Origin of the sequence: Methylibium sp., assembly GCF_035762065.1 — a bacterium.
Lineage (GTDB): Bacteria > Pseudomonadota > Gammaproteobacteria > Burkholderiales > Burkholderiaceae_C > Methylibium.
The window spans coordinates 1-55,648 of the sequence record NZ_DASTPW010000003.1 but is presented as its reverse complement, the minus strand read 5'-3'; the positions used below and the strand labels follow the sequence as shown (position 1 = coordinate 55,648).

General features: G+C 69.3%; 52 protein-coding genes and 4 tRNA genes (1 of these 56 cut by a window edge). 17 read left to right on the top strand and 39 right to left on the bottom strand.

Translation table 11 applies throughout. The features are described 5' to 3' along the window. The 28 genes from VFR90_RS01890 to VFR90_RS01755 form a co-directional block, all read right to left on the bottom strand. Positions 1-299, bottom strand: partial view of a fatty acid desaturase gene (locus VFR90_RS01890; protein ID WP_326404263.1) — the start only. 466 nt of this gene lie to the left of the window's left edge; the window shows 299 of its 765 coding nt (coding positions 1-299); the start codon lies at positions 297-299; the stop codon falls past the left edge of the window. Further along, positions 296-787, bottom strand: a complete 492-nt coding sequence (locus tag VFR90_RS01885; protein WP_326404262.1) for a sterol desaturase family protein — start codon at positions 785-787, stop codon at positions 296-298. The genes VFR90_RS01890 and VFR90_RS01885 overlap by 4 nt, the downstream gene beginning before the upstream one ends. 209 nt (positions 788-996) lie before the next feature. After that, positions 997-1,073: transfer RNA gene (locus VFR90_RS01880), tRNA-Asp, on the bottom strand. Between the two features lie 5 nt (positions 1,074-1,078). Next, positions 1,079-1,154 (bottom strand) — tRNA-Glu (locus VFR90_RS01875). 44 nt (positions 1,155-1,198) lie between these two features. Continuing rightward, positions 1,199-1,274 (bottom strand) — tRNA-Ala (locus tag VFR90_RS01870). Positions 1,275-1,342: 68 nt separating this feature from the next. Beyond that, the gene (gltX, locus tag VFR90_RS01865; RefSeq protein ID WP_326404261.1) at positions 1,343-2,776 is read right to left on the bottom strand and encodes a glutamate--tRNA ligase; all 1,434 of its coding nucleotides are present in this window, start codon (positions 2,774-2,776) and stop codon (positions 1,343-1,345) included. Continuing rightward, on the bottom strand, positions 2,773-4,017 hold the full coding sequence (locus VFR90_RS01860) for an O-succinylhomoserine sulfhydrylase (RefSeq protein WP_326404260.1): 1,245 nt from the start codon (positions 4,015-4,017) through the stop codon (positions 2,773-2,775). The genes gltX and VFR90_RS01860 overlap by 4 nt, the downstream gene beginning before the upstream one ends. Further along, a complete protein-coding gene (gene purF, locus VFR90_RS01855) occupies positions 4,017-5,546 on the bottom strand; it encodes an amidophosphoribosyltransferase (protein WP_326404259.1) in 1,530 nt (509 codons plus the stop codon). The genes VFR90_RS01860 and purF overlap by 1 nt, the downstream gene beginning before the upstream one ends. Positions 5,547-5,589: 43 nt before the next feature. After that, positions 5,590-6,102: a CvpA family protein gene (locus VFR90_RS01850; RefSeq protein WP_326404258.1), complete on the bottom strand. Its 513-nt coding sequence runs from the start codon at positions 6,100-6,102 to the stop codon at positions 5,590-5,592. Further along, entirely contained in the window at positions 6,099-6,863 is a 765-nt protein-coding gene (locus tag VFR90_RS01845) for an SPOR domain-containing protein (RefSeq protein ID WP_326404257.1), read from the bottom strand. Before VFR90_RS01845 ends, VFR90_RS01850 begins: the two co-directional genes overlap by 4 nt. A 39-nt stretch (positions 6,864-6,902) precedes the next feature. Next, the gene (gene folC / locus VFR90_RS01840) at positions 6,903-8,222 is read right to left on the bottom strand and encodes a bifunctional tetrahydrofolate synthase/dihydrofolate synthase (protein ID WP_326404256.1); all 1,320 of its coding nucleotides are present in this window, start codon (positions 8,220-8,222) and stop codon (positions 6,903-6,905) included. A gap of 53 nt (positions 8,223-8,275) precedes the next feature. Further along, entirely contained in the window at positions 8,276-9,148 is an 873-nt protein-coding gene (accD, locus tag VFR90_RS01835) for an acetyl-CoA carboxylase, carboxyltransferase subunit beta (RefSeq protein WP_326404255.1), read from the bottom strand. After that, a complete protein-coding gene (gene trpA, locus VFR90_RS01830) occupies positions 9,145-9,993 on the bottom strand; it encodes a tryptophan synthase subunit alpha (RefSeq protein WP_326404253.1) in 849 nt (282 codons plus the stop codon). The genes accD and trpA overlap by 4 nt, the downstream gene beginning before the upstream one ends. Continuing rightward, positions 9,990-11,237: a tryptophan synthase subunit beta gene (gene trpB, locus VFR90_RS01825; RefSeq protein WP_326404252.1), complete on the bottom strand. Its 1,248-nt coding sequence runs from the start codon at positions 11,235-11,237 to the stop codon at positions 9,990-9,992. Before trpB ends, trpA begins: the two co-directional genes overlap by 4 nt. An 18-nt stretch (positions 11,238-11,255) precedes the next feature. Then, complete coding sequence (locus VFR90_RS01820) at positions 11,256-11,954, bottom strand: phosphoribosylanthranilate isomerase (protein ID WP_326404251.1); 699 nt, start codon at positions 11,952-11,954, stop codon at positions 11,256-11,258. 7 nt (positions 11,955-11,961) lie between these two features. Next, the gene (gene truA, locus VFR90_RS01815) at positions 11,962-12,744 is read right to left on the bottom strand and encodes a tRNA pseudouridine(38-40) synthase TruA (RefSeq protein WP_326404250.1); all 783 of its coding nucleotides are present in this window, start codon (positions 12,742-12,744) and stop codon (positions 11,962-11,964) included. Between the two features lie 67 nt (positions 12,745-12,811). Continuing rightward, entirely contained in the window at positions 12,812-15,352 is a 2,541-nt protein-coding gene (locus tag VFR90_RS01810) for a motility hub landmark protein FimV (protein WP_326404249.1), read from the bottom strand. Positions 15,353-15,606: 254 nt separating this feature from the next. Then, positions 15,607-16,740, bottom strand: a complete 1,134-nt coding sequence (gene asd / locus VFR90_RS01805; RefSeq protein WP_326404248.1) for an aspartate-semialdehyde dehydrogenase — start codon at positions 16,738-16,740, stop codon at positions 15,607-15,609. Between the two features lie 70 nt (positions 16,741-16,810). Then, the gene (leuB, locus tag VFR90_RS01800) at positions 16,811-17,890 is read right to left on the bottom strand and encodes a 3-isopropylmalate dehydrogenase (protein WP_326404247.1); all 1,080 of its coding nucleotides are present in this window, start codon (positions 17,888-17,890) and stop codon (positions 16,811-16,813) included. A 1-nt stretch (position 17,891) separates the two neighbouring features. Then, complete coding sequence (gene leuD / locus VFR90_RS01795; RefSeq protein WP_326404246.1) at positions 17,892-18,554, bottom strand: 3-isopropylmalate dehydratase small subunit; 663 nt, start codon at positions 18,552-18,554, stop codon at positions 17,892-17,894. Continuing rightward, a complete protein-coding gene (leuC, locus tag VFR90_RS01790; RefSeq protein WP_326404245.1) occupies positions 18,554-19,975 on the bottom strand; it encodes a 3-isopropylmalate dehydratase large subunit in 1,422 nt (473 codons plus the stop codon). The genes leuD and leuC overlap by 1 nt, the downstream gene beginning before the upstream one ends. Positions 19,976-20,439: 464 nt before the next feature. After that, entirely contained in the window at positions 20,440-21,750 is a 1,311-nt protein-coding gene (locus VFR90_RS01785; protein ID WP_326404244.1) for a citrate synthase, read from the bottom strand. 73 nt (positions 21,751-21,823) lie between these two features. Next, entirely contained in the window at positions 21,824-22,114 is a 291-nt protein-coding gene (locus tag VFR90_RS01780) for an FAD assembly factor SdhE (protein WP_326404242.1), read from the bottom strand. Positions 22,115-22,136: 22 nt separating this feature from the next. Further along, positions 22,137-22,841, bottom strand: a complete 705-nt coding sequence (locus VFR90_RS01775; protein WP_326404241.1) for a succinate dehydrogenase iron-sulfur subunit — start codon at positions 22,839-22,841, stop codon at positions 22,137-22,139. A 7-nt stretch (positions 22,842-22,848) separates the two neighbouring features. Next, the gene (sdhA, locus tag VFR90_RS01770; protein ID WP_326404240.1) at positions 22,849-24,645 is read right to left on the bottom strand and encodes a succinate dehydrogenase flavoprotein subunit; all 1,797 of its coding nucleotides are present in this window, start codon (positions 24,643-24,645) and stop codon (positions 22,849-22,851) included. Positions 24,646-24,649: 4 nt separating this feature from the next. Further along, positions 24,650-25,012, bottom strand: coding sequence for a succinate dehydrogenase, hydrophobic membrane anchor protein (gene sdhD / locus VFR90_RS01765; RefSeq protein ID WP_326404239.1), 363 nt, complete (start codon positions 25,010-25,012; stop codon positions 24,650-24,652). 15 nt (positions 25,013-25,027) lie between these two features. Beyond that, complete coding sequence (gene sdhC / locus VFR90_RS01760; protein WP_326404237.1) at positions 25,028-25,462, bottom strand: succinate dehydrogenase, cytochrome b556 subunit; 435 nt, start codon at positions 25,460-25,462, stop codon at positions 25,028-25,030. Positions 25,463-25,547: 85 nt separating this feature from the next. Beyond that, positions 25,548-26,309, bottom strand: coding sequence for a GntR family transcriptional regulator (locus VFR90_RS01755; protein WP_326404236.1), 762 nt, complete (start codon positions 26,307-26,309; stop codon positions 25,548-25,550). 195 nt (positions 26,310-26,504) lie between these two features. Here VFR90_RS01755 and VFR90_RS01750 point away from each other — a divergent pair, with 195 nt between their 5' ends. The 6 genes from VFR90_RS01750 to VFR90_RS01725 all read left to right on the top strand — a co-directional run bounded on the left by VFR90_RS01750 (position 26,505) and on the right by VFR90_RS01725 (position 32,813). After that, positions 26,505-27,491 (top strand): malate dehydrogenase, encoded by a 987-nt coding sequence (locus VFR90_RS01750; protein ID WP_326404235.1) that lies wholly within the window; start codon positions 26,505-26,507, stop codon positions 27,489-27,491. 139 nt (positions 27,492-27,630) lie between these two features. Further along, positions 27,631-28,197: a hypothetical protein gene (locus VFR90_RS01745; RefSeq protein WP_326404234.1), complete on the top strand. Its 567-nt coding sequence runs from the start codon at positions 27,631-27,633 to the stop codon at positions 28,195-28,197. A gap of 150 nt (positions 28,198-28,347) precedes the next feature. Beyond that, positions 28,348-28,611 carry an AbrB/MazE/SpoVT family DNA-binding domain-containing protein gene (locus VFR90_RS01740; protein WP_326404232.1) on the top strand — a complete coding sequence of 88 codons (264 nt, stop codon included), beginning with the start codon at positions 28,348-28,350 and terminating at the stop codon, positions 28,609-28,611. Further along, a complete protein-coding gene (locus tag VFR90_RS01735; RefSeq protein WP_326404231.1) occupies positions 28,608-29,012 on the top strand; it encodes a type II toxin-antitoxin system VapC family toxin in 405 nt (134 codons plus the stop codon). The genes VFR90_RS01740 and VFR90_RS01735 overlap by 4 nt, the downstream gene beginning before the upstream one ends. 64 nt (positions 29,013-29,076) lie before the next feature. Beyond that, positions 29,077-31,800, top strand: a complete 2,724-nt coding sequence (gene acnA, locus VFR90_RS01730) for an aconitate hydratase AcnA (protein WP_326404230.1) — start codon at positions 29,077-29,079, stop codon at positions 31,798-31,800. A gap of 146 nt (positions 31,801-31,946) precedes the next feature. Then, the gene (locus tag VFR90_RS01725; RefSeq protein WP_326404228.1) at positions 31,947-32,813 is read left to right on the top strand and encodes a hypothetical protein; all 867 of its coding nucleotides are present in this window, start codon (positions 31,947-31,949) and stop codon (positions 32,811-32,813) included. Between the two features lie 70 nt (positions 32,814-32,883). On the opposite strand, the gene VFR90_RS01720 is transcribed toward VFR90_RS01725, so the two are convergent. From VFR90_RS01720 to VFR90_RS01710, 3 genes are read right to left on the bottom strand one after another with little or no spacing between them, the layout of a single operon-like run. Continuing rightward, a complete protein-coding gene (locus VFR90_RS01720; protein WP_326404227.1) occupies positions 32,884-33,249 on the bottom strand; it encodes an ArsC family reductase in 366 nt (121 codons plus the stop codon). Then, positions 33,246-33,770 carry a hypothetical protein gene (locus tag VFR90_RS01715; protein WP_326404226.1) on the bottom strand — a complete coding sequence of 175 codons (525 nt, stop codon included), beginning with the start codon at positions 33,768-33,770 and terminating at the stop codon, positions 33,246-33,248. The genes VFR90_RS01720 and VFR90_RS01715 overlap by 4 nt, the downstream gene beginning before the upstream one ends. A 53-nt stretch (positions 33,771-33,823) precedes the next feature. Further along, the gene (locus VFR90_RS01710; protein ID WP_326404225.1) at positions 33,824-34,462 is read right to left on the bottom strand and encodes a TetR/AcrR family transcriptional regulator; all 639 of its coding nucleotides are present in this window, start codon (positions 34,460-34,462) and stop codon (positions 33,824-33,826) included. 155 nt (positions 34,463-34,617) lie between these two features. Here VFR90_RS01710 and VFR90_RS01705 point away from each other — a divergent pair, with 155 nt between their 5' ends. The 6 genes from VFR90_RS01705 (at position 34,618) to VFR90_RS01680 (ending at position 41,773) form a co-directional block, all read left to right on the top strand. Continuing rightward, positions 34,618-36,432, top strand: coding sequence for a feruloyl-CoA synthase (locus VFR90_RS01705; RefSeq protein ID WP_326404224.1), 1,815 nt, complete (start codon positions 34,618-34,620; stop codon positions 36,430-36,432). 40 nt (positions 36,433-36,472) lie between these two features. Further along, the gene (locus VFR90_RS01700) at positions 36,473-37,621 is read left to right on the top strand and encodes an ABC transporter substrate-binding protein (protein WP_326404223.1); all 1,149 of its coding nucleotides are present in this window, start codon (positions 36,473-36,475) and stop codon (positions 37,619-37,621) included. A 114-nt stretch (positions 37,622-37,735) separates the two neighbouring features. Further along, positions 37,736-38,773, top strand: a complete 1,038-nt coding sequence (locus tag VFR90_RS01695; RefSeq protein ID WP_326404222.1) for a branched-chain amino acid ABC transporter permease — start codon at positions 37,736-37,738, stop codon at positions 38,771-38,773. Positions 38,774-38,775: 2 nt separating this feature from the next. Beyond that, entirely contained in the window at positions 38,776-40,554 is a 1,779-nt protein-coding gene (locus tag VFR90_RS01690) for a branched-chain amino acid ABC transporter ATP-binding protein/permease (RefSeq protein ID WP_326404221.1), read from the top strand. Positions 40,555-40,634: 80 nt separating this feature from the next. Continuing rightward, entirely contained in the window at positions 40,635-41,363 is a 729-nt protein-coding gene (locus tag VFR90_RS01685; protein WP_326404220.1) for an ABC transporter ATP-binding protein, read from the top strand. Beyond that, positions 41,360-41,773: an acyl-CoA thioesterase gene (locus VFR90_RS01680; protein WP_326404219.1), complete on the top strand. Its 414-nt coding sequence runs from the start codon at positions 41,360-41,362 to the stop codon at positions 41,771-41,773. The genes VFR90_RS01685 and VFR90_RS01680 overlap by 4 nt, the downstream gene beginning before the upstream one ends. Before the next feature lie 21 nt (positions 41,774-41,794). Here VFR90_RS01680 and VFR90_RS01675 read toward each other — a convergent pair whose 3' ends face one another. The 4 genes from VFR90_RS01675 to VFR90_RS01660 form a co-directional block, all read right to left on the bottom strand. Continuing rightward, positions 41,795-42,118, bottom strand: a complete 324-nt coding sequence (locus tag VFR90_RS01675; RefSeq protein ID WP_326404217.1) for a hypothetical protein — start codon at positions 42,116-42,118, stop codon at positions 41,795-41,797. A gap of 300 nt (positions 42,119-42,418) precedes the next feature. Further along, positions 42,419-42,495: transfer RNA gene (locus tag VFR90_RS01670), tRNA-Val, on the bottom strand. A gap of 48 nt (positions 42,496-42,543) precedes the next feature. Beyond that, positions 42,544-44,850: a RelA/SpoT family protein gene (locus VFR90_RS01665; RefSeq protein ID WP_326404216.1), complete on the bottom strand. Its 2,307-nt coding sequence runs from the start codon at positions 44,848-44,850 to the stop codon at positions 42,544-42,546. Then, positions 44,847-45,737: an alpha/beta fold hydrolase gene (locus VFR90_RS01660; protein ID WP_326404215.1), complete on the bottom strand. Its 891-nt coding sequence runs from the start codon at positions 45,735-45,737 to the stop codon at positions 44,847-44,849. The genes VFR90_RS01665 and VFR90_RS01660 overlap by 4 nt, the downstream gene beginning before the upstream one ends. A 49-nt stretch (positions 45,738-45,786) precedes the next feature. Between VFR90_RS01660 and VFR90_RS01655 the strand changes: the two genes are divergently transcribed. Further along, positions 45,787-46,569, top strand: coding sequence for a 3-hydroxybutyrate dehydrogenase (locus tag VFR90_RS01655; RefSeq protein ID WP_326404213.1), 783 nt, complete (start codon positions 45,787-45,789; stop codon positions 46,567-46,569). Positions 46,570-46,575: 6 nt separating this feature from the next. Here the strand turns inward: VFR90_RS01655 and VFR90_RS01650 are convergent, their stop codons facing one another. Continuing rightward, entirely contained in the window at positions 46,576-47,310 is a 735-nt protein-coding gene (locus tag VFR90_RS01650) for an SIMPL domain-containing protein (protein WP_326404212.1), read from the bottom strand. A 171-nt stretch (positions 47,311-47,481) separates the two neighbouring features. Between VFR90_RS01650 and ompR the strand changes: the two genes are divergently transcribed. Both ompR and VFR90_RS01640 read left to right on the top strand, forming a co-directional pair. Next, positions 47,482-48,219 (top strand): osmolarity response regulator transcription factor OmpR, encoded by a 738-nt coding sequence (gene ompR, locus VFR90_RS01645; RefSeq protein ID WP_326404211.1) that lies wholly within the window; start codon positions 47,482-47,484, stop codon positions 48,217-48,219. Between the two features lie 187 nt (positions 48,220-48,406). Further along, entirely contained in the window at positions 48,407-49,714 is a 1,308-nt protein-coding gene (locus tag VFR90_RS01640; protein WP_414676476.1) for a sensor histidine kinase family protein, read from the top strand. Between the two features lie 7 nt (positions 49,715-49,721). On the opposite strand, the gene ispF is transcribed toward VFR90_RS01640, so the two are convergent. Together ispF and ispD are read right to left on the bottom strand one after the other, a co-directional pair. Continuing rightward, on the bottom strand, positions 49,722-50,219 hold the full coding sequence (ispF, locus tag VFR90_RS01635) for a 2-C-methyl-D-erythritol 2,4-cyclodiphosphate synthase (RefSeq protein WP_326404209.1): 498 nt from the start codon (positions 50,217-50,219) through the stop codon (positions 49,722-49,724). Beyond that, complete coding sequence (ispD, locus tag VFR90_RS01630; RefSeq protein ID WP_326404208.1) at positions 50,216-50,941, bottom strand: 2-C-methyl-D-erythritol 4-phosphate cytidylyltransferase; 726 nt, start codon at positions 50,939-50,941, stop codon at positions 50,216-50,218. The genes ispF and ispD overlap by 4 nt, the downstream gene beginning before the upstream one ends. An 81-nt stretch (positions 50,942-51,022) precedes the next feature. On the opposite strand from ispD, the gene mfd reads away from it, so the two are divergent. Together mfd and serB are read left to right on the top strand one after the other, a co-directional pair. After that, complete coding sequence (gene mfd, locus VFR90_RS01625) at positions 51,023-54,478, top strand: transcription-repair coupling factor (protein WP_326404207.1); 3,456 nt, start codon at positions 51,023-51,025, stop codon at positions 54,476-54,478. A 13-nt stretch (positions 54,479-54,491) separates the two neighbouring features. After that, positions 54,492-55,199, top strand: coding sequence for a phosphoserine phosphatase SerB (gene serB / locus VFR90_RS01620; RefSeq protein ID WP_326404206.1), 708 nt, complete (start codon positions 54,492-54,494; stop codon positions 55,197-55,199). Positions 55,200-55,239: 40 nt separating this feature from the next. Here the strand turns inward: serB and VFR90_RS01615 are convergent, their stop codons facing one another. Further along, complete coding sequence (locus VFR90_RS01615) at positions 55,240-55,482, bottom strand: hypothetical protein (protein ID WP_326404205.1); 243 nt, start codon at positions 55,480-55,482, stop codon at positions 55,240-55,242. Positions 55,483-55,648 lie beyond the last annotated feature (166 nt).

Below are 55,648 nucleotides of genomic sequence, written 5' to 3'. Positions count from 1 at the left end.
CCGAGCGAGAAGCCCGCGTAGAGCGCGAATCCGAGCCGACCGACCGCGCGATTCAGCGGGCGCGAAGCCGGTGCCAGCGAGCCGTGGATTGCGTCGTGGCCCACGATGAACAGGCCGACGTCGAGCCAGCAGATGAAGGCGACGAGCACGGGCGCGGCCAGCAGGCCGGCGCCGGTCCATGCGTGCACGAACAGCGCGTAGTACTGCGTGGCCAGCCATGCACCGACGATCAGGGCCGCGAGACCCAGGCCGGCCGCGCTTTGCAGCCGGCGGTCGCGAACGCGCGCGTCGGCGGTCATCGCGCCGTCGGGTGTCGATCGCGCGAGCGCAGCCGCTCTGCGATCCGCTGCACCGGCGGCGCATACAGGAAGCCGAATGACACCGCGCCTTCGCGCACGCGCACGGCGTGATGCAGCCGGTGCGCCTGCCGCAGCCGGGCGAGGTAGCCGGTGCGCGGCGTCCACGCAACGGGCAGGCGCTGGTGGATCAGCATGTCGTGCAGCAGCGCATAGGCCAAGCCGTAGACCGTCATCCCCACGCCGACCCAATAGAGCGGCCACCAGAACGCGTCGCCGATGAAGAACAGTGCGACGGCCAGCGCGGCGAAGCACAGTGCGAAGAGATCGTTGCGCTCCCAGCGCACGCCCGGCCCGGAGTCGTGGTGCGATTGATGCCAGCCCCAGCCCGGCCCGTGCATCCAGTGCCGATGGACCAGGGTCGCGACGGCTTCCATCGCGACCGCCGTGGCGACGACGATGGCGAGACGGTGCAGGGACGATTCGATCATCGGTTGACCGCGCTCCGGCCATGGCCACGCCAGATGCGAGCACCCGAACGCAGCTTTCTGATGGCGTCGATGCGCATCGGCATGGCACTTCCGGACAGCTGGTACGGGTGCAGGCAAGCCGCGTACCGCGGGCTGAAAACGACGCTCGGGCGAAAGGCAGCCCGAAAGCACAACGGGTCAGCTCGAGGAGCTGACCCGTTGATTTGCGTTGGCGGAGCGGACGGGGCTCGAACCCGCGACCCCCGGCGTGACAGGCCGGTATTCTGACCAACTGAACTACCGCTCCAGGCTTGGCGTCCCCTAGGGGATTCGAACCCCTGTAATCACCGTGAAAGGGTGGTGTCCTGGGCCTCTAGACGAAGGGGACAGAACTTTCCTCCTTTGAACAACGCCACCGCCGCTGCCAGCTTGTGGTGGAGGTAAGCGGGATCGAACCGCTGACCTCTTGCATGCCATGCAAGCGCTCTCCCAGCTGAGCTATACCCCCGAGGCCTCACGACGAACCGCTTGTCGCGAACGGGTCACGCTGTTCAAACGAGACCGCGAGTATAGAGGCTAACGACGCTCACGCAATCGACTGAGCACCGTCTCGCGCGGGAACAGCGCGAGCACCGCATCGATCGACGGTGTTTGCGCACGGCCGCACACGAGCAAGCGCACCGGCAACGCGAGCGCGGGCATCTTCAGGCCCTGCTCGGCCAGGGTTGCCTTGAACGCCTGCTGGATCGAGCCGGCGTCCCAGGTCGCTTGCGCGAGCCGATCGGCCAGCGCATGCAAGGCGGATCGGATCGCGTCGGTGACGTGCTGCCGCAGCTCGGCCTCGCCGGGCTGCGGCTCGACGAAGAACATCGCGAGCCAGTCGGCGAGCTCGACCGTCGTCGCGCAGCGGTCCTTGAACAGCGCGCACATCGTCGCGAGGCGCTCGTCGGCCGGCGCCGCGATGCCCCTCGCTTGCAGCGCGACGTGCACCAGCGCCGCGAGCCGCGCATCGTCGGCCTGCTTCATGTGCTGCGAGGCGACCCAGCGCAGCTTGGCCTCGTCGTACTGCGCGGCGCTCTTGCCGAGATGGTCGAGGTCGAACCACGCGATCAGCTGCTCGCGCGTGAAGATCTCGTCGTCGCCATGGCTCCAGCCAAGCCGCGCGAGGTAGTTGACGACGGCCTCGGGCAGGAAGCCTTCGTCGCGGTAGGCGGTGACAGGCTTCGCGCCGTGGCGCTTGCTCATCTTCTCGCCGTGCTCGTTGAGCACCGTCGGCAGGTGCGCGTAGACCGGCGGCTCGTGGCCGAGCGCGCGCAGGATGTGGATCTGCCGCGGCGTGTTGTTCACGTGGTCGTCGCCGCGGATCACGTGGGTGATGCGCATCTCGATGTCGTCGACGACGACGCAGAAGTTGTAGGTCGGCGTGCCGATCGCGTTGAGCGGCTGGTCCTCGCCGGCCGGCCGCGCGATGACAAGGTCGTCGAGCTCCTCGTTGCTGAACTCGACGCGCCCCTTGACCTTGTCGTCCCAGCTCACGCTGCCACCGATCGGCGACTTGAAGCGGATCACGGGCCGCACGCCTTCGGGGATGGGCGGCAGCGTCTTGCCCGGCTCGGGACGCCAGGTGCCGTCGTAACGCGGCTTCTGCTTCGCGGCCATCTGCCGTTCGCGCAGCGCGTCGAGCTCGGCCTGGCTCATGTAGCAGCGGTAGGCGAGGCCCTGGTAGAGCATCTGCGCGACGACCTCGCGGTAGCGGTCCATGCGCTGCATCTGGAAGAACGGGCCCTCGTCGGGATCGAGCCCGAGCCAGCGCATGCCTTCAAGGATCACGTCGACGGCTTCCTGCGACGAGCGCTCGGTGTCGGTGTCCTCGATGCGCAGCACGAACACGCCGCCCTTCGCGCGCGCGAACGCCCAGGGGTAGAGCGCCGAGCGGATGTTGCCGAGGTGGATGAAGCCCGTGGGCGACGGTGCGAAGCGCGTGCGCACGGGCGCGGAAGCGGCAGTCATGCGTTCAAGGTGTCGAGGCCGCGCGCGAGATCGGCCGTGATGTCGTCGATGTGCTCGAGCCCGACCGCGACGCGGATCAGGCCCTGGCCGATGCCGGCCGCCTTTCGCTGCGCTTCGGTGAGCTTGCCGTGCGAGGTGGTCGCGGGATGCGTGAGCAGCGTCTTGGTGTCGCCGAGGTTGGTGCACAGCGACAGCACCCGCAGCGAATTCAAGACATGGAAGGCCCGCGCGCGCGCCTGCTCGGCGCCATCGGCCCGGACCTCGAACGACAGCACCGCACCGCCCAGGCCCGACATCTGGCGCATCGCGAGCGCGTGCTGCGGATGGCTCGGCAAGCCCGGGTAGTGCACGCGCGCCACGCCAGGCTGGCGCTCGAGCCACTGCGCGAGCGCGAGCGTGGCCGCGCTCTGCGCCTGGAGCCGCAAGCTCAGCGTCTCCAGGCCTTTGAGGACGACCCAGGCGTTGAACGGCGACAGCACCATGCCCGCGTTTTTCTGCACCGGCAGAAACTTCTCGCGCACCATGGCTTCGGGTGCGCACAGCGCGCCGGCCATCACGCGGCCCTGGCCGTCGAGGAACTTGGTGCCCGAGTGCATGACGATGTCGGCCCCGAGCTGCACCGGCCGCTGCAGGGCCGGCGTCGCGAAGCAGTTGTCCACGGCGAGCCAGGCGCCGGCCGCGTGCGCGATCTCGGCCAGCGCCGCGATGTCGCAGACCTCGGTCAGCGGGTTCGTCGGCGTCTCGGCGAACAGCAGCTTGGTGGTGGGGCGCACGGCGCTGCGCCAGGCGTCGATGTCCGTCTGCGCCACCATCGTCGACTCGACGCCGAAGCGCGCGAACTCGGTGCCGATGAGCTTGATCGTCGAGCCGAACATCGACTGCGAGAACACCACGTGGTCGCCCGATCGCAGCAGGCTGAAGCACATCAGCATGATGGCGGCCATGCCGGTGGCGGTGGCCATCGCGGCTTCGGTGCCCTCCATGGCGGCCAGCCGCATCTCGAGGCTCGTGACCGTCGGGTTGCCGGTGCGCGTGTAGGAATAGCCCTCCTCCTCGCCGGCGAAGCGACGCGCGGAGGTTTCGGCATCGGGCTGGACGTAGCCGCTCGTGAGGAACAGGGCCTCCGAGTTCTCGCCGTAGGCACTGGGCGGCAAGCCCTCGCGCACCGCGAGCGTGTCGAGCCGCAGGCCCGCCGGCAGCGCGGCGCGCCGCGACGGCTTGGCGTCCTTCGGCGCGGTCATCAGATCTCCAGCGTGGTCTGCAAGGCCAGGCGCGACACGGACTCGGCGTCCTCTTCGAGCTGCAGCGGCCGCTGCGCGGCGAGCGTCTCGAAGTCCTCGGCACTCACGTCGCCGGTGCAGTAGTAGCCGTCGAAGCACGAGGCCTCGAAGCCGTCGAGCTTGGTGTTCAGCACGCCGACCGCCTTCTTCATCGCGGTCACGTCCTGGTAGATCAGCGCATCCGCGCCGATGAACTCGCGGATGTCCTCGATGCTGCGGTCGTGCGCGATCAGCTCGCCCTTGGTCGGCATGTCGATGCCGTAGACGTTGGGGAAGCGCACCGGCGGCGCGGCCGAGGCCATGAACACCTTGCGGGCGCCGGCCTCGCGGGCCATCTGCACGATCTCCTTGCTGGTGGTGCCGCGCACGATCGAGTCGTCCACCAGCAGCACGTTGCGGCCCTTGAACTCGGACGAGATCGCGTTGAGCTTCTGCCGCACGCTCTTCATGCGCATGCCCTGCCCCGGCATGATGAAGGTGCGACCGACATAGCGGTTCTTCACAAAGCCCTCGCGGTAGGGCCGGCCGATCTTCTGCGCGAGCTGCATCGCCGAGGGCCGGCTCGATTCAGGGATCGGGATCACGACGTCGATCTCGCTCGGCGGCATCGTCGAGATCAGCCGCTGCGCCAGCGTTTCGCCCATGTTCAGGCGCGCCTGGTAGACGGAGATGCCGTCGATCACCGAGTCGGGCCGCGCCAGGTAGACGAACTCGAACACGCAGGGGTTGAGCTTGGGTGCGGCCGCGCACTGGCGCGCATGCACGTTGCCTTCGAGATCGATGAACACCGCCTCGCCCGGGGCCACGTCGCGCACGAAGCGGTGGCCGGTGCCCTCGAGCGCAACCGATTCGCTCGCGACCATCACCGTCTTGCCGGTGGGTGTCTCGGCTTCGCCGAGGCACAGCGGGCGGATGCCAAAGGGATCGCGGAACGCCAGCACGCCGTGGCCTGCGATCAGGCAGACGACCGCATACGAACCCTTCACGCGCCGATGCACGCCGGCGACCGACTTGAACACCTCGTTGGGCGTCAACGGGAGGTCGCGCGCGGTCTGCTCGAGCTCGTGCGCGAGCACGTTGAGCAGCACCTCGGTGTCGCTGTCGGTGTTCAGGTGGCGGCGGTCGATGCCGAACAGCTCGCGCTTCAGGGCATGGGCGTTGGTCAGGTTGCCGTTGTGCACCAGCACCAGGCCGAAAGGGGCGTTGACGTAGAAGGGCTGCGCCTCTTCCTCGCTGTAGGCGTTGCCCGCGGTCGGGTAACGCACCTGTCCCAGGCCGACGGTGCCCGTCAGCGCACGCATGTTCCGGGTGCGGAACACGTCGCGCACCATGCCGCGTGCCTTGTGCATGAAGAACTTGGTGCCGCGCGCGTCCGGGCCGGCGGTGACGATGCCGGCCGCGTCCTGTCCGCGGTGCTGCAGCAGCAGCAGCGCGTCGTAGATCAGCTGATTGACCGGCGCAGTGGAGATCACGCCGACGATGCCGCACATGGGACTGCTCCTGAGGGGGCGGCGTGAAGCCGTCAGGCCGACATCATGCCGGCAGATGCTTGACCACAGCGTCGGGCAGCCAGGGCCGCAGACCGGCGAGCACCGTCTGCATCGCCGCCGCGCCGTGAGACGTTCGCCAGTCGCGCGATTTGCCGAAGGGCGTGAGCTGCACGAGAGTGGCGATGACGACGCCGATCAGCACGCCGCGCAGCAGGCCGAAGACCGCGCCGAAAAGGCGGTCGAGGCCCGACAGCGGCGAGGCCTGCATCAGGCGCCGCAGCAGCGACGACAGCAGGCTCCAGACGATCAGCGCCAGCACGAACACGATCGCGAAGGCAGCGCCGAGCTGCAAGGCCGAGCCGGAGGCGCCGAACGGCAGTTGCGGCGCGAGCGCCGGCGCAAAGGCCTGTGCCGCGACGTAAGCCGCGACCCAACCCAGCAGCGACATCACTTCGAACAGCAGCCCGCGCCACAGGCCGACCACCGTCGAGAGCAGCAGCAAGGCCGCGAACGCGAGATCGACCCAGCCGACGCCGCCCAGGGCCGCGGAACTCACAGGCCCACCACGGCCGAGCTGATGCCGGCTTTCTTGATCTGCGCGGCGACCTTGTCGGCTTCGGCGCGGTCGTTGTAGGGGCCGACGCGAACGCGGATGCGCTTGCCGCTGCCGGTCTCGACCGATTGCACGTAAGTCTTGAAGCCGAGCTTCTCGACGCGGGACCGGGCCTCGCGCGCGGAATCGGCTTCGCTGAACGCGCCGACCTGCACGACGAACCGCGAGGCCGCCTCGCTCGCCGCTGCTTCGGTCTTGCTCGCCGCCGGCCGCGCGGTGGGCGTGCGGCCTTCGAGCGCAGCGCGCGCGCGGGCGGCTTCGGCCTCGCCCGTCCTCTTCGCGGCTGCGGCTGCGGCAGCGGCTTCGGCAGCCTTGTCCGCGACCTTGTCGGCCGGCTTCTCGACCACCGGCTCGGGCGCCGGCTTCGCCTCGACCCTCGAAGCCGCCGGCGGCGCCGGCTCGGGCACGGGCACAGGCACGGGCTCTGCGGGCGCGTCCCTGCGTGCGACCTTCGATGCGGCCGGTGCCGGCAGCGGCGCCACTGCGTCCTTGCTCGGGATCTCGATCGCGATGTCCACCGGCAGCGGCTTCGGGCCGCGGTCGAAGATCATCGGCAGGCCGACCACGCCGACGAGCACCAGCACCGCGGCGCCGATCAAGCGGCGCCGTGCACGCCGACGCTCCAGCTGCACCGTGGCCTCGTCCAGATCGACCCGGCGCGCGCCGGAGGCGGTTTTGCGCTGGAGGAACGAAGGCAGGCGCATGGGAGGCGAAGGGGGTGGCTTGAATCGCTCGTTGGACCTTCAGGCCGTGCGGCCGGCGCCTGCGGAGAGATGCTTGGCGCCCTGCTTCGGCAGCCCGTGCCGGAGGACGCCGCCGACGGTGAAGAACGATCCGAAGACCAGGATTCTATCGGCGGGGTCGGCTGCTTCGAGGGCCGCGGCGAGTGCCTCGCTCGGTGATGCGTGGGTGCTCGTCTCGCTCGCGATCGGCAGGTTCGGCACGGCGGCGATGCGGCGTGCGAGATCCTCCGCGTTCGCCGCGCGAGCGGTCGGCAAGCCGCAGCAGTACCAACGATCGACCAGCGGCGCGATGCGGGCGAGCATCGCGTCGATGTCCTTGTCGGCCATCGCGCCGAAGACCGCGTGGGTGCGCGGATAGAAACCCATCGCATCGAGGTTGTGCGCGAGCGCGGCGGTGGCGTGCGGGTTGTGCGCGACGTCGAGCACGAGCGTCGGCGTGCCGGGCACGATCTGGAAGCGCCCCGGCAGCTCGACCAGCGCGAAGCCGTTGCGCACCGCCTGCGCGGTGATCGGCAGTCGCGTGTGCATCGCTTCGAGCGCGGCGAGCACGCCGGCCGCGTTGAGCAGCTGGTTCGCTCCGCGCAGCGCCGGATACGCGAGTCCCGGATGCCGGCGCGCACGCCCGGCCCAGCCCCACTGCTGCTTGTCGCCGCCGACGTGGAAATCGATGCCCGCGAGGCGCAGATCGGCGCCGATCTCGCGGGCGTGCTCGATCAGGCTGGCCGGGGGCACCGGATCGCCGACGATCGCCGGCCGCCCGGCGCGCAGGATGCCGGCCTTTTCGCGTCCGATGGCCTCGCGGTCGTTGCCGAGCAGGCCGACGTGGTCGAGGTCGATGCTGGTGATGATCGAGCAGTCGGCGTCGATGACGTTGACCGCATCGAGCCGACCGCCGAGCCCGACTTCCAGCACCACCGCATCGAGCGTGCTCGCCGCGAGCAGCCGCAGGATCGCGAGCGTCGTGAACTCGAAGTAGGTCAGTGCGTCGCCCTCGCGTGCGGCCTCGACCGCTTCGAAGTGCGGCAGCAGCTCGGCCGCCTCGACGATCCGCCCGGCCAGTCGACAACGCTCCTCGAAGCGCACGAGATGCGGCGAGGTGTACACGCCGACCCGGTAGCCCGCCTGCTGCAGGATCGCTTCCAGCATCGCGCAGGTCGAGCCCTTGCCGTTGGTGCCGGCCACGGTGAACACCGGCGCGTCGAAGCGGATCGCCATGCGTTCGTGCACACGACGCACGCGCTCGAGCGTCAGGTCGATGCTGCGAAGGTGCAGGCGCTCGCAGTGGGCGAGCCAGTCGTCGAGGGTCGTCGGGGTGGGCATGCGCGCAAACGATGAGGGCGGCTCGCGCCGCCCCCGATCCGCAGCGTGAACCTTCAGGCCACCGCGTCGGCGCTCTGCCGCTGCAGCATCGCCAACAGCCGCGCGACGGTGCCGCGCAGCTCGCGGCGGTCCACGATCATGTCGATCGCACCCTTGTCGAGCAGGAACTCGCTGCGCTGGAAGCCCTCGGGCAACTTCTCGCGCACGGTGTTCTCGATCACGCGCGGGCCCGCGAAGCCGACCAGCGCCTTCGGCTCGGCGATCACCGCGTCGCCCATGAAGGCGAAGCCGGCGGAGACGCCGCCCATCGTCGGGTCGGTCAGCACGCTGATGTAGGGCAGCTTCGCCTTCGCCAGGCGCGTCAGCGAGGCGTTCGTCTTCGCCATCTGCATCAGCGACAGCAGCCCTTCCTGCATGCGCGCGCCACCGGTCGCCGTGAAGCAGACGAAAGGGGTCTTCTGGTCGAGCGCAGCCTCGACGCCCCGCACGAAGCGCTCGCCGACCACCGAGCCCATCGAGCCGCCCATGAACTCGAACTCGAAGGCGGCAGCGACGACCGGCAGCGTGTGCACCGCGCCACCCATCACCACCAGCGCGTCGGTCTCGCCGGTGGCTTCCATGGCCTGCTTGAGGCGCTCGGGGTACTTCTTGCTGTCCTTGAACTTCAGCGGATCGACCGGCACGACTTCCTGTGCGAGCTCGAAGCGACCTTCCGGATCGAGGAAGCCGTCGAGCCGCGCACGCGCGCCGATGCGGTGGTGATGGCTGCACTTGGGGCAGACGTTCTGGTTCTTTTCGAGGTCGGTCTTGTAGAGCACCGTCTCGCAGGCAGGGCACTTGATCCACAGGCCTTCGGGCACCGAGCGGCGCTCGGTCGGGTCGGTTTGCTGGATCTTCGGCGGCAGCAGTTTTTCGAGCCAGCTCATGCGGGCGTTCTCCTTGCGGGCTGGGATGCAGCACGCGGCGCGTCGAGCGCGGCGCGGATCGTGGCGATGAAGGCGGCACCGGCGGCGGCAACGGTGTCGCGCGGCTCGGCTTCGAGGATCTGGATCAGACGCGAGCCGATCACGACCGCATCGGCATGCTCGGCGACCGCGCGCGCGCTTTCGGCATCGCGGATGCCGAAACCGACGCCCACCGGCACGCGCACGTGCTCGCGGATGCGCGGCAGCATCTGCGCGACCGCGGCGGTGTCAAGGTGGCCGGCGCCGGTCACGCCCTTGAGCGACACGTAGTAGACGTAGCCCCGCGCGATGCGACCGACGAGCCGCATGCGGCGCTCGGTCGAGGTCGGCGCGAGCAGGAAGATCGGGTCGAGCGAGAAGCGTCCGAGCGTCGCGGCGAAGGCCTCGCATTCTTCCGGCGGGTAGTCGACGACGAGCACGCCGTCGACGCCGGCGTCCTTTGCGTCGTGCGCGAAGCGGTCCTTGCCGTGGCCGAGCTCGTAGCGCTCGATCGGGTTCGCGTAGCCCATCAGCACGACGGGCGTGGCCGTGTTCTTCGCGCGAAAGCCGCGCACCATGTCCAGCACCTGCGCCATGCCGATGCCTTTGGCCAGCGCGCGCTCGGAAGCCTTCTGGATGACGGGGCCGTCGGCCATCGGGTCGGAGAAGGGCACGCCGAGTTCGATCACGTCGGCGCCGGCTTCGGCGAGCGCGAGCATGAGGTCCACGCTCGCGTCGGGGTGCGGATCGCCGGCGGTCACGTAGGGAATCAGCGCGCACTGGTGGCGCGCCTTCAAGACCTCGAAGGTGGCGGCGATGCGGCTCACGCTGCACCTCCCTTGAGCTTCTGGCCTTGGCACGAGGGCCGGCAGTAGAAGCTGGCACCGGAGAGATCGGCGATGGTGCCGATGTCCTTGTCGCCGCGGCCGCTGAGGTTCACGAGCAGGTGCTGGTCGGGCGCAAGCGTCGGCGCGAGCTTCATCGCGTACGCGACCGCATGGCTCGATTCGAGCGCCGGGATGATTCCCTCGGTGCGGCACAGCCGATGGAAGGCGGCGACGGCTTCGTCGTCGGTGATGCCGACGTATTCGGCCCGGCCGATGTCTTTCAGGTACGCGTGCTCGGGGCCGACGCCGGGGTAGTCGAGGCCGGCCGAGACCGAGTGCGTCTCGGTGACCTGCCCGTTCGCGTCCTGCAGCAAGTAGGTGCGGTTGCCGTGCAGCACGCCGGGCGCGCCGCGTTGCAAGGAGGCCGAGTGCTTGCCGCTGTCGAGGCCCAGGCCGGCCGCTTCGACGCCGATCAGCCGCGTGCCTTCGTGGCCGATGTAGGGATGGAAGATGCCCATCGCGTTGCTGCCGCCACCGACGCACGCGATCACCGCATCGGGCTGGCGGCCGATCTGCGCGGGCATCTGCTTCAGGCACTCTTCGCCGATCACCGACTGGAAGTCGCGAACCATCTCGGGATACGGGGTGGGGCCGGCGACGGTGCCGATGATGTAGAACGTGTTCTCGACGTTCGTGACCCAGTCGCGCAGCGCTTCGTTGAGCGCGTCCTTCAGCGTCTTGCTGCCCGATTCGACCGGCACGACCTTGGCGCCCAGCAGGTGCATGCGGTAGACGTTCGGCGACTGCCGCGAGATGTCCGCGCTGCCCATGTAGACGATGCACTCGAGCCCGAAGCGCGCGCAGATCGTCGCGGTGGCGACGCCATGCTGGCCGGCGCCTGTTTCGGCGATCACCCGCGGCTTGCCCATGCGCTTGGCGAGCAGCGCCTGGCCGATCACGTTGTTGATCTTGTGCGCGCCTGTGTGGTTGAGATCCTCGCGCTTCAGGTGGATCTGCGCGCCACCCAGTTCGCGGCTCAGGCGCGCCGCGTGGTAGATCGGGCTCGGCCGGCCGACGAAATGTGCGAGCTCGTGCTTGAACTCGGCGACGAACTCGGCGTCCGCGCGATAGCGCGCGTAGGCGTCCTTCAGTTCGTCGAGCGCGTGCACGAGCGTCTCGGCGACGAAGCTGCCGCCGTAGATGCCGAAATGGCCGGTAGCGTCGGGTTGCTGGTAGGCAAGCATGGTGGAACGGTTTTTCGATTAGGTCGGGGCTCGACTGCCCGGCCCCGTCGCCTGCACTGAGGCTTCGATTAAGGCATCGGCAGCGCGCACCGCGTCGCAGAACCGGCGCATCGCCGCGTGATCCTTGATGCCCTTTTGACCGGGACCGGAACGCTCGACGCCGGAGCTCACGTCAACGGCCCAGGGCCGGACATGCGCAATCCCATCGCCCACGTTTGCAGGACTCAACCCACCAGACAAAACGAGCGGAGGGAGGTCGCGCGCGAGGCCGGCTGCTTGCGGAACGAGGGACCAATCGAAGACCTTTCCGCCACCGCCGTAGCCCTCGACGTGGGCATCGAGCAAGATGCCGCGGGCTTGGCGAAAACGAGCCGCGAAGTCTAGCAAAGCGAAACCTTCGGTCACACGCGCCGCCCTCAGGAACGGGCGCTGCGGCCAAGCGCAGTCCTCGGGCGTTTCGTCGCCGTGGAACTGCAGCACCAGCGTCGGCATCGCGCGGCAGGCGGCGGCGATGTCGTCGGGCGAGGCGTTGACGAACAGCCCGACCGGCGCGACGAACGGCGGCAGCCGGCGTGCCAGTTCGGCGGCGCGGTGGATGCTGACCGCGCGCGGGCTCGGCGGGTAGAGCACGAAGCCGACCGCGTCGGCGCCCACCGCCACCGCCGCGTCGATGTCGTCTTCGCGAGTCAGACCGCAGATCTTGATGCGCGTACGCATGGGCTCATCAGGGCAGCCAATCGAAGGCCGGCGTGCGCTCGGGCAGCGCGAAGCCAGCATCGTAGTGCGGGCCCAGGAAGTACAGCCCCGCAGCGGCGAAGGTCGGTGCGGCGCGCTTGCGGTCGCGCGACGCAAGCACCTCGCCGACCCAGCTCGGCGCTTGCCTTCCCTGCCCCACCGCGATCAAGCATCCCATCAGGTTACGCACCATGTGATGAAGGAAGGCGCTGGCCTCGAAGTCGAAGCGCCAGTAGGCGCCGTGGCGGCCGATGTCGATCGAGCGCACATGCTTCACCGGGCTCGCGGCCTGGCACTCGGAAGAACGAAAGGCGCTGAAGTCGTGCTCGCCGATGAGCAGCGCCGCGGCCGCGCGCATCGCGTCGGCGTCGAGCGGCCGGAACACCCAGGCCGCCTGGCCTGCTTCGATCGCCGGGCGCACCGCCGACTCGAGCACGATGAACGCATAGCGCCTTCCGGTCGCACTGTTGCGCGCATGGAAGTCGTCGGCGACGGGCCGGCACCACTGCACCGCGATGTCGGCCGGCAGGTAGCGGTTGCTGCCGCGGACCCAGGAAAACTCGTCGCGCTCGACTTCGGCATCGAAGTGCACGACCTGGTTCAGCGCATGCACACCGGCGTCGGTGCGGCCGGCGCAGACGGTGCGCAGCGGTCGGTCGGCGAAGCGCGACAGCGCGGCTTCGACGTGGTCCTGCACCGCGCCGCCGCCGCGCTGGCTCTGCCAGCCGAGGTAAGCACCGCCGCGGTAGGCGATGCCCATCGCAAGCCTCACGGCGCGTCCTGCGAGCGGGAGCCGCCTTGGTCGACGCGGCCGGCGCCCGGGCGCCGGGCCGCGTCGCTCAGCCGATCTCCTTCAGCATCGCCTGCGCTTTGGTCTTCAGTGCGCCGGTCGATTGCGCGACCACCTCCTGCAGCAGGTCGCGTGCGCCTTCGGTGTCGCCGATCTGCTTGAACTCCTCGGCAAGTTCGATCTTGCGTTGCAGGTTCTCGTCGCCGCCGGTCGGCTCGTCGCCGAGGTTCAGGTCGGGCAGTGCCTCGTCGGATTCATTGCCGAGGTCCACGCCCGACTTGGTGTCGAGTTGCAGCGAAGGCAGGTCGAAAGCGAAGTCGTCCCTGGCCGGCTGGATCGGCGCCGAGACCGGCGGCTCGCTGCGCAACGGCTGCGTACGCTCCGGCATCGGGCGGTCGCCGGCATCGAGCGTCGAAGGCGTCGAAACATCGAGATCGAGGTCGATGCTCGGCTGCGGCGGCAGTTCGGAACGCTCGGCGTCGAAGCGCGACGGCGTCGGCAGGATCGACTGCGGCATCGTGCTGGCGCCGAGCGCCTCGACGACCGCCCCGCCATCCATGTCCATGCCGACGGGCGAACCGCCGGGCTGGTACATCGGGTTTTCGGGGTCGATGCCCAGGCCGAGCTGCTGGGCGCGCAGCCAGTCGTCGCTGTCGGCGCCGGCCAGTGCATAGAGCTGGGTGGCCAGCATCTCGAAGCCCTTGGTGTCGCGACGCTTGGCGTAGACCTCGAGCAGCTTGAGGCGGATCGCCATGCGCTCGGGGTTCGCGCGCATCGCTTCCTTGAGGATCTCCTCGGCCTGAAGGTCGCGGCCATAGGCAAGGTAGACGTCGGCCTCGGCGACCGGATCGACGTCGCCGATCGCATCGAGCTGGCTCAGCGAGTAGCTCATCGACGAGGGCACGCCGGTGGCGTCGCGCGTGTCCACGCGCTGCCCGCCGCTGGCGCCGAAGAACGAGTCGGGCTGCAGGCGGCTTTCGAGGAACGAGGTTTCGCCGCTGTCGCGCTTGCCCTGGCGCATCCGGTAGAAGCCGAAGCCGGCCAGCAGCACGGCGACGAGCGTGCCGGGCAGCACCAGCGGGTTGTCGAGCAGGCCGTCGACGAAGCTCGGGCCCTCGGCAGCCGGCGCAGGCGTCGGAGCTGCCGGCGCCGACGTGGGCTCGGCGGCTGTCGGCGCAGGGGCAGGCGCAGGCGCGGGTTCGCTGACGACCGGCGCAGCAGGCGCTTGGGCCGGCGCGGGCGCAGGAGCCGGCTCAGGCGGCGGCGGCGGCGGCGGCGGCGGGGGCGGCGGCGGCGGGGGCGGCGGGAGCGGCGGCGGCGGCGGAGTCACCGCCGGCGCGGTCACCGGCGCCGCGGCCGTCGGTGTCGGAGCTGGCGCCGGGGCCTTTGCCGGCGGCACCACCGGCACCGCCACCCCCGGCTTGCCCGTGCCCCCAGCGCCAGCGCCTGCGCTGGCGGCGGTGGCTCCCTGCAGCTTCTTCAGGTCCTCGACGTTCTTCGCAAGCTCGGCCACGCGGGTCGCGCTGTCTTTCGTTTCCCTGCTCTTGGCAAGCTGATCTTCGGCGCCGGGCATGCTCGCACCGACGGCGCCCTTGGTCAGCGTGAGCTTGTCCGGGGTACCGGTCGCCGCGGTCTTGCGGTCCTGCACCTCGGCTTGAACCTTGCCGCCGGCGCTGCGGCCGCTGTCGGGTGCGACCGTGGTCGGCACGCCCGACGCGAGCTTCTGGCGGTAGGTGCTGAAGTCGGAACTCTGAGCCTGGATGGTCTGACGCACCTCGCCGGGCGTCATCGCCTTGGCCTGCTCGGCGCTCGGCACCGTGAGCACCACGCCGGCCTTGAGCCGGTTAATGTTGCCCATGAACGCGTCGCCGTTGGCGCGGTAGAGCGCGGCAAGCATCTGGTCGAGCGAAGCGCCCTGTCGCTGCACGCGCGCTGCGATCTTGTAGAGCGAGTCGCCTTTCTGCACTTCGTACTGGTCGATGTCGCCGGCGGCGACAGCGGCCTTCGGCGCAGCGGGCCGCGGCGCAGGCGAAGCCGACGCCGCCGGGCGCTCGGCGGTTCTCGGCGCAGGAGCGGGAGCCGGCGGCGTGGCCGGCGCCGGAGTGATCAGCGCGGGCGCCGCAGGCGCGGCGGCCGGCGGCGCAGCCCGCGCGACCGGCGGGTCGAACAGCAAGGTGAATTCGCGCACCAGCTTGCCGGATGACCAGCTGATGTCGAGGATCACATCGACGAAGGGCTCCTGCACCGCGCGATCGCTGGCGATCTTCAGGTAGGGCCGGCCGTCGGCGCGGCGCTGCAGCGAGACGTTCGCGGTGGCGAGCGCGGCGTTGTAGTCGACTCCGGCGGTGCGGTAGGCCTCGGGTGCCGCGACGCGCACCTTCAGGCTGGCGGCCTCTTCGGGCGTCAGCGAGGTGACGTCGATCTCGGCCTTCAGGCTCTCGCCGAGCGACGACTGAACGGAGAGCCGTCCCAGGGCCAGCGCGGCCGCGTCGAGCGGCATCCAGCCGGCCACCGCCACCGCCGCGGCAGCGATGGCATGCAGCGCGCGCGGCCCGGCCACGCGGCGTTCGCGACGGGTAGGTTTCTTCAAGGCTTCTCCCGGGGTCGTGTCAGGTTCATCGAGCGAGCGGCTGGTGAAAGCGGCAGCCGGCGCGGAACTCGTGCTTCGGAGGGGCAGCCCTCGGCGGCGCGAGTGTGCCGCACGGAAGACTTGGAAATTGACAATAACAGCGAGGAGATACGCTGACAAGCTCATGCAGCGCGTGACGTTCTGCCCAGTGTCTCGCCCGACGTGGCCGCCCCGCTCCGCCGACGCGATGCACGGATCCGCAAGCCCGCCGCGCCTCACGCCTCCAGCAGGATTCGCAGCATCCGACGCAGCGGCTCGGCCGCGCCCCATAGGAGCTGGTCGCCGATGGTGAAGGCGCCGAGGTACTGCGGCCCCAACGCAAGCTTGCGCACGCGACCCACGGGGATGTTCATCGTGCCGGTCACCGCCACCGGCGTGAGCTCGCGGACCGTCGCCTCGCGCGTGTTCGGCACCAGCTTCGCCCAGGCGTTGTCGTTCGCGATCAACGCTTCGATATCGGCCAGCGGCACGTCCTTCTTCAGCTTGATCGTCAGCGACTGGCTGTGGCAGCGCATCGCGCCGACGCGCACGCAGATCGAATCGATTGCCGTCGCTGCGCTCGCGAACCCTGCGCCGCGGCCAAGGATCTTGTTGGTCTCGGCGGCGCCCTTCCATTCCTCCAGGCTGGTGCCGTCGCCGCGGTCGCTGTCGATCCAGGGGATGAGGCTGCCGCCGAGCGGCACCATGAAGTTCTTCGTTTCCTCGGCCGTCAAGCCACGCTGCGTCGCGGCGACCTGGCGATCGATCTCGAGGATCGCGCTGGCCGGGTCGTCGAGCAGCGCCTTCACCGAAGCGTTCAGCGTGCCGTACTGCGTCAGCAGCTCGCGCATGTGCGCCGCGCCGCCGCCGCTCGCGGCCTGGTAGGTGGTGGCCGTCATCCACTCGACCAGGTCCGCCTTGAACAGCGCACCGACGCCCATCAGCATGCAGCTCACCGTGCAGTTGCCGCCGATGTAGTCGCGCACGCCCTTTGCGAGCGCGTCCTTGATCACCGGCAGGTTGACCGGGTCGAGCACGATCACCGCGTCGTCGTTCATCCGCAGCGTCTTGGCCGCGTCGATCCAGTAGCCCTTCCAGCCGGCCGCGCGCAGCCGCGGGTAAACGGCCTTGGTGTACTCGCCGCCCTGGGCCGTGATGACGATGTCGCAGCGCTTGAGCTGTTCGATGTCGTTCGCATCCTGCAAAGCCGCTTCGTTCTTCGCGAAGGCAGGCGCCTTGCCGCCCGCGTTGCTCGTGCTGAAGAACAGCGGCTCGATCAGCGCGAAGTCGCCTTCGGCCTGCATGCGCTCGAGCAGCACCGAGCCCACCATGCCGCGCCATCCCACCAGACCCACCAAGGTCGTTGCCATGTCGATCTCTCTCGTCTTCGAATGAGTGAAGTGCCGTGGCGCGGTGCGCCAAACGGCCGTCGCTGTCGGATCAGCCCTGGGTTTTGAGACGGGCGACCACGGCGTCGCCCATCTCCTTCGTGCCGACCTTACGGCTGCCCTCGCTCGCGATGTCGGCGGTGCGCAAGCCGTCGGCGAGCACGCCCTGCACCGCCGCTTCGATGCGCGCGGCGGCCTCCGGCTGGTTCAGGCTGAAGCGCAGCATCATCGCCGCGCTCAAGATCGTCGCGAGCGGATTGGCGACGCCTTTGCCGGCGATGTCGGGCGCGCTGCCGTGGCTCGGCTCGTACAGCCCCTGCTGCCTGGCGTTCAGCGACGCGCTCGGCAGCATGCCGATCGAGCCGGTCAGCATCGCGGCCTCGTCGCTCAGGATGTCGCCGAACATGTTGCCGGTGACGATCACGTCGAAGCTCTTCGGCGCCTTCACCAACTGCATGGCGGCGTTGTCGACGTAGAGGTGGTCGAGCTTCACGTCCGGGTACTGGGCGTGCACCTCGGTCACCACGTCCTTCCAGAGCTGGAAGGTCTCGAGCACGTTCGCCTTGTCCACGCTGGTAAGCCGGCCGCCGCGCTTGCGGGCCGCCTGGAACGCGACATGCGCGATGCGCTCGATTTCCGGGCGGCTGTAGCGCATCGTGTCGAAGGCTTCTTCGGCGCCTGGGAAGTGCCCGTCGCTCGCGGTGCGGCGCCCGCGCGGCTGGCCGAAGTAGATGTCGCCGGTGAGCTCGCGAATGATCAGGATGTCGAGACCGGCGACCAGCTCCGGCTTCAGGCTCGACGCATGCGTGAGCTGCGGGTAGCAAATCGCCGGGCGGAAGTTGGCGAACAAGCCGAGGCTCTTGCGCAGGCCGAGGATCGCCTGCTCCGGGCGCAGCGGCCGATCGAGCTTGTCGTACTTCCAGTCGCCGACCGCGCCGAACAGCACTGCGTCCGCGGCCTGCGCGAGCGCAAGCGTCGCCTCCGGCAGCGGATGGCCGCTGGCCTCGTAGGCGGCGCCGCCGACCGGCGCGCTCTCCAGCTCGAAGCGCAGATCCAGCGCATGCAGCACGCGCAGCGCCTCGCCGACGATCTCGGGGCCGATGCCGTCACCCGGCAGCACGGCGATCTTCATCTCAGGTCCTCGTCGTCATGGAAGGCGTGTTCGCGAGCCACGGCCGGCGCAGCAGGCGCTCGGCCTCGAAGGCGCGGATCTTGTCGGCGTGGCGCAGCGTCAGGCCGATGTCGTCGAGCCCGCCGAGCAGGCACTGCTTGCGAAAGGGCTCGACCTCGAAGTCCAGTTCCTCGCCGTCGGGCTTGACGATGCGCTGGCGCTCCAAGTCGATCGTCAGCGCATAGCCGACGAAGGCCGCGACTTCCTCGAACAGCCGCGCGACCTGCAGCTCGGGCAGCACGATCGGCAGCAGGCCGTTCTTGAAGCAGTTGTTGAAGAAGATGTCGGCGTAGCTCGGCGCGATCAGCGCGCGAAAGCCGAACTGCTCGATCGCCCACGGCGCATGCTCGCGGCTCGAGCCGCAGCCGAAATTGCGGCGCGCGAGCAGCACCGAGGCGCCGCGATAGCGCGGCTGGTTCAGCACGAAGTCCGGGTTCGGCCGGCGCGCTGCCGGGTCCTGGCCCGGCTCGCCGTGGTCGAGGTAGCGCCACTCGTCGAACAGGTTCGGTCCGAAACCGGAGCGCTTGATCGACTTCAGGAACTGCTTCGGGATGATCGCGTCGGTATCGACGTTCTCGCGGTCGATGGGCGCGACGAGGCCCTTGTGGACGGTGAAGGCGTGCATCACGAGATCCTCCGCACATCGACGAAGTGGCCTTCGATCGCGGCAGCCGCAGCCATCGCCGGGCTGACCAAATGCGTGCGACCGCCCTGCCCCTGCCGGCCTTCGAAATTGCGGTTGCTCGTCGAAGCGCAGCGCTCGCCGGGTTCGAGCCGGTCGGCGTTCATCGCAAGGCACATCGAACAACCGGGCTCGCGCCATTCGAAGCCGGCGGACTTGAAGACCGCGTCAAGTCCTTCGCGCTCGGCCTGGGCCTTGACCAGGCCCGAGCCCGGCACCACCAGCGCCTGCTTGACGCTGCCGGCCACCCGCCCGCCCAGCTTGCGCACCACCGCCGCGGCCTCCCGCAAATCCTCGATGCGCGAGTTGGTGCACGAGCCGATGAAGACCTTGTCGATGCGCACGTCGGCCAGCGGCTGATTGGGCTCGAGCGCCATGTACTGCAGCGCGCGTTCGATCGCGCCGCGGCGGCTCGCGTCCTTCTCGCGGTCGGGGTCGGGCACGCGGTCCTCGATCGACAGCACCATCTCGGGCGAGGTGCCCCAGGTGATCTGCGGGCGGATCTGCGCGGCGTCGAGCTCAACCTCGCGATCGAACACCGCGTCTGGGTCGCTGTGCAGCGTGCGCCAGTAGGCGACCGCCTGATCCCAGGCCGCGCCTGTGGGGGCGAACGGGCGGCCCTTCACGTAGGCGATCGTCGTCTCGTCGACCGCGACGAGGCCGGCGCGCGCGCCCGCCTCGATCGCCATGTTGCACACCGTCATCCGACCTTCGACGCTGAGCGCGCGGATCGCCGAGCCGGCGAACTCGATCGTGCAGCCGGTGCCGCCGGCGGTGCCGATCCTGCCGATGATCGCGAGCACGATGTCCTTCGCGCCGCAGCCCTTCGGCAGCGTGCCTTCGACGCGGATGCGCAGGTTCTTGGCCTTCTTCGCGAGCAGCGTCTGCGTCGCGAGCACGTGCTCGACCTCGCTGGTGCCGATGCCGTGCGCGAGCGCGCCGAAGGCGCCGTGGGTGCTGGTGTGGCTGTCGCCGCAGACGACCGTCATGCCGGGCAGCGTCGCGCCCTGCTCCGGGCCCATCACATGGACGATGCCTTGGCGCGCATCGAGGAAGGGAAAGTAGGCCGCGGCGCCGAAGGCCGCGATGTTCGCGTCGAGCGTAGTGACCTGCTGGCGCGAGATGGGGTCGGCGATGCCGTCGTAGCCGCGCTCCCAGCCGGTGGTCGGCGTGTTGTGGTCGGCGGTCGCGACGATCGAGCTCACGCGCCAGACCTTGCGCCCCGCGAGGCGCAGCCCTTCGAAGGCCTGCGGACTCGTCACTTCGTGGACGAGATGCCGGTCGATGTAGAGCACCGAGGTACCGTCGGGCTCGGTGTGGACGACATGTTCGTCCCACAGCTTGTCGTAGAGGGTGCGGCCCATGTGGCGATGCCTGCGCAAGGAAGACCGCGATTTTATGGGGCGGTGCCTTCCAGGACGCAGGGCCCGCAAGGCGGCAACGAAAAGGGCCCGGCCGCGGCCGAGCCCTTCGGGAAGCGGCCCCGAGCGGCCTACCAGCCGATGTCGCGCAGCAGCTGGAAGCTGCGGTCACCAGGCGCCCTGATCACCTGCGGCAGGTGGCGGCCGACCCGATCGAGGCCTGCCACCGGGGACATGCCGTCGCCTGGATCGCAGGCGGCAGCGGCACGAGACCCCGCGGGACAGCGCGGCCTGAACATGCCGCAGCCAGTATGTCGATGGCTCGCCGCTGCGCACTGCGCGGGAATTCCCGAGCGTCGCGCACGAGCGACTGCACCGGCCGCGCGCAAAAAGGAAAGGCCTCCCGGCCGAAGCGGGGAGGCCTTGCGCGGCGTCGCGGAGGCGGCGCCTGGCGCGCGACCCGGCGGTTAACGCGCGGCGATCGGCTTCACGTCGCGCGGCGTCGCGCCGACGAACAGCTGGCGCGGGCGCCCGATCTTGTACTCGGGGTCACCGATCATCTCGTTGAGCTGCGCGATCCAGCCCACCGTGCGCGCCAGCGCGAAAATCGCGGTGAACAGGCTCACCGGGATGCCGATCGCGCGCTGCACGATGCCCGAATAAAAATCGACGTTCGGGTAGAGCTTGCGGCTGACGAAGTAGTCGTCCTCGAGCGCGATCTTCTCGAGCGCCATCGCCAGCTTGAACAGCGGGTCGTTCTGCAGGCCCAGCTCGTTGAGCACCTCGTGGCAGGTTTCCCGCATCAGCTTCGCGCGCGGGTCGTAGTTCTTGTAGACCCGATGGCCGAAGCCCATCAGCTTGATGCCCGAGTTCTTGTCCTTCACCTGCGTGATGAACTCGCCGATCTTCGCGACGCCGCCCATTTTCTGGATGTCGCCCAGCATGTTCAGCGCCGCCTCGTTGGCGCCCCCGTGAGCCGGGCCCCACAGGCACGCGACGCCGGCCGCGATTGCCGCGAAGGGGTTGGTGCCAGAGCTGCCGCACAGGCGCACCGTCGAGGTCGAGGCGTTCTGCTCGTGATCGGCATGCAGGATGAAGATGCGATCGAGCGCGCGGACCAGCACGTCGTTCGGCTGGTACTCCTCGCACGGCGTCGCGAACATCATCCGCATGAAGTTCGCCGTGTAGCTGAGGCTGTTCTTCGGGTAGACGTAGGGCTGGCCGACGGTGTACTTGTAGGCCATCGCCACCAGCGTCGGCATCTTCGCGATCAGGCGGATCGCCGCGATCTCGCGATGCTCGGCGTTCGTGATGTCGGTGCTGTCGTGATAGAAGGCCGAGAGGGCACCGACGAGGCCGGTCATCACCGCCATCGGATGCGCGTCGCGGCGGAAACCGCGCAGGAAGAACTGCATCTGCTCGTTGACCATCGTGTGGTGGGTCACGCTGGTCATGAAGCCCTTGAGCTCGGCACCGGTCGGCAGATCGCCCTTGAGCAGCAGGTAGCAGGTCTCGAGGAAGTCGCACTTCTCCGCAAGCTGCTCGATCGGGTAGCCGCGGTACAGCAGCTCGCCCTTGTCGCCGTCGATGTAGGTGATCGCGCTCTGGCAGGCCGCCGTGCTCAGGAAGCCGGGGTCATAGGTGAACTTGCCGGTCTGCGCGTAGAGCTTGCGGATGTCGATCACGTCCGGACCGACGCTGCCCTTGTAGATGGGCAAGTCCATGCTCGGGCTGCCGTCGGAAAACGACAGGGTGGCTTTGACGTCGGACGGTGTCATGGCGATTCCTAGTTGGAGGCAGCGAGAGACGAACGAAAAGCGGACGGGCTCGCGCGAACGGCCCAGCAGGCGATCAGGGGCGCGGCGGCCGGCGCATCAGTTCCAGCACGCGCCGGACCTGCGGCAGTGCGAGCGGGCCTTCGGGTTCCCGTCGGCGCAGCAGCAGATCGAGCAGGTCGTTGTCGGCCAGCTCCATCAGCGCCTCGATCGCATGGGCCATCGGGCGCGTGATGGCGCCGCCGTGCGCGGCGAAGAAGCGCTCGATGAGCAGATCGTTCTCCAGCAGGCCGCGCCGGCAGCGCCAGCGCAGCTTGCCGATCTCGGCGGCGCTCAACGGCGCTTCGTGCGCGACGACGGTTTCCATGACGGCGCAGGGACTTGTCCGCTCAGATCGCGCGGCGAACCATCAGCTCCCGGATCTTGCCGATCGCCTGCGTCGGGTTCAGCCCCTTCGGGCAGACGTCGACGCAGTTCATGATGGTGTGGCAACGGAACAGCCGGTACGGGTCTTCGAGGTTGTCCAGCCGCGCGGCGGTGGCTTGATCGCGGCTGTCGGCGATGAAACGGTACGCCTGCAGCAGGCCGGCAGGGCCGACGAACTTGTCCGGGTTCCACCAGAAGCTCGGGCAGCTCGTCGAGCAGCTCGCGCACAGGATGCACTCGTACAGGCCGTTGAGTTCGTCGCGTTCCTCCGGGGACTGCAGGCGCTCCTTCTCGGGCGGCTGCTCGTCGTTTACGAGATAGGGCTGGATGGAGTGGTACTGCTTGAAGAACTGCGTCATGTCCACGATCAGGTCGCGGATCACCGGCAGGCCCGGCAAGGGTTTGAGCACGACCGTCTCGGGCAGGTTGCGCATGTTGGTCAGGCAGGCCAGACCGTTCTTGCCGTTGATGTTCATCGCGTCGGAGCCGCAGACACCCTCGCGACACGATCGGCGGAACGACAGCGTCGGGTCGATCGCCTTCAGCTTCATCAGCGCGTCGAGCAGCATGCGTTCCGAGCCGTCGAGCTCGACCTGGAGCGTCTGCATCCGGGGCTTGGCGTCCGCGTCGGGATCGAAGCGGTAGATCTGGAAGGTGCGCTGGGTCATGGCGGCTTCAGAAAGTACGGACCTTGGGCGGGATGCTCTCCACGCTCATCGGCTTCAAGTTGACCGGCTTGTAGTCGAGCCGGTTTCCTTCGCTGAACCAAAGGGTGTGCTTCATCCACACCTCGTCGTTGCGGCCGTTCGGGTGCTCGGGCGTGTCGCCGTAGTCGTTGACCGTATGCGCGCCGCGGCTTTCCTTGCGGGCCGCGGCCGAGACGATCGTCGCCTTGGCGGACTCGATCAGGTTCTCGACCTCGAGCGCCTCGACGCGAGCGGTGTTGAACACCTTGGACTTGTCCTTCAAGCCGATGGCGTTCACGCGCTCGGCGATCGCGGCGATCTGCTTGACGCCTTCGTCGAGCATCGCCTGCGTGCGGAAGACGCCGGCATGCTTCTGCATCGAAGTGCGGATGTCGCCGGCGACGTCCTGCGCGTACTCACCGGAGGTCGCGCTGTCGAGCCGAGCGAGGCGCGCGAGCGTCCTGTCGGCGGCGTCCTTGGGCAGCGGCTTGTGCGACTTGCTCTTGTCGGCGAACTCGACGATGTGGTTGCCGGCCGCGCGGCCGAAGACGAGCAAGTCGAGCAAGGAGTTGGTGCCGAGCCGGTTCGCGCCGTGCACGCTGACGCATGCGCATTCGCCGACCGCATAGAGCCCGTTGACCACCGAGTTCGGGTTGCCGTCCTTCGGCACGACGACCTGACCGTGCACGTTGGTCGGCACGCCGCCCATCTGGTAGTGGATGGTCGGCACCACCGGGATCGGCTCCTTAGTGATGTCGACGTTGGCGAAGTTGTGGCCGATCTCGTAGACGCTGGGCAGGCGCTTGAGGATCGTGTCGCCGCCGAGATGGGTCATGTCGAGGTGGATGTAGTCCTTGTCGGGCCCGCAGCCGCGCCCTTCCTTGATCTCCTGGTCCATGCAGCGCGAGACGAAGTCGCGTGGCGCAAGATCCTTCAGCGTCGGCGCGTAGCGCTCCATGAAGCGCTCGCCGTGCACGTTGCGCAGGATCGCGCCTTCGCCGCGGCAACCTTCGGTCAGCAACACACCGGCACCGGCGACGCCGGTCGGATGGAACTGCCAGAACTCCATGTCCTCGAGTGGCAAGCCGGCCCGCGCCGCCATGCCGAGGCCGTCGCCGGTATTGATGAAGGCGTTGGTGCTCGCCGCGTAGATACGACCGGCGCCGCCGGTGGCGAGCAGCACCGTCTTGCCTTGCAAGATGTGCACGTCGCCCGTTTCCATCTCGAGTGCGGTAACGCCGACCACGTCGCCGTCCGCGTCACGGATCAGGTCGAGCGCCATCCACTCGACGAAGAACTGCGTGCGTGCCTTCACGTTCTGCTGGTACAGCGTGTGCAGCATCGCGTGGCCGGTGCGGTCGGCCGCGGCGCAGGCACGCTGAACCGGCTTCTCGCCGTAGTTCGCGGTGTGGCCGCCGAAGGGGCGCTGATAGATCGTGCCGTCGGGGTTGCGGTCGAACGGCATGCCGAAGTGCTCGAGCTCGTAAACGACCTTCGGCGCTTCGCGGCACATGAACTCGATCGCGTCCTGGTCGCCGAGCCAGTCGGAGCCCTTCACCGTGTCGTAGAAGTGGTAGTGCCAGTTGTCCTCGGACATGTTGCCGAGCGAGGCGCCGATGCCGCCCTGCGCAGCCACCGTGTGCGAGCGGGTCGGGAACACTTTGGTCAGCACCGCCACGTTGAGGCCGGCGCGCGCGAGTTGCAGCGAGGCGCGCATGCCGGAGCCGCCGGCCCCGACGATCACGACGTCGAAGCGGCGGGTGGCAAGAGATGCGGTCGTCGTCATCGGATCAAAGCCTCCACAGCACCTGCACGGCCCAGCCGGTGCAGGCGACCAGCCAGGCGATCGAGAACACCTGAAGCACCAAGCGCAGCGCGACCGGCTTGATGTAGTCCATCCAGATGTCGCGCATGCCGACCCACGCATGCCAGGCCAGCGCGACGATCGTCACGAGGGTGAGCAGCTTCATCCACTGGGCGGAGAAGATGGCCGCCCAGCGGTCGTAGCCGAGCGGACCGCCGAGCAACACCTGGGCGATCAGCACGACCGTGAACAGCGCCATCAGCGCCGCCGTCACGCGCTGGCTGAGCCAGTCGCGCATACCGTAATGCGCGCCGACGACAACGCGCTTCGAGCCGTAGCTTGGGTTCATCGCTGGCTGCCTCGATCAGAAGAACAGCTTGGCGCCAAGCGCCAGCGTCAACAGCGTGCTCGCAGCGAGCGTGACGAGCGCCGACATCCGGCCCATCGCCTTGCTCGTGGCAGCGTGGCTCAGGTCCATCCAAAGGTGCCGCAGCCCGGCGATGAAGTGCATCAGGTAGGCCCAGATCAGCCCGAGCACCACCAGCTTGACGAAGAAGCCTGGCACGAAGCCGAGGCCGCCGACGAAGGCGTTGGTGAAGCGCTCATAGCTCAACTCGGTGCTGAGGCTCACGTCGAACAACCAGACCACGAAGGGCAGCAGCAGGAACATCAGCGCGCCGCTGATGCGGTGAAGGATCGACACCCAGCCGGCCGGCGGCAGCTTGTAGCGGGTCGCATCGACGAGCCGCATCGTGCCCGGCCTCGACTTGACCGACTGCTGTTTCAGTGCTTGAGCCATATCCCCCGCGTCTTCGTTGTTCGCAACCGCGGAAGTCTATTGCAACGCAGCAGATTTGCAGGCGCGGTGGTCGGCTGCGGACCGTTCAACTGAGCTCGTTTCGATAGTGATGCGCCGAGGTGTCGTAGAGGCCGCGACGCAGTTCGACCGGCTTGTCGCCGTAGGTAAGGGCGCGACGCTCGACGCTGAGCAATGGCATGCCCTCGGACACCCCGAGCAGCGGCGCTTCGAGCGCGCCCGCGGCCACCGCGCGCACCTTCTCTTCGGCGCGGATCATGCGCACGCCGAACTCCGCCTCGAAGAAGGCGTAGAGCGCGCCACGGTACTGCGCCAAGCGCTCGGCCGTCAGGCCCTTGAACAGCGTGCCGGGCAGCCAGATGTCCTCCAGCACCACCGGGCGCCCATCAAAGCGCAGCAGCCGCCGCGCCTGGATCACCGGATCGCCGGGCCCGAGCCCCAGGCCGCGCGCGATCTCGGCCGGTGAGCGCAGGCGCCGGCAATCGAGCCACTCGCGCTGCGTCGGCGCAGGCCGCCGGCCCGCGTCGCTGACAAGGCGCAGGAAGCGGTACTGAATGTCCTCTTCGGCATGCGTCGCGACGAAGGTGCCTTTGCCCTGGCGTCGCACGAGCAGGTTTTCGGTTGCCAGCTCGTCGATCGCCTTGCGCACCGTGCCCTGGCTTACCTTGAAGCGGGCGGCGAGCTCCACCTCGCTCGGGATGGCCTCGCCGGGCTTCCATTCCCCACCTTGCAGACTCCGCAGGATCAGCGCCTTGATCTGCCGGTACAGCGGGCTGAACGCCGGACCCTGTGGCTCACCTTCCTGGTTCGACGACGCGAGGGCAGACATCCCCTCATTGCATCACAGCGACCCCTTCGATGCCAGGTTTAACGTAGAAGATGTCTTATATAAGACAGCGCCATGTCGGGCCCCAGCGCCTTGGCGGCTTGTGGACGACACCTACACTCGCTCCCTCGCTGCGGCGCCTCGTCGACGCGCCCCGGCCACGCTGCTTTCTTCTTCGTCCCACCCCCGGAGCCCTCCATGAGCAAGACCCCCGTTCGCGTCGCCGTCACCGGCGCCGCAGGCCAGATCGGCTACGCGCTGCTGTTTCGCATCGCCTCCGGCGAGATGCTCGGCAAGGACCAGCCGGTGATCCTTCAACTGCTCGAAGTGCCCGACGAGAAAGCGCAAAAAGCCCTGAAGGGCGTGATGATGGAATTGGAGGATTGCGCCTTCCCGCTGCTGGCCGGCATGGAAGCGCACGGCGATCCGATGACCGCGTTCAAGGACACCGCCTATGCGCTGCTCGTGGGCTCGATGCCCCGCAAGGCCGGCATGGAGCGCTCGGAGTTGCTGTCGATCAACGGCAAGATCTTCATCGGCCAGGGCAAGGCGCTGAACGCCGTGGCCGATCGAAACGTCAAGGTGTTGGTCGTCGGCAATCCAGCCAACACCAACGCCTACATCGCGATGAAGAGTGCGCCCGATCTGCCGCGCAAAAATTTCACCGCGATGCTGCGGCTGGACCACAACCGCGCCGCCAGCCAGATCGCGGCCAAGACCGGCAAGCCGGTGGCCGGCATCGAAAAGCTTGCGGTGTGGGGCAACCATTCGCCGACGATGTATGCCGACTACCGCTTTGCGACGATCGGCGGCCAGTCGGTCAAGGAGCTCATCAACGACCCGACCTGGAACAAGGATCAGTTCCTGCCCACGGTCGGCAAGCGCGGCGCCGCGATCATCGAGGCGCGCGGCCTTTCGTCCGCCGCATCGGCTGCGAACGCGGCGATCGACCACATGCGCGACTGGGCTCTCGGCACGCATGGCAAGTGGGTCACGATGGGCGTGCCGAGCAATGGCGAATACGGCATCCCGAGCGACGTGATGTTCGGCTACCCGGTCACTTGTGCCGGCGGTGAATACAAGATCGTCGAGAACCTCGAGATCGACGCCTTCAGCCAAGAGCGCATCAACCTCACGCTCAAGGAACTGCAGGACGAGCAAGACGGCGTGAAGCACCTGTTGTGAAGTTCGACGGTGGCGTGCGTTCTTCACGCATCGCCGAACCGCCGCTGGGCCCGGCCGCAGCGCACGCTGTCGCCGGGCTCGGCTTTTCAAGTGCTTGGCCGCACGCGCACGACAGGGTTCACGGCCGAGTCGATGCATCTTGCAACGCCGCCCCGAGCGGCGCACTCCAGAATCCAGCGCATTCGTTGACCAGCTTCACGGAGACGCCGCAATGAGCACCCTTCCCCTCGGCCGCATCGCCCTTGCCCTCGCCTTCGCGGCCGCTTCGCTCGGCGCGCACGCGCAGACGACCGCGCTCGCGAAGCCGACCGCTGCGCCCGCAACCAAGCAGCCCGCCAAACCCAAGGCGAAGAAGGTCGATCCGAAGGTCGCGCCTGAAGCCGAGGTGGTCGAGACGATCAGCGAAGGCCAGATGCTGGTGGCCGGCCGCGTGCTGACCGGCACCGCGCAGTGCGAGTTCAACCAGTCGGTCAACGTGATGCCCATGCAAGACCGGCCTGGGCACTTCAAGGTGAGCTTCAACAAGGCGTCGTACACGATGACGCCACAGGAAACAACCACCGGCGCCGTCCGTCTGGAGGACCGGCGTAACGGCATCGTCTGGCTGCAGATCCCGGCGAAGTCGATGATGATGAATCAGAAGGTCGGCCAACGGATGGTCGATGGCTGCATGCTCGCCGAGCAGCGTGCGGTCGCCGAACGCTGAATCTTCGGCTGCCCTCCTGCCCGCGCGCTCGGGCGAACAGCGACCCGGCTTCGTGCCGGGTCGTTGCTTTTCGGGCTGCCTTCGCTTGAATATGCAGCGTGCGGTATGTACAGTTCGCACATACCGAGCCGTTAAAAAGCCATGTCGCCGATGGAAGCCACGGTCGCCGAACGCGGCCAGATCACCTTGCCAAAGGCGGTGCGCGACGCGCTCGGCCTGACCAAGGGCAGCACCTTGAAGGTCGAACTCGACGGCAGCCGGATCATCCTGCGCAAGAACGTCGACGACGCTATCTCGCGTCTTCGCGGCCGCTTCAAGCTCGACGGTTTCGCCAGCACCGACGAAGCGATGCGCGCCATCCGCGGGCGAGCGCCCGGCGATCCTTACGTGCCGCCCGAGGACGCTGGCGAATGATCGCGGTGGACTCGTCGGTCTTGATCGATCTCATCGGCGACGGTGCGGGCGCGGAAGCCGCTGCGCACAGCCTGCGGGACGCGCTGCACCACGGTCCGGTCGTGGTCTGCGACGTCGCACTCGCCGAGATCTGCACGGCGCTCAAGCAAGGCAGCGATGTACTCGGCTACCTCGAAGGCGCGGGCCTTCGCTACAGCGCGGTCGAGTCGAAGGCGGCATTGAGGGCTGGCGAGATGCAGCGTCGCTACCGCCAACGCGGAGGTGAAGGCCAACGCGCCGTGCCCGATTTCCTCGTCGGCGCTCACGCGCTCTTGCAATGCGACGGCTTGATCACGCGCGACGCCGATTTCTTCCGCGATTACTTCAAAGGCCTGAAAGTCATCGAGCCGAGAGCGGCCTGAAGCACAGTCGCTGCTTCGCGCCCCGCCCTTCATCACGCCGTCCCAGCCCCTCAAGAGGTTCCTCATGCCCAGCCCGCACGCCTTCGCCAGCACGTTCAAGTCGTTCAAGACCACCTCCGGCAAGGAGGGCAAGTTCTTCTCGTTGCCCGAACTCGCGAAGACTTATCCGAGCGTGAAGCGCCTGCCGGTATCCGTGCGCATCGTGCTCGAAAGCGTGCTGCGCAACTGCGACGGCAAGAAGGTCACGCCCGAGCACGTCGAGCAGCTCGCGAACTGGAAGCCCGCGGCCGAACGGACCGACGAGATCCCCTTCGTCGTCGCCCGTGTCGTGCTGCAGGACTTCACCGGCGTGCCCCTGCTCGCCGACCTGGCCGCAATGCGCAACGTCGCCGCGAAGATGGGCAAGAACCCGAAGGCGATCGAGCCGCTGGTGCCGGTCGATCTGGTCGTCGACCACTCGGTGATGATCGATCACTTCGGAACGCCGGCGGCGCTCGACCTCAACATGAAGCTGGAGTTCGAGCGCAACCAGGAGCGCTACCAGTTCATGAAGTGGGGCATGGACGCCTTCGACACCTTCGGCGTCGTGCCCCCGGGCTTCGGCATCGTCCATCAGGTCAACCTCGAGTACCTCGCGCGCGGCGTGCACAAGACGAAGGCCGGCATCTTCTATCCCGACACGCTCGTCGGCACCGACAGCCACACGACGATGATCAACGGCATCGGCGTCGTCGGCTGGGGCGTCGGCGGCATCGAGGCCGAAGCCGGCATGCTCGGCCAGCCGGTGTACTTCCTGACGCCCGACGTGGTCGGCTTCGAGCTCACCGGCAAGCTGCGCGAAGGCGTCACCGCGACGGACCTCGTGCTCACCGTCACCGAGATCCTGCGCAAGCACAAGGTCGTCGGCAAGTTCGTCGAGTTCTTCGGCGAAGGCACGAAGACGCTGGCGCTGCCCGACCGCGCGACGATCGCGAACATGGCGCCCGAGTACGGCGCGACGATGGGCTTCTTCCCGGTCGACGGCAAGACCATCGACTACTTCGAAGGCACTGGCCGCACGCAAGACGAGATCGAAGCCTTCGAGGCCTACTTCAAGGCGCAGGGCCTGTTCGGCGTGCCGCTCGCCGGCGAGATCGACTACAGCTCGGTCGTGAAGCTCGACCTAAGCACGGTCGCACCGAGCCTTTCGGGCCCGAAGCGCCCGCAGGACCGCATCGAGCTCGGCAAGGTCAAGACGCAGTTCGGCTCGCTGTTCAGCAAGCCCGCCGCCGACAACGGCTTCAACCAGCCGGCCGCGAAACTGAACCAGCGTTTCGTCACCGCCGACGGCATCGAGATCAGGAACGGCGACGTGCTGATCGCCGCGATCACCTCTTGCACCAACACCAGCAACCCTGGCGTGCTGCTGGCGGCCGGCCTGCTCGCGAAGAAGGCGGTCGAGGCCGGCCTAACGGTGAAGAAGCACGTCAAGACGTCGCTCGCCCCCGGCTCGCGCATCGTCACCGACTACCTCGAGAAGGCCGGCCTCCTGCCCTACCTGGAGAAGCTCGGCTTCAGCGTCGCAGCCTACGGCTGCACCACCTGCATCGGGAACGCTGGGGACCTAACGCCCGAGATCAACGAGGTCATCACCAAGAACGATCTGGTGTGCGCCGCGGTGCTCTCGGGCAACCGCAATTTCGAGGCGCGCATCCATCCGAACCTGAAGGCGAACTTCCTCGCGTCGCCGCCCCTGGTCGTCGCCTACGCGATCGCGGGCAACGTGACGCGCGATCTGATGACCGAGCCCGTCGGCCTCGGCAAGAAGGGGCGCGAAATCTACCTCGGCGACATCTGGCCCACCAGCGACGAGATCCACGCGCTGATGAAGCACGCGATGGACGGCAAGGCCTTCAAGAAGAACTACGACAAGGTCAAGAACGACCCGGGCAAGCTCTGGGAAAGGATCAAGGGCGTCAAGGGCAACGTCTACACGTGGCCGAAGAGCACCTACATCGCCGAGCCGCCGTTCTTCGCCGGCTTCTCCATGCAGCCGCAAGCGTCCGATGTCGGCGTCAAGGGCGCGAAGATCATGGGCCTGTTCGGGGACTCGATCACCACCGACCACATCTCGCCGGCCGGCTCGTTCAAGGACACCACGCCTGCCGGCAAGTACCTGCTCGAGCACGGCGTGATGAAGGCCGACTTCAACAGCTACGGCTCGCGCCGCGGCAATCACGAAGTGATGATGCGCGGCACCTTCGCCAACGTGCGCATCAAGAACCTGATGCTGCCCGCCAAGGACGACGGTTCGCGCGAGGAAGGCGGCTACACGATCTATCAAGCCGAGGGCGAGGCCAAGGGTCAGAAGCTCCCGATCTACGACGCCGCGATGAAGTACATCGCCGCCGGCGTGCCGACCGTGATCTTCGGCGGCGAGGAGTACGGCACCGGTTCTTCGCGCGACTGGGCCGCCAAGGGAACGCAGCTGCTCGGCGTGAAGGCCGTCGTCGCGCAGAGCTTCGAGCGCATCCACCGCAGCAACCTGGTGGGCATGGGCGTGCTGCCCTTGCAGTTCAAGGCTGGCGAGTCCTGGACTTCACTGGGTTTGAAGGGAGACGAGACGGTCGACGTGATCGTCGATCCGGCAATGAAGCCGCAGTCGGACGCCGAACTCGTCGTCACCACGCCTTCGGGCCGGACGACGCGGACCAAGCTGACGCTGCGCATCGACACGCCGATCGAGGTCGACTACTACAAGCACGGCGGCATCCTGCCGTTCGTGCTGCGCCAGCTGCTCGCCGCCTGAGGTTGACGCGTGTGCAGGAACGCCGCCCCCGGGCGGCGTTTTTCGTTGTGGCCATGCCGGCGTCGGCCTCGCCACGCCATGGGAACGGCGGTTGCCTGCCAGGGAGAGAAGCGCCGTCAGGCTTCAACCCAACCAAGGAGCGCGTCATGGCATTGCAATCAGAGATCTACGACCCGGCGGTCATCGCCACGACCTCCACCACCACCGACCGAGGCCTGCGCGTTGCGTGGGGCGGCGTTTGGAGCGGCTTCCTCGTCGCGATCGGCGTGGTGCTGCTGCTCAGCACGCTCGGCCTCGCGGTCGGCATCACGACCGCCGAGGTCGGCCCCGGCGAGGACAACGGCCGCAGCCTCGGCATGGGCGCAGCAATCTGGAGTGGCCTGACGCTGCTGATCGCGCTGTTCATCGGCGGCATGGTCGCCACGCGTGCCGGCGCGATCCACGACCGCGCGACCGGCCTGGTCGAAGGCGCGCTGGTCTGGGTGCTGGCGGTGCTGGCGTTGATCTACCTTGCCGGCACCGGCCTGAGCATGGCCACCGGCGCCAGCTTCGGCGCATTGCGCGGCGTGACGCAGACGGCGGCCAGCGCGGCCGGCAGCACCGACCTCAGCTCGATCGCCAGCGGCGACCCGCAGCAGATCGTCCAGCGGCTCGACAATCCGAAGACCGTGCAGCTCGTCGCCGCGGTCACCGGCAAGTCGCAGGCGGAGGCAAGCTCGATGGTGGGCGAGATCCGCCAGCAGGTCGAAGCCGCCGGCGACGATCCGCAGCGCGCGGCGCAGGCTGCACGCGAGGGCGTCGACCGCCTGAGCAGCGCAGCTGCCGAGCGCGTGGGTCGCGCCGCCGAACGCGCGCAGCCTTATGCGAGCGCGACGATGTGGAGCACGCTGGCCGCGATGGTTGTCGCGCTGCTCGCCTCCATCTTCGGCGCGATGCTGGGACGCAGGCAGGTGCTGCGCCGGCTCGAGTCGGTGGCGGTGGCGCCCGCGGGTGGCGTGCCGGTGCGTCGCTGAAGCGGCTGGGCTCGACGCGGCGCGGTAAGCGCCGCGGTGACGCGGCGCGGTAAGCGCCGCGGTAGCGAAGTCAACGCGGCGCGGTGAGCGCCGCGTACTGCATGGGATCGAAGCCGACGAGCACGGCATCGCCGGCTTCGATCACCGGGCGTTTGATCAGGCTGGGTTGCGCCTGCATCAGCGCGAATGCGCTTGCGGCGTCGACGACACGCTGCTGCTCGTCGGATGCCAGTTGACGCCAGGTCGTACCGCGGCGGTTCAACAGCGGCTCCCAACCGACCCGCGCAGCCCATCGCACGAGCATTTCGGGGCTGACGCCCTGCTTCTTGAAATCGTGGAAACGGTAGGCGACGCCCTGCCCGTCCAGCCAGGCCCGCGCCTTCTTGACGCTGTCGCAGTTGGCGATGCCGTGCAGCGTGACGGGCGCCGGGCTCATCGGCCCATCCAGCCGAAGCCGCGGTCGTTGCGCTCGCAGCGCGGATCGACGTTGTTGCCGAGTTCGGCGACTTTGCCGCTGGCGTCGATGCTGACCTGGTACCAGATGCAAAACGGCGTCTCGTAGCGGTAGGACCAGAGCTGGTGCTGCTGCCGTGACAGGTAGCTGACCTCCGACGGGTGTCCGATGCGGCGCAGCACTTCGTCGCGGCTCATGCCGATCTGCAGCTCGAGAAAGTTGCCCTCGGTCAACACCTGTTCGCTGCGCAGCAGCGCGCCGTTGGCGTCGAAGTCGAGCATGTAGGTATGAAAGCCCATCGGCCCGCGCGCGAATTCGAGCCGCTGGCCGCCGCCGGCAAGCGGGTAGCGGCCGGTCGGCTGGCCCATGCTCGCGATCGCCTGGTCCACCGTCGAGCCCGGGCCCAAGCCGCCGGGGCCGTAAGCCGCGCAGCCGGCCATGGCGACGACCAGTGCCGCGGTGCCGGCCACACGCGCGGCGCCTCGAAACCGGAACACGTTCATCGCCCGATGATGCGCGCCGCTGCAATTCCGAGTCACCAGGGCGGTTGCGTGCTTCAGCGAGGCGCGTCGCCGATCAGCAGCCGCTCGACGGCCACGCAGCGATCGCGCCGCTGCGCCGCGCTGCCCTGCGTCGCCATCAGCGATTCGCCGACGACGTAGCTGTAGAGCATGAACGCGCGTGCGCGCGCGTCGCCCACCGCGAAGCCCAGCGCCGAGAAGAGCTGCGCGATGTAGCCGATGCGCGCGGCATCCGAGGCATCGACCGCGTGGCGCACCTGCAGGTCGCGCCGCGCCCAGGCGCGGATCGCCAACTCGATGCGCGCGGCGCGTGCCGCGGCCCGCCCGCGAAACGGCAGCGAAAGCACGTCGCGCAGCTGCTCGCGCGCATCGACCTGCGGGCGGTCGAGGCGCAGCGTGAGTTGCTCGGTCGCGTTCTCGTGCCAGCTGCGAAGCACGCCGGCGAGCAGTTCCTCGCGATCCTTGAAGTGCCAGTAGAAGCTGCCGCGGGTGACGGCCATCTGCCGCGCAAGCACGTCCACCCGCACGTGATCGATGCCCTGGTCGACCAGCACCTCGGTGGCCGCCTCGATCCACCGCTCGCGGGTCAGCGAGGCACGCGCGGCTTCGACCGACGCAGGCGCGCCGCGCTTGCGCGCGCTGCGTTCCGGGGGCCGGTCGGGGGCGCTGCTCATGGGAAGGATGGTGCCGAAGGCGCGACGATGCCGACAAACAGCACTGTATGGACACCGGGCGAAACCCCGATGCCGTTCCCATGCCAGCCTCCTAGCATCGCCGCCGGCTCCTTACATACAGGCGTGTATGTATGGCAGGGAACCGAGGAGGCCGCATGGCGGGCAACGACTTCTTCGACGATCCGCGTTGGCTCGCGCCGCAACGCACTGCGCGCGAAGCGCTGCCTGGCGGCGGCTTCGTGCTGCGCTCGCCCGAGCCGCTGCAGCCGTATGCGCGTTGCGTCGGCGACTGGCTGGAGCGCTGGGCGCGCGAGACGCCCGAGGCTCCGGCCTTCGCCGAGCCCGCGGCCGGCGGTGGCTGGCACACGCTGGGCTGGCGCGCGCTGCGCAAGCGCGTCGGCCGCGTCGCGCAAGGGCTGCTCGACCGATCGCTGCCGGCGGGCCGCCCGATCGTCGTGCTGTCGGACAACAGCCTCGACCACCTCGTGCTGCTGCTCGCCGGCATGCACGTCGGCCGGGCGGTGTGCACCGTCTCCAGCGCCTACTGCCGCCTGGCCGGCACGGACTTCACGCGCATCCAACGCATCCTCGATCAGCTCGCGCCGGCCCTCGTCTATGCGTCCGATGCGGCCGCCTACGGCCCGGCCCTGCGGGGCCGCGAAGTGCCGGTGATCGCCTTCAGCCGCGGCGCGGCTGCGCATCCCGGCGCGATCGATTTCGAGCAGCTCGCGGCTGCGCCCGAGACGCCCGCGGTGACGCAGGCCTTCGCCGCGATCACGCCCGACACGCATGCGAAGTACCTGCTGACGAGCGGCTCGACCGGCACGCCGAAGGTCGTGATCAACACCCACCGGATGCTGTGCGCGAACCAGCAGATGATGGGCCAGACCTACCGCTTCCTCGCGCACGAGAAGCCGGTGCTGCTCGACTGGCTGCCCTGGAGCCACACCTTCGGCGCGAACCACAACGTCAACATGGTGCTGTGCTACGGCGGCACGCTCTACATCGACGACGGCCGGCCGATGCCGGGGCTGATCGACAAGACCGTGGCCCACCTGCGCGAGCTTCAGCCGACGATCTACTTCAACGTACCGCGCGGCTACGACGCGCTGCTCCCCGCGCTCGAAGCCGACGAAGCGCTCGCGCGCCGCTTCCTGGGCCGCCTGACGATGCTGTTCTACGCGGGCGCGAGCATGTCGGCGCCGACCTGGCAGCGGCTCGAGGCGCTCGCGGCGCGGGTGCGCGACACGCCGCTGTGGATGACCACCTCCTGGGGAAGCACCGAAACCTCGCCGGCCTGCACCGCGGCGCACTGGAAGCTCGATCGCGCCGGCGTCATCGGCCTGCCGATGCCGGGCGTCGAGGTCAAGTTCGTGCCGAACGCGGGCAAGCTCGAGATGCGCGTCAAGGGCGATCACGTCTTCCCCGGCTACCGCGGCAACGAGGCCGCGACGCGCGAGGCCTTCGACGAAGACGGCCACTACCGCATCGGCGACGCGGGGCGGCTGCTCGACGACGCCGACGCGACCAGCGGCATCGTCTTCGACGGCCGCGTCGCCGAGGACTTCAAGTTGAGCAGCGGCACCTGGGTCAGCGTCGGCACGCTGCGGCTGCGCACCGTCGCCGCGCTCGCGCCGCACGCGCAGGACGTGGTGATCACCGGCCACGATCGCGCGTCGATCGGCGCGCTGGTCTTCCCCACCGAAGCCGCGCGCAACCTGCCCACCGACACGCTGCACGAACAGCTGCGCGCCGGCCTGCGCCGGCTGCAGGCCGAAGGCGGCGGCTCGTCGCAGACGCCGGCCGCCGTGCTCCTGCTGGGCGACGCGCCGAGCGTGGCGGCCGGCGAGATCACCGACAAGGGCTACGTCAACCAGCGCCTGGTGCTGGCGCGGCGCGCCGCAGAGGTCGAGGCGCTGCATGCCGCGCTCGACGCCGGTGCCGCCGACGCGCGCGTCATCCGCCCTTGAGTTCCGCCAGCCGACCTTCCCTTCGACGAGGAGACCTTCGATGAAAGCCTTCCTGAGCTCCGTGCTCGCGACCGCCGCCGCGGCCGCGATCGCCGCCCTGCCCTGCGCGGCGTTCGCCGACGTCACCATCGGCGTCTCGCTGCCGCTCACCGGCCCGGGCTCCGGCCTCGGCATTCCGACGAACAACGGCGTGAAGATGTGGCCGGCGATGCTCGGCGGCGAAAAGATCAAGGTCATCACGCTCGACGACGCGAGCGACCCGACCAAGGGCGTGCAGAACACGCGCCGGCTGGTCAGCGAGGACAAGGTCGACGTGATCGTCGGCTCGGCGGTCACGCCGGTGGGCATCGCGATGGCCGACGTGGCGGCCGAATCGAAGACGGCGCAGCTCGCGATGTCGCCGATCGGGCTGCCGCCGGGCAAGGACACCTGGAGCTTCCGCCTGCCGCAGAGCACCGGCGTGATGGCCAACGCGATGGTCGCGCACATGCAGAAGAACGGCGTCAAGAGCGCCGGCTTCATCGGCTACACCGACGCCTACGGCGAGCAGTGGCTCGGCGAGCTGAAGCCGCGCTTCGAGAAAGCCGGGATCAAGCTGCTCGCCGAGGAGCGCTTCGCGCGCACCGACACCAACGTCACCGCGCAGGCACTCAAGCTCGCTTCGGCCAACCCCGACGCGATGGTGATCGTCGCCTCCGGATCCGGCGCGGCGATGCCGCAGCTCGCGCTCGTCGAGCGTGGCTACAAGGGCAAGTACTACCAGACGCACGCGGCCGCGACGAAGGACCTGATGCGCGTCGGCGGCAAGGCGGTCGAGGGCACCTTCGTCACCTCGGGCCCGGTGGTCGTCGCCGAGCAGCTGCCCGACAACCACCCCAGCAAGGCGCTCGGCGTGAAGTTCAACGCGGCCTACGAGGCGATCCAGGGCGCGGGGCTGCGCAACCAGTTCGCGGCGCACGCCTACGACGCTTCGCTGCTGCTCGACAAGGCGATCCCGATCGCGCTGCAGAAGGGCAAGCCCGGCACGAGCGAATTCCGCGCCGCCCTGCGCGACGCGCTCGAAGCCCTGCCGGCGATGCCGATCACCCACGGCGTGATCGACTACGCCGCAACCGACCACTGGGGCTTCGTGCCCGACACCGGCGTGGTGATGAAAGTCGTCAACGGCGACTGGAAGCTGGAAAACTAGCCCACCCCCGTTGCGGCTTCGCCGCTCCCCCTCGAGGGGGCGCCGCTGGCGGCCCGGCCAAGCCGGATCCGCGGCGGCTGCTGGCGAAACACACGGCCTCTTCATCGAGACACCATGGACTTATCGATCGCCGCCATCCTCGGGCTCGACGGCGTCACCTCGGGCGCGATCTATGCGCTGGTCGCGATCGCGCTGGTGCTGGTGTTCGCGGTCACGCGGATCATCTTCGTCCCGCAGGGCGAGTTCGTCGCGTACGGCGCGCTGACGCTCGCGCTGCTGCAGATGGGCGCGGTGCCGGGCACCGTGTGGCTGGTGCTGCTGATGTGCGCGGCGGTGGCGCTGCTCGACGCGGTGCAGGCGGTGCGCGAACGCTGGCCACTCGCGCGCTGGGCCCGGCATGCGGCAAGCACGCTGGCAGCGCCGCTCGCCGCCGCGCTGATCACCCTGGCGCTGGCGCGCACGAAGCCGAACATGCTGGTGCAGGTGCTGCTGACGCTCGCGGTGGTCACGACGATGGGACCGCTGGTCTACCGGCTCGCCTACCGTTCGCTGGCCGATGCAAGCGTGCTGGTGCTGCTGATCGTCTCGGTCGGCGTGCATTTCGCGCTGAGCGGCCTGGGCCTGCTGTTCTTCGGCGCCGAGGGCTTCCGCAACCCGAGCTTCTGGGATGCGCGCTTCTCGCTCGGGCCGCTCACGCTGAGCGGGCAGACGGTGATCATCTTCGCGGCCGCCGCGGCGCTGATCGCCGCCCTCGCGTTGTTCTTCGAGCGCACCCTCACCGGCAAGGCGCTGCGCGCGACCTCGGTCAACCGCATCGGCGCGCGGCTGATGGGCATCGCGACCGACAAGGCCGGCTCGCAGAGCTTCACGATGGCCGCCTTCATCGGTGCGCTGTCGGGCCTGCTGATCGGCCCGAGCACCACCGTCTACTACGACACCGGCTTCCTCATCGGCCTCAAAGGCTTCATCGCCGCGGTGTTCGCCGGGCTCACGAGCTTTCCGCTCGCGCTGGTCGGCGCGATCGGCGTCGGCTTGATCGAGTCCTTCGGCTCGTTCTGGGCCAGCGCCTTCAAGGAGGCGATCGTCTTCACCTCGATCCTGCCGGTGCTGCTGTGGCGCTCGCTCGTCGATCCGCACCACGAGGAACACTGAACGTGGATCGCCGCCGTCTCGGCTTCTTCGCGTTCGCGGTGCTGATCGCGGCGCTGCCGCTGCTTCCGGTGCCCGACTTCTGGATCACGCAGCTCAATTACATCGGGCTGTTCTCGCTGGTCGCGCTCGGGCTGGTGCTGCTGACCGGCGTCGGCGGCCTCACCTCGTTCGGCCAAGCGGCCTTCGCGGGGCTCGGCGCCTACGCGAGCGCGTGGCTCGCGTCGAAGCACGGCCTGTCGCCGTGGCTCGGACTCGCTCTCGGGCTGTCGCTCACGCTCGTCGCCTCGCTGGTGATCGGCTGGCTCACGCTGCGGATGTCGGGCCACTACCTGCCGCTCGCGACCATCGCCTGGAGCCTCGCGCTGTACTACACGATGGGCGGGCTCGACATGCTCGGCAGGTACGACGGCCTGCTCGGTCTGCCGCCGGTGCGCATCGGCGAGCTCAGCTTCCAGAGCGAGCGGCGCATCTACTGGCTGATCTGGATCGCGGCGTTGTGCGGCGCGGTGGCGGTGACGCACCTGCTCGATTCGCGGCCGGGCCGCGTGATGCGCGCGCTCAACGGCAACCGCGGCGGCGGCACCACGATGCCCGAGGCAATGGGCGCCTCGACCTTCCGCTACAAGATGGTGATGTTCGTCGTCGCGGCGCTGCTCGCGTCCGTCTCGGGCTGGCTGTTCGCGCACATGCAGCGCAGCGTCAACCCCTCGCCGTTCGGCATCAAGTTCGGCATCGAGTACCTGTTCATGGCGGTGCTCGGCGGCGTCGGCAGCGTCTGGGGCGCATTCACCGGCGCGGCGGTGGTGAAGCTGGCCGAGGATCAACTGCAGGCCTGGCTGCCGCGGCTGGTCGGCACCTCTGGCAACTACGAGATCATCGTCTTCGGCATCGTGCTCGTGCTCGCGCTCAAGTTCGCGCCGCAAGGCCTGTGGCCGGCGATCGAGCGATGGCTGCCGAGGAAGCGCCGCGCGACGGTGGACGCCCACGCGCCGCCGCTCGAGGCGCGCAGCCATCCGAAGGGCGGCGACAAGCTGCTCGAATGCCGCGGCCTGCACAAGCGCTTCGGCGGACTCGCGGCGGTCAACGACGTGAGCTTCTCGATCCGCGCCGGCGAGATCGTCGGCCTGATCGGGCCCAACGGCGCCGGCAAGTCGACCACCTTCAACCTCGTCTCCGGCGTGCTGCCGCTGTCGGCCGGCGAGGTCGAGCTGCGCGGCGAGCGCATCGACGGCCTGCCCTCGCGCGAGATCGCGCGCCGCGGGCTGTCGCGCACCTTCCAGCACGTGAAGCTGGTGCCCGACATGACGGTGCTGGAGAACGTCGCGCTCGGCACCTACCTTCGCACGCATGCGGGCAGCCTGCGCGCGATGCTGCGGCTCGATCGCGCCGAGGAGCGGCGCGCGCTGGCCGAGGCCGAGCGCCAGCTCGCGCGCATCGGGCTGGCGGAGCACCGCGACGAGCTCGCCGGCAACCTCGCGCTCGGGCCGCAGCGCCTCGTCGAGATCGCGCGTGCGCTGGCGAGCGACCCGTCGCTGCTGCTGCTCGACGAGCCCGCCGCCGGCCTGCGCCACAAGGAGAAGGCCGCGCTCGCCGATGTGCTGCGGCAGTTGCGCGCCGAGGGCCTGTCGCTGCTGCTCGTCGAGCACGACATGGACTTCGTGATGCAGCTGACCGACCGCATCGTCGTGATGGAGTTCGGCACGCGGCTGATGGAAGGTACGCCGGCCGAGGTGCAGGCGAGCCCGAAGGTGCGCGCCGCCTATCTCGGGACGGAGCACTGATGAGCAGCGAGGTTTTTCGGAGCACGAGTTCCCCCTCGGGGGGACCGGCCGCAGGCGGTAGGGGGCCGACGAAGGCCGCCTTGCTCGAAGTCGTCGGCCTGCACGCCGGCTACGGCAAGGCCGAGGTGCTGCGCGGCATTTCGCTCGACGCCGCCGCCGGCAGCGTCGTCACCGTGATCGGCCCGAACGGCGCCGGCAAGTCGACGCTGCTCGGCACGCTGATGGGCCTGATCGCGCCGATGCGCGGCTCGATCCGCTTCGACGGCATCGACCTCGCTCGCCTCACGCTGGAAGAGCGCGTGATGGCCGGCCTCGCGCTGGTGCCGGAAAAGCGCGAGCTGTTCGGCACGATGAGCGTCGAGGACAACCTGATCCTGGGCGGCTGGCGACCGCTGAAGCTCAAGCGCGCCGGCTGGCGCGACGGCCTCGAGCGCGTCTTCGCGCTGTTCCCGCGCCTGAAGGAGCGCCGGGCGCAGCAGGCCGGCACGCTGTCCGGTGGCGAGCGGCAGATGCTCGCGCTGGGCCGCGCATTGATGGCGCAGCCCAAGCTGTTGATGCTCGACGAGCCCAGCCTCGGCCTTGCGCCGCTGGTGGTGCGCGACATCTTCGCGACGCTCGCGCAGCTGCGCGCGAGCGGCGTGACGATCCTCCTGGTCGAGCAGAACGCGCGCGCGGCGCTCGAGGTCGCCGACCACGGCCACGTGCTCGAGACCGGCGATCAGGTGCTGCAGGGTCCGGCGCGCGACCTCGCGACCGATCCGCGGGTGATCGAGACCTACCTCGGCGCGCAGAAGGCAGCTTCGGCATGAGCCGCACGGTCGTCTACCCGGTCCATGTTTCGTTCGGCGACTGCGATCCGGCCGGCATCGTGTTCTTCCCGAACTTCTCGCGCTGGATGGACGCGGCGACCCACCACTTCTTCCGTGCCTGCGGCCTGCCGCCTTGGCATGCGCTGGAAGAGATCCCGCACTGCGTCGGCGGGCCGCTGCTGGAGATCCACACGCGTTTTCTCAAGCCCGCCACCGACGGCGACCGCCTCGAAGTGCACACGAGCGTCGCCGAATGGCGGCGCAAGGTCTTCGTCGTCGACCATCGCATCCGGCGCGGCGAGGATCTGCTGTGCGAAGGCCGCGAGACGCGCGCCTTGTGCGTCAAGCCGCCCGGCGAGGCGATGAAGTCGGTGGTGATCCCCGACTGGCTGCGCAAGCGGTGCGACTGAGTCACCGCGGCCGCGCGGTGACTAGAGGCGGTACCACCCGATCAGCACCAGGCCGGCCAGGCACATCGCGGCGTTGCCGAGGTTGACGATCACCGCGCGATCGATCCGCCCCTCGCGTTCGTAGAGCCAGCCGGCCATGCTCAGGTTCGCGCCGAACCAGATGAACCAGGTGATCAGCGAATGCTGCGACGAGTCGCCGCTGACCGCGATGGCCCACAGCGTCGGCATGTAGGCGAACACCCGCGCGAAGTTGAAGACGGCGAAGACGTAGCCGAGCCACAGCCGGCTCGACCCGCGGGCAGCGCGCCGGGAACGCGGCAAGGCGCGCGCGGCTTCGCAGCTCATGGCGTCACGAGCCGCGCCATCACCGGCGCATCGTCGCAGGCGACCGAGGCATGCCTCGACGCGGCGACCGGCAGCACCGGATCAACGGGGCGAACAAGCAGGCGTCTCGGGCTCACGGCAACCTCCAACCACGCACGCGCCGGATCGGCGCCTGCGCAGTGAAGCCGAACGCGCTTAATCGCGTCTTGCGCATCGTTGCGACCGCGTCGCGGGCCGTGCCGGCCGCTCCCCTGAAAAGTGGAGACGCCAAGGCAAAAGGGGCCTGGCGGTATGCCAAGCCCCTGCTGCGTCGAACGATGTTGGTAGGCGCGATTGGACTCGAACCAACGACCCCCACCATGTCAAGGTGGTGCTCTAACCAGCTGAGCTACGCGCCTGAAAAGAGGGCGGCAGTGTAGCAGCCGGAGGCGCGCGATCCACGCTCCTCAGCGCCGGCGCGCGCTGCGCACGCCGGCCACGCGTGCGGCCTGTGCAAGCACCGACGCGAGACGGCTCGTGTCGGCCACCTCGACGGTGAAGGTCATCGACGCGATGCCGCGCAGGCTGCGCGTGCGCATCGCGGTCACGTTGACCTGCGCCTTCGCGAACAGCTCGGTGATGTCGCGCAGCAGCCCCTGGCGGTCGTCGGCTTCGATCGCGAGGTCGATCGGGTAGAGCTGCGGCTTTGCTTCGCGCGCGGCCGACCACGCGACCGGGATGCGCCGCTCCGCATGCCGGCTCACCATCTCGCGGAAGTTGCTGCAGTCGGCGCGGTGCACCGCGACACCCTTGCCGCGGGTGACGTAGCCGCCGATCGCGTCGGGCGGCGCCGGCCGGCAGCAGCGCGCCAGCGCGGTCAGCAGCGAATCGATGCCGACGACCAGCACGCCGCCCTTCCCCTCCCGGCTCGCGGTGTCCGACTTGGTCAGCCGCTGCGCGATCGCTTCGTCGGCATCGGGCAACGGCTCGGCAGGGCGCAGCAGGTTCTCGATGTTGCGCAGCGAAAACTCGTCCTTGCCGACCACTTCGAACAGCGCGTCGGCCCCACGGAAGCCGAGCTGCGACGCGAGGTCGTCGAGCTTCACGGCCGTGCGGCCTTCGCGCTGCAGCAGCTTCTCGACCGCGTCGCGGCCGCGCGCGACGGTCTGCTGCTGCGCGAGCGCGTTGAACCAGGCGCGCACCTTGGCCCTGCTGCGCGCGCTGCCGAGGATCGCGAGCTCGGGGTTCAGCCAGTCGAGCGACGGCCCGCCTTCGCGCACCGTCGTGATCTCGACCGTCTGCCCGCTCGCGAGCACGGTGTTCAGCGGCACCAGCGCGCCGTCGACGCGCGCGCCGCGGCAGCGATGCCCGAGGCTGGTGTGCACCGCGTAGGCGAAGTCGACCGGCGTCGCGCCGGCGCTCAGCTCGACGATCTCCGCCTGCGGCGTGAAGACATAGACGCGCTCGCTCGCCACGTCGCGCAGGCGCGACGGCGCCGCTTCGTCGCCGCTGCCCTGGGCGAGTTCGTGCTCCCACGCGAGCAGCTGCTGCAGCACCGCCTTGCGGGCCTGCGCGACCAGCGCGTCGTCGCGCGCCGCGCCGGATGCACCGGCCTCCTTGTAGGCCCAGTGCGCCGCGACGCCACTTTCGGCGTGCTCGTGCATGGCCGCAGTGCGGATCTGCACTTCGAGCGGCCGCGGCCGCGCGCCGTCGGCGGCTTGCGCGTCGTCGAGCACCACGGTGTGCAGCGAGCGGTAGCCGTTGGCCTTGGGTCTGGCGATGTAGTCGTCGAACTCCTCCGGCAGCGCGCGCCACAGCCCGTGCACGCAGGCCAGCGCGGCATAGCAGTCCGGCACGTCAGTGACGATGACCCGCAGCGCCTGCAGATCGAGCACGCGCTCGAAGCCGAGCTGCTTGCCCTGCATCTTCTTCCAGATGCTGTAGAGGTGCTTCGGCCGTCCCTTGACGCCGGCCGCGATGCCGGCGTCGCGCAGCGCGCGCTCGAGCCGTTCGCGCGCGGCCTCGACGCCGGCTTCGCGCTCGACGCGCCGCTCGTCCAGCAACCGCGCGATGCGCGAGTAATCGTCCGGCCGCGTGAAGCGGAACGCGAGGTCTTCCAGCTCCCACTTGATCGGCCAGATGCCGAGCCGGTTGGCGAGCGGCGCGAACACCTGCAGCGACTCGTGCGCCAACGCCGGCGGGCACGGCCGCTTGCTGCGCGCATGCCAGCGCAGCGTCTCCAGGCGCGACGCGAGCAGCAGCAGCACCACGCGCAGGTCGCGCGAGAACGCCAGCAGCATCTTGCGCACGCGCTCGGTCTGCGCGGCGTGCCGGGCGGCGTCGGTGGCGCCATGTCCGTGTTCGAGCGCGGCGCGCGCGGTGCGCTGTGCCTGGACCAGCCGGCGCGTGTGCGCGACCAGGCTCGCGTAGTGCTCGCCCCAGCCCTTGGCGATCGCCTCCTCCGGCTTGGCCAGCACGTCGGCCGCGTGCACGAGGAAGGCCGCCGCGCGCATCGACGGCGCCGCGCCGATGGCCGCCAGGATCGCCGCGACGCCCTCGGCATGCGCGAGCACCGGCTCGCCGCTGGCCATGCGCTCGCCCTCGAGCAGCGGCGTCGCGAAGGCGCGGGCGCGCCCGAGCACCCCTTCGGGCTCCGGGTTCGCCGCAGCCTGGTGCTCGTCGACGCTGCCGAACAGCTCGACGATCGCCGGCGCCTCGGCCCCGCTTGCTTCGAGGGGCGCCGCTCGCTCGGACTGGCCCCAGGCGGTCTTCATGACGGTTTCAGGAACTCCCGGACGACGGCGATCTGGTCCGGCGCGACGAAGGTCGGCGCATGGCCGACGCCGGCGATCTCCACCAGCTTCGCCTTCGGCCCGCGCTGTGTCATCGCCTCGGCGGTCTCGCGGGTGAGCAGGTCGGACTCGGCGCCGCGCAGCACGAGCGTCGGACAGGTGAGCGAGTCGTAGCGCTGCCAGAGCAGTGCCTCGCCGATCCGGGCGGTGGCCGCATTCGCGGCCTTGAAGGGCAGCGCGATGCCCGGGTCGTAGCGCGAGATCCATTCGGCACCGTCGCGCTTGATCTGCGGCCTGCTGAGCGCGAGCCACTGCTTCGGCGTGTGCGGCCCGAAGCCTTGCGAGATGCTCCAGAAGTAGTCGGCCGCCTCCTGCTCGCTGGCGAAGCGCTTCGGTTGACCCAGGTAGTTGCCGATGCGCTGCACCGAATCGGCAGTGATCGCGGGGCCGACGTCGTTCAACACCAGCCGGCGCACCAGCGAATGGCCGCGACCGTCGCGCATCGACGCGAGCGCGAGCCCGACGATGCCGCCCATCGACGTGCCGACCCAGTCGACCTGGGGCGTTCGCGGGTCAAGGCCGAGCGCCGCGATCAGCGTGACGAGATCCGCCACGTAGGTGGGTACCTGGTAGCCGGTCGGGTCGGCGAGCCAGTCGGACCGGCCGCGGCCGACGACGTCGGGGCACACCACGCGGAAGTCGGCGGCGAGCGCTTGCGCGAGGCTGTCGAAGTCGCGGCCCTGGCGCGTCAGGCCGTGCACGCAGACGACGACGTTCGGGTTGTCGGCCGCGCCCCATTCGACGTAGGCCATGCGGTGCAGGCCCTGCGCGTCGGCACACAGGATGCTGGACTGGCGGGGTTCGTTCATCATGGCTCCAAGCGTCGATCGATCCTAACCAAGCGAAGGAGAACCCACCGTGTTGAAGAACAAGACCGCCCTCGTCACCGGCTCGACCAGCGGCATCGGGCTGGGCATCGCGCAAGTGCTCGCGCGCGAAGGCGCGAACCTGGTGCTCAACGGCTTCGGCGACAGCGAAGGGCCCATCGCTCAGGTTCGGGAAGCCGGCCGCGCACACGGCATCCGCGTCGGCCACCACGGCGCCGACATGAGCAAGCCGGCCGAGATCGAGGCGCTGATGGCCTATGCCGCGAGCGAATTCGGCGGCGTCGACGTGCTGGTCAACAACGCCGGCATCCAGCACGTCGCGAACGTCGAGGACTTTCCTGTCGCGAAGTGGGACGCGATCCTCGCGATCAACCTGAGCTCGGCCTTCCACACCACCCGGCTCGCGATGCCGGGGCTGCGCAAGAAGGGCTGGGGCCGCATCGTGAACATCGCCTCGGCGCACGGGCTCGTCGCCTCGGCAGGCAAGAGCGCCTACGTGGCCGCCAAGCACGGGCTGGTCGGCATGACGAAAGCCGTCGCGCTCGAAGCGGCAACAAGCGGCGTCACGGTGAACGCGATCTGCCCGGGTTGGGTGCTGACGCCGCTGGTGCAAAGGCAGATCGACGACCGCGCGGCGCGCGAAGGCACCGCGGTCGCACAGGCCGAACGCGAGCTGCTCGGCGAGAAGCAGCCGTCGCTGCGCTTCACGACGCCGCAGCAGCTGGGCGAACTGGCGGTGTTCCTCTGTTCGGAGGCCGGCGCGAACGTGACCGGCCAGGCCTGGGCGGTGGACGGCGGCTGGACGGCGCAGTGATGCGCCCTACTTCGTCAACGCGACGCTGCCGCTGACGGTCGCCGCGATCACGCCCTTGCCGGCCTCCACCGGCACCGGCGCATCGCTCGACATCGCGATGGCCGACTTCGCATAAGGCATCGGCACGCGCGGGCGGCCGCCCTGCTCGGCCGCCTGCACCGAGACCTCGCGCAACTGCCAACTCGCGAAGCCGAATTGCCTGGCATGGGCCTCGGCCTTCGCGCGGTACTTCTGGATCGCCTGCGCGCTCACTTCGGCCTCGTGCTTCTCGGCCAGCTCGCGCGAGATCGCGTACGCCACGCTGGTGACCGCCATGCCGACCGGCGCGGCGCCGAGCCGCCCGGCCGCAGCCGCCACGCGCTGCATGTCCTTGCCTTCGAGCACCAGTTCGGCCTGGCCCTGCCAGCCGCCGATGCGGCCCTCCTTCGCGTAGCGCGGATGCAGCGAGAAGCTGCCGCTGCGCACCTCCATCGCACCGGGCGCTGCTGTCTTCTTCGCTTCGGCGAGCGCCGCATCGAGCGCCTGCTTCAGCTGCGCCTGCACCGTCGCCGCGTCCTGGCCTTCCTTCACCGCCTGCAGGCTGATCGCAAGCTGGTCCATCGTCACCTCGACCTGGGCCGTCGTCGAGAACGAGACGAGGCTTTCGCGTGGCGCGGCGTCGGCCGCGTGGGCCGCCGGCAACGCGCTCGCGAGCGTGCCGAACAGGAGCGTGATCGTGCGGTGGCGCAGGCTGCGATGCATCGCGGAGCTCCGGGGGCGATTGACGGGCCGCGAATGTCGCACGGCCCTCGTGGATGGCCCTCATAGGCGGCCCGCGACCCCAGGCGCAAGATGTGTAACAGCGGGCAAGGCGGCCCGATTCGGCCGGGCACCGCTGAGCACAATGCCGTTGTTACAAATGCCGGAGATGCCATGAATGCCAGCTCGACCAACCAGCGGCCCGACCGCATCGTGGTCGTCGACGACGATGCGCGCATCCGCGATCTGCTGCGCCGTTACCTCACGCAGGAAGGCTTCGAGGTGCTGCTGGCCGAGGACTCGAAGGCGCTGAACCGCGTGATGACGCGCGACACCATCGACCTGATCGTGCTCGACCTGATGCTGCCGGGCGAAGACGGCCTGTCGATCTGCCGCCGGCTGCGCGCGAACAACGACACCACGCCGATCATCATGCTCACCGCGAAGGTCGAGGACGTGGACCGCATCGTCGGCCTCGAGGTCGGCGCCGACGACTATTTGCCCAAGCCCTTCAACCCGCGCGAACTGCTCGCGCGCATCCATGCGGTGCTGCGACGCCGCCCGACGCTGGAAGCGCCCGGCGCGCCCGCGAAGGAACCGCAGACCGTGAGCTTCGGGCCCTTCGAGTTCGACCTCGCGCTGCGTCGACTGCTGAAGAACGGCGAGCAGATCTCGCTGACCACCGGCGAGTTCTCGATGCTCAAGGCGCTGGTGCGTCACCCGCGCCAGCCACTCTCGCGCGACAAGCTCGCGCAGCTCGCGCGCGGCCGCGAATTCGAGCCCTTCGACCGCAGCCTCGACGTGCAGATCAGCCGGCTGCGCAAGATGATCGAACCCGACCCATCGCAGCCGCGCTACATCCAGACGGTCTGGGGCGTCGGCTACGTGTTCGTGCCGGATGGCGCAGCCTGAAGCCCAACGGCGCAGCCGCGAGCGCTACCCCGCCGCGGCCGAGCGCACCGACCCGCGCCCGCCCGCTGGCGCGCGCGCGCCGGCGCCGCACGCCGAGCGTCGCAGCAGCTCGCGCACGCCGCGCGCCTCGCTCTCGATTTCCTCGCGCGCCCGCCCCGGGCCGATGACCTGGCTCCCACGTCTGGCGATGAGCCTCTTCTGGCGCACCTTCTTTCTCCTCGCGCTGCTGCTCGGCGGCGGCATCTTCGCCTGGGTGCAGACCTTCCGCTGGCTCGAATTCGAGCCGCGCGCGGTGCAGTCGGCGCAGCAGATCGCGAGCCTGGTGAACCTGTCGCGCGCGGCGATGCGCTACGCCGACGCGATCAACCGCGTGATGCTGGTCAAGACGATGACCGACCAGGAGTCGGTGAAGGTCGTGCCGCGCGAGCCGCGCGACAAGTTCGAGCCCTTCGAGGTCGATCGCTTCAGCCGCGCGGTCGGCCAGGCGCTGCGTTCGCGGCTCGGGCCGGACACCATCGTCGCCAACAGCGTCAACGGCGTGCCGGGGCTGTGGGTCGGCTTCAACATCGAAAGCGATCTCTATTGGCTGCAGGCCGACCCGAAGCGGGTCGAGGCGGTCGCCGGCAGCACCTACTTCATCTGGATCGGCATCGGCCTGCTGGCCACGCTGGTCGGCTCGGCGCTGATTGCCGGGCTCATCAACCGGCCGCTGAAGCAGCTCTCGTTCGCGGCGAGCCGCATCCGGGACGGCGAATACGAGTCGCAGCTCGACGAGCAGACGATGACCAGCGAGATCCGCGAGGTCAACATGGGCTTCAACCGCATGGCGCGCGAACTCGCGAAGGTGGAGGAAGACCGCGCGGTGATGCTCGCCGGCATCAGCCACGACCTGCGCACGCCGCTGGCGCGCATGCGGCTCGAAACCGAGATGAGCGTCGTCGACGAGGAGGCCAAGCGCAACATGGCCGCCGACATCGACCAGCTCGACGCGATCATCGACAAGTTCATGGACTACGCGCGGCCCGGCGAGGTGAAGCTGGTGCCGGTGCACCTCTCCAGCCTGATCGACCGCGAGATCGCGGCCTTCCGCGACCCGAGCCAGATCCGCATCCAGAGCCGCGTCGCGATCGACACGCGCGTGATGGCCGACGACACCGAGCTCGGCCGCGTGATCGGCAACCTGTTCGAGAACGCGCGCCGCTACGGCCGCAGCATCGACACCGGCATCGCGAAGGTGGTGGTCAGCTACGCGCGCACCGGGCCCTGGGTGATCATCAGCGTGCGCGACCACGGCCAGGGCGTCGCGCCCGAAAAGCTCGCGCAGCTCACGACGCCCTTCTTCCGCGGCGATGCGGCGCGCACCTCGGCGCAGGGCGCGGGGCTCGGCCTCGCGATCGTCGAGAAGACGGTGGTGCGCATGGGCGGCAGCTTCGAGCTGGCGAACGCCGCCGACGGCGGGCTGGTGGCGCACATCCGCTTGAAGCGGGCGCCGTGAGGCGCGCCTAGCTGCCGGCGTCGGCCGGCACCAGCAGCACCACCGCCCTCGCCTCGATCGATTCGCCGCGCCCGACCGGCCCCATCTTCTCGGCCGTCTTCGCCTTCACGTTGACCTGCGACTCGGCGCAGCCGAGGCAGGCCGCGATGTTGCCCACCATCGCCGGGATGTGCGGCGCCATCTTCGGCGCCTGCGCGACGATGGTCGCGTCGAGGTTGCCGAGCTGCCAGCCGGCTGCGCGCACGCGCTGCATCGCCTCGGCGAGCAGCGCGCGGGAGTCGGCGCCGCGGAAGCGCTCGTCGGTGTCGGGGAAGTGGCGGCCGATGTCGCCGAGCGCGGCGGCGCCGAGGAGCGCATCGGTGATCGCGTGCAGCAGCGCGTCGGCGTCCGAATGGCCGAGGAGGCCGTGCGTGTGCGCGATCTCGACGCCGCCGAGGATCAGCTTGCGGCCGGTGACCAGCGCGTGCGTGTCCCAGCCTTCGCCGATGCGCAAGCTCGTGTTCATGCAGGGCTCCTGAGCAGCCGCTCGGCCAGCGCGAAGTCCTCGGGCCAAGTGAGCTTGAAGTTGTCGATACGGCCCGGCACGAGCTGCGGCGCGAGGCCGAGCGCTTCGACGGCGCTCGCTTCGTCGGTGGCCGACGCGCCGACCGCGTCGAGCGCACGGCGCAGCAGGCCCAGGCGGAACATCTGCGGCGTCTGCGCCTGCCAGGCGTCCCGGCGGTCGATGGTGGACACGACGCGCGGCGACGCGCCTTCGGCAGCGGCACGCTTGAGCGTGTCGGCCACCGGCAAGGCGAGCAGGCCGCCGACCGCGTCGTCGATGCACGCGTCGATCAGGCGATCGATGTCGTCGGCACGCACGAGGCAGCGCGCCGCGTCGTGCACGAGCACCCAGTCGCCGTCGTTCACGCCGCGCTTGGCGAGTTCGCTCAGGCCGTTGCGCACCGTCTGCGCGCGGCTCGCGCCGCCGCGCCGCGCGACCCAGGCGGCCCGCGCGTGCCGCTCGAACGCGTCGTCCTCCGGCGCCAGCACGACGAGCGTCGCCTCGATCCGCTTCACCCGCGACAGGGTCGCGAGCGTGTGCGCCACCACCGAGCGCCCCGCGATCGCGGCGTACTGCTTCGGACCGCCGGTCGCCGCGCGTTCACCGACGCCGGCACAGGGTACGAGCCCGTAGCAGCGCGCGGATGCCGATGAACCGTCGTCGTGAGCGTCATCGTGGGCCATCGGACGCGGATTCTAGAATTCGCGTCATGCATCGCCCCGCCCGGTTCGCGGCGGGGCGATCTGCTTTCTGCGCCCACGTTCATGCAGCTTCCCGCGCTCTCGACCGGCCATCGCTTCCAGCTTCCCCGCCCGCCGGGTTCGGCCGATGCGCTGCTGCTCGCACGCTTCGCGCAACGCGAGGCCGAGGCGGGCCGCGTCACCGCGATCGTGGTGGCCGATCCGGCCGACGCGCAGCGGTTGCCCGAAGAGCTCGCGTTCTTCGCGCCGGGCCTGCGCTGCGCGGTGTTCCCTGATTGGGAGACGCTGCCGTACGACAGCTTCTCGCCGCACCAGGACCTGATCTCGGAGCGGCTCGCGACGCTGTGGCGCATCCTCCAGGCACCGAAGAGCCGCGATCTCGACGTGGTGCTGCTGCCGGCGACGACGGCGCTGGTGCGGCTCGCGCCCACCTCCTTCCTCGCCGCTTACACCTTCCACTTCAAGCAGAAGCAGAAGCTCGACGAAGCCGCGCTGAAGGCCCAGCTGACGCTCGCCGGCTACACGCACGTGAGCCAGGTCGTCTCGCCCGGCGAATACGCGGTGCGCGGCGGGCTGATCGACCTGTTCCCGATGGGCTCGACGGTGCCCTACCGTGTCGACCTGTTCGACGACGAGGTCGACTCGATCCGCACCTTCGATCCCGACTCGCAGCGCAGCCTCTACCCGGTGCCCGAGGTGCGGCTGCTGCCGGGCCGCGAGTTCCCGATGGACGAGGCCGCGCGCAGCGCCTTCCGTGCGCGCTGGCGCGAAAGGATCGAGGGCGATCCGAGCCGCTCGCGCGTCTACAAGGACATCGGCGCCGGCCTCGCGTCGCCGGGCATCGAGTTCTACCTGCCGCTGTTCTTCGAGCAGACGGCCACCGTCTTCGACTACCTCGGCGCGGAAGCCCGGCTCGTGCTGCACGGCGAGGTCGATGCGGCGCTGCAGAAGTTCTGGACCGAAACGCGCGAGCGCCATCGCTTCCTGCAGCACGATCCGGAGCGGCCGATCCTCGCGCCGGCCGAAATCTACCTGCCACCCGAAGCCTTCTTCGCCAAGTGCAACGAGCATGCGCAGCTGGCGCTGCGCGGCAGCGAGCCGGCCGGATGGGCCCAGACGCTGCCCGAGCTCGCGGTCGAGCGCAACACACCCGATCCGCTGCGCAAGCTGGAGCAGCACCTCGGCGCGAACGCGCACCGCGTGCTGCTCGTCGCCGAAAGCGAAGGTCGGCGCGAGAGCCTGCTCGAGCTGCTGCGTGACCACCAGCTGGAGCCGCCGGCGGTGGAGTCGCTCGCCGCGTTCGAGACCAGCGGCCACCGCTACGCGATCGCCGTCGCACCGCTCGCGGCCGGCTTCTTCTGGACCGAAGCCGACCTGCAGTTCGTCACCGAGACCGAGCTGTTCGACGCCGCGCCCACCGTGCGCCGCCGCCGCAAGCAGGAGGCGACGAGCGACGTCGATGCGCTGATCAAGGACCTGTCCGAGCTGAAGCTCGGCGATCCGGTGGTGCATGCGAACCACGGCATCGGGCGCTACGTCGGCCTGATCCACATCGACCTCGGTGACGGCGACACCGAGTTCCTGCACCTCGAGTACGCGGACAAGGCGACGCTGTACGTCCCGGTCTCGCAGCTCCAGCTGATCAGCCGCTACACCGGCGTGAGCCCGGACGAAGCGCCGCTGCACCGGCTGGGCTCGGGCCAGTGGGAGAAGGCCAAGCGCAAGGCCGCCGAGCAGGTGCGCGACACCGCGGCCGAGCTGCTGAACCTCTATGCCCGCCGCGCTGCGCGCGAAGGCCACGCATTCCGCTTCCAGCCGCAGGACTACGAGGCCTTCGCGGCGAGCTTCGGCTTCGAGGAAACGCCGGACCAGCGCGCCGCGATCCATGCGGTGATCCAGGACCTGATCTCGCCGAAGCCGATGGACCGGCTCGTCTGCGGCGACGTCGGCTTCGGCAAGACCGAGGTGGCCTTGCGCGCGGCTTTCGTGGCCGTCACCGGCGGCAAGCAGGTGGCGCTGCTCGCGCCCACCACGCTGCTGGCCGAGCAGCATCACCAGAACCTCGCCGACCGCTTCGCGAAGTGGCCGGTCAAGGTCGCGGAGATGAGCCGCTTCCGCTCCGCCAAGGAGATCAAGGCCGCGCTCGCGGGGCTGGCCGACGGCACGATCGACATCGTCGTCGGCACGCACAAGCTGCTGAGCCAGGACACCAAGTTCAAGAACCTGGGGCTCTTGATCATCGACGAGGAACACCGCTTCGGCGTGCGCCACAAGGAGGCGATGAAGGCCCTGCGCGCGGAAGTGGACGTGCTCACGCTGACCGCGACGCCGATCCCCAGAACCCTGGGCATGGCCTTGGAAGGCCTGCGCGACCTGAGCGTGATCGCGACCGCGCCGCAACGCCGCCTGGCGATCAAGACCTTCGTGCGCAGCGAGAGCAAGGGCACGATCCGCGAGGCGGTGCTGCGCGAGCTGAAGCGCGGCGGGCAGGTGTACTTCCTGCACAACGAGGTCGAGACGATCGAGAACCGCCGCCGCGCGCTCGAAGAGCTGGTGCCGGAAGCGCGCATCGCGATCGCGCACGGCCAGATGCCCGAGCGCGAGCTGGAGCGCGTGATGCGCGAGTTCGTCGCGCAGAAGCACAACGTCCTTCTGTGCTCGACCATCATCGAGACCGGCATCGACGTGCCGACCGCCAACACCATCGTGATGAGCCGCGCAGACAAGTTCGGCCTCGCGCAGCTGCACCAGCTGCGCGGTCGGGTCGGCCGCTCGCACCACCAGGCCTATGCCTACCTGCTAGTGCCGGACGTCGAGGGCCTGAGCAAGCAGGCCGCGCAGCGGCTCGAGGCGATCCAGCAGATGGAGGAGCTCGGCAGCGGCTTCTACCTCGCGATGCACGACCTCGAGATCCGCGGCGCCGGCGAGGTCCTCGGCGAACACCAGAGCGGCAACATGATGGAAGTCGGCTTCCAGCTCTACAACGAGATGCTCGCGACCGCGGTGCGCGAGCTCAAGGCCGGGCGCAGCGCCGACGTGGCCGACCTGCTCAACCCGACCGCCGCGGGCATCGAAGTCAACCTCCACGCGCCGGCGCTGCTACCGGACGCCTACTGCGGCGACGTGCACGTTCGCCTGTCGCTCTACAAGCGCCTCGCCACCGCCGACAAGCCCGAGCGCATCGACGCGATGCTCGAGGAGATCGTCGACCGCTTCGGCAAGCTGCCTGCGCAGGCGCAGACCCTGTTCGACCTGCACCGGCTGCGCGTGCAGGCCCGGGCCTACGGCGTCGCCAAGATCGACGCCGGGCCGCAGGCCATCGCGATCGGCTTCCGGCCGAACGCGCCGATCGACGCGCTGCGCATCATCGAGCTGGTGCAGAAGAACCGCCACATCAAGCTCGCGGGCAACGACAAGCTGCGCATCGAGAAGGCGCTGAGCGATCCGAAGGACCGGGCGCAGGCGGTGCGCGAGGTGCTGAAGCTGCTCGGCGCGCCGAAGGCCGTCGAAGCGGCCTAGACGGAAAGCCACCATGACCCTCCCACCGCCGCCCGGCCTGGTGATCCGCGGCTTCACGCCGCCGCTCGCGCTTGCCGACTTCAGGCTCGTCGCCTTCGACATGGACTCGACGTTGATCGACATCGAGTGCGTCGACGAGATCGCCGATGCCGCGGGCCGCAAGGCCGAGGTCGCGGCGATCACCGAGGCGGCCATGCGCGGAGAGATCGCCGACTACAAGGCCAGCCTGCGCGCGCGGGTCGCGCTGCTGGAAGGCGTGCCGGTCGCGGCGCTGCACGAGGTCTACGAACGCCGCCTGCACCTCAACCCGGGGGCCGAGACGCTGGTGCGCGCCTGCCAAGCCGCCGGCCTGAAGACGCTGCTCGTCTCCGGCGGCTTCAGCTTCTTCACCGATCGCTTGCGCGAGCGCCTGGGCCTCGACTACACCCGCAGCAACGTTCTCGGCATCGAAGGCGAGGTGCTGAACGGCCGGCTCGTCGATCAGCCCTGGGGCGACATCTGCGACGGCGCCGAGAAGCGCCGCATGCTGCTTGCGACCTGCGAGCAACTCGGCATCGCGCCGGGCCAGGCGATCGCGGTCGGCGACGGCGCGAACGACCTGCCGATGATGGGCGCGGCCGGCCTCAGCGTGGCCTACCACGCGAAGCCGGCGGTGCGCGAGCAGGCGATGGTCAGCATCGAGGCCGGCGGGCTCGATCGCCTGCTCGACGTCCTGCGCTGATCCGCGCGGGGCGCCGCGCCGAAGCCGCAGGCGCCGTGGCTCAGGAGGGCGGCTCGTTTTTCGGTGGCAGCGACGTGCCCGGAGCCTGCGGCTCCGCGAGCACGAGCAGCCGCGCCGGCCGCGTCGCGCCGCCGGTGCCGGCCGCGCCGAGCGCGTCCAGCAGCGCCTGGAAGAAGCCGCGCACTTCGGACGAAGCGACCACGTCGGCCGCGGCGAGCTCGCCGGCAGGCCGAAGCGCGCGCGCGCGTCCTCCATGCGGGGGCCGGTAGCGTGCCGCGCTCATGAGCCCTTGACGACCTTGGCCGCCTTGCCTTCGAGGAACGCGCGCAGCCGCGCCTGTGCCTCGGGCGTGTTCGACGCGACCGCGGCCATCAGGCTTTCGGTGAACAGCCCTTCGGAGGGCGACTGCTCGACGATGCGCGGCAGGGCCTGCATCACCGCGAACGCCG

Excerpts from the sequence above, each read along its gene's own strand:
- purF (WP_326404259.1), bottom strand. The coding sequence starts at position 5,546 with ATGTGCGGCATCGTCGGCGTGATCTCCACTGCGCCGGTCAATCAGCTG.
- VFR90_RS01665 (WP_326404216.1), bottom strand. The coding sequence starts at position 44,850 with ATGAAGACCGCCTGGGGCCAGTCCGAGCGAGCGGCGCCCCTCGAAGCA.
- VFR90_RS01750 (WP_326404235.1), top strand. The coding sequence starts at position 26,505 with ATGAGCAAGACCCCCGTTCGCGTCGCCGTCACCGGCGCCGCAGGCCAG.
- VFR90_RS01680 (WP_326404219.1), top strand. The coding sequence starts at position 41,360 with ATGAGCCGCACGGTCGTCTACCCGGTCCATGTTTCGTTCGGCGACTGC.
- VFR90_RS01785 (WP_326404244.1), bottom strand. The coding sequence starts at position 21,750 with ATGACACCGTCCGACGTCAAAGCCACCCTGTCGTTTTCCGACGGCAGC.
- VFR90_RS01735 (WP_326404231.1), top strand. The coding sequence starts at position 28,608 with ATGATCGCGGTGGACTCGTCGGTCTTGATCGATCTCATCGGCGACGGT.
- gltX (WP_326404261.1), bottom strand. The coding sequence starts at position 2,776 with ATGACTGCCGCTTCCGCGCCCGTGCGCACGCGCTTCGCACCGTCGCCC.
- sdhA (WP_326404240.1), bottom strand. The coding sequence starts at position 24,645 with ATGACGACGACCGCATCTCTTGCCACCCGCCGCTTCGACGTCGTGATC.
- trpB (WP_326404252.1), bottom strand. The coding sequence starts at position 11,237 with ATGCTTGCCTACCAGCAACCCGACGCTACCGGCCATTTCGGCATCTAC.
- VFR90_RS01615 (WP_326404205.1), bottom strand. The coding sequence starts at position 55,482 with ATGAGCGCGGCACGCTACCGGCCCCCGCATGGAGGACGCGCGCGCGCG.
- VFR90_RS01660 (WP_326404215.1), bottom strand. The coding sequence starts at position 45,737 with ATGAACGAACCCCGCCAGTCCAGCATCCTGTGTGCCGACGCGCAGGGC.
- VFR90_RS01845 (WP_326404257.1), bottom strand. The coding sequence starts at position 6,863 with ATGCGCCTGCCTTCGTTCCTCCAGCGCAAAACCGCCTCCGGCGCGCGC.
- VFR90_RS01715 (WP_326404226.1), bottom strand. The coding sequence starts at position 33,770 with ATGAACGTGTTCCGGTTTCGAGGCGCCGCGCGTGTGGCCGGCACCGCG.
- VFR90_RS01675 (WP_326404217.1), bottom strand. The coding sequence starts at position 42,118 with ATGAGCTGCGAAGCCGCGCGCGCCTTGCCGCGTTCCCGGCGCGCTGCC.
- sdhC (WP_326404237.1), bottom strand. The coding sequence starts at position 25,462 with ATGGCTCAAGCACTGAAACAGCAGTCGGTCAAGTCGAGGCCGGGCACG.
- VFR90_RS01740 (WP_326404232.1), top strand. The coding sequence starts at position 28,348 with ATGGAAGCCACGGTCGCCGAACGCGGCCAGATCACCTTGCCAAAGGCG.
- VFR90_RS01720 (WP_326404227.1), bottom strand. The coding sequence starts at position 33,249 with ATGAGCCCGGCGCCCGTCACGCTGCACGGCATCGCCAACTGCGACAGC.
- ispF (WP_326404209.1), bottom strand. The coding sequence starts at position 50,219 with ATGAACACGAGCTTGCGCATCGGCGAAGGCTGGGACACGCACGCGCTG.
- folC (WP_326404256.1), bottom strand. The coding sequence starts at position 8,222 with ATGCCCACCCCGACGACCCTCGACGACTGGCTCGCCCACTGCGAGCGC.
- VFR90_RS01755 (WP_326404236.1), bottom strand. The coding sequence starts at position 26,309 with ATGTCTGCCCTCGCGTCGTCGAACCAGGAAGGTGAGCCACAGGGTCCG.
- leuB (WP_326404247.1), bottom strand. The coding sequence starts at position 17,890 with ATGAAGATCGCCGTGCTGCCGGGTGACGGCATCGGCCCCGAGATCGTC.
- VFR90_RS01640 (WP_414676476.1), top strand. The coding sequence starts at position 48,407 with ATGAGCCTCTTCTGGCGCACCTTCTTTCTCCTCGCGCTGCTGCTCGGC.
- ompR (WP_326404211.1), top strand. The coding sequence starts at position 47,482 with ATGAATGCCAGCTCGACCAACCAGCGGCCCGACCGCATCGTGGTCGTC.
- VFR90_RS01705 (WP_326404224.1), top strand. The coding sequence starts at position 34,618 with ATGGCGGGCAACGACTTCTTCGACGATCCGCGTTGGCTCGCGCCGCAA.
- leuC (WP_326404245.1), bottom strand. The coding sequence starts at position 19,975 with ATGGGCCGCACCCTCTACGACAAGCTGTGGGACGAACATGTCGTCCAC.
- VFR90_RS01725 (WP_326404228.1), top strand. The coding sequence starts at position 31,947 with ATGGCATTGCAATCAGAGATCTACGACCCGGCGGTCATCGCCACGACC.
- accD (WP_326404255.1), bottom strand. The coding sequence starts at position 9,148 with ATGAGCTGGCTCGAAAAACTGCTGCCGCCGAAGATCCAGCAAACCGAC.
- mfd (WP_326404207.1), top strand. The coding sequence starts at position 51,023 with ATGCAGCTTCCCGCGCTCTCGACCGGCCATCGCTTCCAGCTTCCCCGC.
- VFR90_RS01820 (WP_326404251.1), bottom strand. The coding sequence starts at position 11,954 with ATGCGTACGCGCATCAAGATCTGCGGTCTGACTCGCGAAGACGACATC.
- sdhD (WP_326404239.1), bottom strand. The coding sequence starts at position 25,012 with ATGAACCCAAGCTACGGCTCGAAGCGCGTTGTCGTCGGCGCGCATTAC.
- VFR90_RS01695 (WP_326404222.1), top strand. The coding sequence starts at position 37,736 with ATGGACTTATCGATCGCCGCCATCCTCGGGCTCGACGGCGTCACCTCG.
- VFR90_RS01710 (WP_326404225.1), bottom strand. The coding sequence starts at position 34,462 with ATGAGCAGCGCCCCCGACCGGCCCCCGGAACGCAGCGCGCGCAAGCGC.
- VFR90_RS01860 (WP_326404260.1), bottom strand. The coding sequence starts at position 4,017 with ATGACCGCGCCGAAGGACGCCAAGCCGTCGCGGCGCGCCGCGCTGCCG.
- VFR90_RS01650 (WP_326404212.1), bottom strand. The coding sequence starts at position 47,310 with ATGCATCGCAGCCTGCGCCACCGCACGATCACGCTCCTGTTCGGCACG.
- VFR90_RS01700 (WP_326404223.1), top strand. The coding sequence starts at position 36,473 with ATGAAAGCCTTCCTGAGCTCCGTGCTCGCGACCGCCGCCGCGGCCGCG.
- asd (WP_326404248.1), bottom strand. The coding sequence starts at position 16,740 with ATGGCAACGACCTTGGTGGGTCTGGTGGGATGGCGCGGCATGGTGGGC.
- serB (WP_326404206.1), top strand. The coding sequence starts at position 54,492 with ATGACCCTCCCACCGCCGCCCGGCCTGGTGATCCGCGGCTTCACGCCG.
- VFR90_RS01775 (WP_326404241.1), bottom strand. The coding sequence starts at position 22,841 with ATGACCCAGCGCACCTTCCAGATCTACCGCTTCGATCCCGACGCGGAC.
- acnA (WP_326404230.1), top strand. The coding sequence starts at position 29,077 with ATGCCCAGCCCGCACGCCTTCGCCAGCACGTTCAAGTCGTTCAAGACC.
- VFR90_RS01885 (WP_326404262.1), bottom strand. The coding sequence starts at position 787 with ATGATCGAATCGTCCCTGCACCGTCTCGCCATCGTCGTCGCCACGGCG.
- leuD (WP_326404246.1), bottom strand. The coding sequence starts at position 18,554 with ATGCACGCCTTCACCGTCCACAAGGGCCTCGTCGCGCCCATCGACCGC.
- VFR90_RS01780 (WP_326404242.1), bottom strand. The coding sequence starts at position 22,114 with ATGGAAACCGTCGTCGCGCACGAAGCGCCGTTGAGCGCCGCCGAGATC.
- ispD (WP_326404208.1), bottom strand. The coding sequence starts at position 50,941 with ATGGCCCACGATGACGCTCACGACGACGGTTCATCGGCATCCGCGCGC.